This is a genomic window from Mesorhizobium sp. P2_F5 (assembly GCF_056403715.1).
Window position 1 is genome coordinate 55455 of record NZ_JBFUEY010000018.1, and the last position, 54983, is coordinate 110437.

Annotated in this window: 62 protein-coding genes and 1 tRNA gene (2 of these 63 cut by a window edge); 47 read left to right on the forward strand and 16 right to left on the reverse strand. The window is 62.4% G+C overall.

Going from position 1 to position 54983, the window contains the following annotated elements; translation table 11 throughout:
* The 12 genes from AC1DYO_RS22380 to AC1DYO_RS22435 all read left to right on the forward strand — a co-directional run.
* Positions 1-13: the 3' portion of a pyridoxal phosphate-dependent decarboxylase family protein gene (locus AC1DYO_RS22380; RefSeq protein WP_477266666.1), read on the forward strand. The gene continues 1397 nt to the left of window position 1, outside the view; the window shows 13 of its 1410 coding nt (coding positions 1398-1410); its start codon lies beyond the left edge, outside the window; the stop codon is at positions 11-13.
* 60 nt (positions 14-73) lie between these two features.
* Positions 74-478: a hypothetical protein gene (locus AC1DYO_RS22385; protein ID WP_477266667.1), complete on the forward strand. Its 405-nt coding sequence runs from the start codon at positions 74-76 to the stop codon at positions 476-478.
* Positions 479-593: 115 nt separating this feature from the next.
* Positions 594-1361, forward strand: a complete 768-nt coding sequence (locus tag AC1DYO_RS22390; RefSeq protein ID WP_477266668.1) for a DeoR/GlpR family DNA-binding transcription regulator — start codon at positions 594-596, stop codon at positions 1359-1361.
* Between the two features lie 117 nt (positions 1362-1478).
* Positions 1479-2999: a glycerol-3-phosphate dehydrogenase gene (glpD, locus tag AC1DYO_RS22395; protein ID WP_477266669.1), complete on the forward strand. Its 1521-nt coding sequence runs from the start codon at positions 1479-1481 to the stop codon at positions 2997-2999.
* Between the two features lie 38 nt (positions 3000-3037).
* Entirely contained in the window at positions 3038-4117 is a 1080-nt protein-coding gene (locus AC1DYO_RS22400) for an ABC transporter ATP-binding protein (RefSeq protein ID WP_477266670.1), read from the forward strand.
* Between the two features lie 10 nt (positions 4118-4127).
* Positions 4128-5207 (forward strand): ABC transporter ATP-binding protein, encoded by a 1080-nt coding sequence (locus AC1DYO_RS22405; RefSeq protein WP_477266671.1) that lies wholly within the window; start codon positions 4128-4130, stop codon positions 5205-5207.
* Complete coding sequence (locus AC1DYO_RS22410; protein WP_477266672.1) at positions 5208-6074, forward strand: carbohydrate ABC transporter permease; 867 nt, start codon at positions 5208-5210, stop codon at positions 6072-6074.
* Position 6075: 1 nt separating this feature from the next.
* Positions 6076-6990: a carbohydrate ABC transporter permease gene (locus AC1DYO_RS22415; RefSeq protein ID WP_477266673.1), complete on the forward strand. Its 915-nt coding sequence runs from the start codon at positions 6076-6078 to the stop codon at positions 6988-6990.
* Positions 6991-6992: 2 nt separating this feature from the next.
* The gene (locus AC1DYO_RS22420; RefSeq protein WP_477266674.1) at positions 6993-7280 is read left to right on the forward strand and encodes a DUF2160 domain-containing protein; all 288 of its coding nucleotides are present in this window, start codon (positions 6993-6995) and stop codon (positions 7278-7280) included.
* Positions 7281-7360: 80 nt separating this feature from the next.
* Entirely contained in the window at positions 7361-9088 is a 1728-nt protein-coding gene (locus AC1DYO_RS22425; protein WP_477266675.1) for an ABC transporter substrate-binding protein, read from the forward strand.
* Positions 9089-9189: 101 nt separating this feature from the next.
* Complete coding sequence (gene glpK, locus AC1DYO_RS22430; protein WP_477266676.1) at positions 9190-10683, forward strand: glycerol kinase GlpK; 1494 nt, start codon at positions 9190-9192, stop codon at positions 10681-10683.
* 37 nt (positions 10684-10720) lie between these two features.
* Positions 10721-11197 carry a DUF6882 domain-containing protein gene (locus tag AC1DYO_RS22435; RefSeq protein ID WP_477266677.1) on the forward strand — a complete coding sequence of 159 codons (477 nt, stop codon included), beginning with the start codon at positions 10721-10723 and terminating at the stop codon, positions 11195-11197.
* 91 nt (positions 11198-11288) lie between these two features.
* On the opposite strand, the gene AC1DYO_RS22440 is transcribed toward AC1DYO_RS22435, so the two are convergent.
* On the reverse strand, positions 11289-11765 hold the full coding sequence (locus tag AC1DYO_RS22440) for a BA14K family protein (RefSeq protein WP_477266678.1): 477 nt from the start codon (positions 11763-11765) through the stop codon (positions 11289-11291).
* Positions 11766-12090: 325 nt separating this feature from the next.
* Here AC1DYO_RS22440 and AC1DYO_RS22445 point away from each other — a divergent pair.
* Positions 12091-12166: transfer RNA gene (locus AC1DYO_RS22445), tRNA-Lys, on the forward strand.
* Between the two features lie 731 nt (positions 12167-12897).
* On the opposite strand, the gene AC1DYO_RS22450 is transcribed toward AC1DYO_RS22445, so the two are convergent.
* Complete coding sequence (locus AC1DYO_RS22450; protein ID WP_477266679.1) at positions 12898-13116, reverse strand: hypothetical protein; 219 nt, start codon at positions 13114-13116, stop codon at positions 12898-12900.
* 524 nt (positions 13117-13640) lie between these two features.
* Here AC1DYO_RS22450 and AC1DYO_RS22455 point away from each other — a divergent pair.
* Entirely contained in the window at positions 13641-14783 is a 1143-nt protein-coding gene (locus tag AC1DYO_RS22455) for a hypothetical protein (RefSeq protein ID WP_477266680.1), read from the forward strand.
* A gap of 20 nt (positions 14784-14803) precedes the next feature.
* On the opposite strand, the gene dprA is transcribed toward AC1DYO_RS22455, so the two are convergent.
* Genes dprA through AC1DYO_RS22475 form a run of 4 tightly spaced genes read right to left on the reverse strand, consistent with a single transcriptional unit; the run spans position 14804 to position 18841 of the window.
* Entirely contained in the window at positions 14804-15937 is a 1134-nt protein-coding gene (dprA, locus tag AC1DYO_RS22460) for a DNA-processing protein DprA (protein ID WP_477266681.1), read from the reverse strand.
* The gene (plsY, locus tag AC1DYO_RS22465) at positions 15934-16539 is read right to left on the reverse strand and encodes a glycerol-3-phosphate 1-O-acyltransferase PlsY (RefSeq protein ID WP_477266682.1); all 606 of its coding nucleotides are present in this window, start codon (positions 16537-16539) and stop codon (positions 15934-15936) included. Before plsY ends, dprA begins: the two co-directional genes overlap by 4 nt.
* Before the next feature lie 56 nt (positions 16540-16595).
* Positions 16596-17882: a dihydroorotase gene (locus AC1DYO_RS22470; protein ID WP_477266683.1), complete on the reverse strand. Its 1287-nt coding sequence runs from the start codon at positions 17880-17882 to the stop codon at positions 16596-16598.
* Positions 17879-18841, reverse strand: coding sequence for an aspartate carbamoyltransferase catalytic subunit (locus AC1DYO_RS22475; RefSeq protein WP_477266684.1), 963 nt, complete (start codon positions 18839-18841; stop codon positions 17879-17881). The genes AC1DYO_RS22470 and AC1DYO_RS22475 overlap by 4 nt, the downstream gene beginning before the upstream one ends.
* Positions 18842-19020: 179 nt before the next feature.
* Here AC1DYO_RS22475 and AC1DYO_RS22480 point away from each other — a divergent pair, with 179 nt between their 5' ends.
* The 3 genes from AC1DYO_RS22480 (at position 19021) to AC1DYO_RS22490 (ending at position 21742) form a co-directional block, all read left to right on the forward strand.
* The gene (locus tag AC1DYO_RS22480) at positions 19021-20649 is read left to right on the forward strand and encodes a DNA alkylation response protein (protein WP_181057087.1); all 1629 of its coding nucleotides are present in this window, start codon (positions 19021-19023) and stop codon (positions 20647-20649) included.
* A 128-nt stretch (positions 20650-20777) separates the two neighbouring features.
* Positions 20778-21401 carry a hypothetical protein gene (locus AC1DYO_RS22485; protein WP_477266736.1) on the forward strand — a complete coding sequence of 208 codons (624 nt, stop codon included), beginning with the start codon at positions 20778-20780 and terminating at the stop codon, positions 21399-21401.
* A complete protein-coding gene (locus AC1DYO_RS22490; protein WP_477266685.1) occupies positions 21401-21742 on the forward strand; it encodes a DUF6105 family protein in 342 nt (113 codons plus the stop codon). Before AC1DYO_RS22485 ends, AC1DYO_RS22490 begins: the two co-directional genes overlap by 1 nt.
* Here the strand turns inward: AC1DYO_RS22490 and ruvX are convergent.
* Positions 21660-22166, reverse strand: coding sequence for a Holliday junction resolvase RuvX (ruvX, locus tag AC1DYO_RS22495; RefSeq protein ID WP_477266686.1), 507 nt, complete (start codon positions 22164-22166; stop codon positions 21660-21662). The genes AC1DYO_RS22490 and ruvX overlap by 83 nt on opposite strands.
* A gap of 150 nt (positions 22167-22316) precedes the next feature.
* Here ruvX and AC1DYO_RS22500 point away from each other — a divergent pair, with 150 nt between their 5' ends.
* The 8 genes from AC1DYO_RS22500 to AC1DYO_RS22535 all read left to right on the forward strand — a co-directional run bounded on the left by AC1DYO_RS22500 (position 22317) and on the right by AC1DYO_RS22535 (position 28145).
* Entirely contained in the window at positions 22317-23024 is a 708-nt protein-coding gene (locus AC1DYO_RS22500; RefSeq protein ID WP_477266687.1) for a metal-dependent hydrolase, read from the forward strand.
* Between the two features lie 75 nt (positions 23025-23099).
* The gene (locus AC1DYO_RS22505; protein WP_477266737.1) at positions 23100-23486 is read left to right on the forward strand and encodes a hypothetical protein; all 387 of its coding nucleotides are present in this window, start codon (positions 23100-23102) and stop codon (positions 23484-23486) included.
* Between the two features lie 120 nt (positions 23487-23606).
* Complete coding sequence (locus AC1DYO_RS22510) at positions 23607-24422, forward strand: radical SAM protein (protein ID WP_477266688.1); 816 nt, start codon at positions 23607-23609, stop codon at positions 24420-24422.
* A 70-nt stretch (positions 24423-24492) separates the two neighbouring features.
* The gene (gene gatC, locus AC1DYO_RS22515; RefSeq protein WP_112561613.1) at positions 24493-24780 is read left to right on the forward strand and encodes an Asp-tRNA(Asn)/Glu-tRNA(Gln) amidotransferase subunit GatC; all 288 of its coding nucleotides are present in this window, start codon (positions 24493-24495) and stop codon (positions 24778-24780) included.
* A gap of 7 nt (positions 24781-24787) precedes the next feature.
* Positions 24788-25243, forward strand: a complete 456-nt coding sequence (locus AC1DYO_RS22520; protein ID WP_477266689.1) for a GNAT family N-acetyltransferase — start codon at positions 24788-24790, stop codon at positions 25241-25243.
* Entirely contained in the window at positions 25243-26808 is a 1566-nt protein-coding gene (locus AC1DYO_RS22525; RefSeq protein ID WP_477266690.1) for an amidase, read from the forward strand. Before AC1DYO_RS22520 ends, AC1DYO_RS22525 begins: the two co-directional genes overlap by 1 nt.
* Before the next feature lies 1 nt (position 26809).
* Entirely contained in the window at positions 26810-27340 is a 531-nt protein-coding gene (locus AC1DYO_RS22530; RefSeq protein ID WP_477266691.1) for a hypothetical protein, read from the forward strand.
* A gap of 7 nt (positions 27341-27347) precedes the next feature.
* Positions 27348-28145: a YdcF family protein gene (locus AC1DYO_RS22535; protein ID WP_477266692.1), complete on the forward strand. Its 798-nt coding sequence runs from the start codon at positions 27348-27350 to the stop codon at positions 28143-28145.
* On the opposite strand, the gene AC1DYO_RS22540 is transcribed toward AC1DYO_RS22535, so the two are convergent.
* Positions 28094-28837: a DUF599 domain-containing protein gene (locus AC1DYO_RS22540; protein WP_477266693.1), complete on the reverse strand. Its 744-nt coding sequence runs from the start codon at positions 28835-28837 to the stop codon at positions 28094-28096. The two genes, AC1DYO_RS22535 and AC1DYO_RS22540, sit on opposite strands and share 52 nt — an antisense overlap.
* Before the next feature lie 43 nt (positions 28838-28880).
* Complete coding sequence (locus AC1DYO_RS22545) at positions 28881-29576, reverse strand: cysteine hydrolase family protein (RefSeq protein WP_477266694.1); 696 nt, start codon at positions 29574-29576, stop codon at positions 28881-28883.
* A gap of 206 nt (positions 29577-29782) precedes the next feature.
* On the opposite strand from AC1DYO_RS22545, the gene AC1DYO_RS22550 reads away from it, so the two are divergent.
* The 4 genes from AC1DYO_RS22550 to AC1DYO_RS22565 all read left to right on the forward strand — a co-directional run bounded on the left by AC1DYO_RS22550 (position 29783) and on the right by AC1DYO_RS22565 (position 33237).
* Entirely contained in the window at positions 29783-31186 is a 1404-nt protein-coding gene (locus AC1DYO_RS22550) for an L-serine ammonia-lyase (RefSeq protein ID WP_477266695.1), read from the forward strand.
* Positions 31187-31264: 78 nt separating this feature from the next.
* The gene (locus tag AC1DYO_RS22555) at positions 31265-31702 is read left to right on the forward strand and encodes a DUF1489 family protein (protein WP_477266696.1); all 438 of its coding nucleotides are present in this window, start codon (positions 31265-31267) and stop codon (positions 31700-31702) included.
* A gap of 105 nt (positions 31703-31807) precedes the next feature.
* Entirely contained in the window at positions 31808-32539 is a 732-nt protein-coding gene (locus AC1DYO_RS22560) for a VWA domain-containing protein (RefSeq protein WP_477266697.1), read from the forward strand.
* Positions 32539-33237 (forward strand): DnaJ domain-containing protein, encoded by a 699-nt coding sequence (locus AC1DYO_RS22565; protein ID WP_477266698.1) that lies wholly within the window; start codon positions 32539-32541, stop codon positions 33235-33237. The genes AC1DYO_RS22560 and AC1DYO_RS22565 overlap by 1 nt, the downstream gene beginning before the upstream one ends.
* A 45-nt stretch (positions 33238-33282) precedes the next feature.
* Here AC1DYO_RS22565 and AC1DYO_RS22570 read toward each other — a convergent pair whose 3' ends face one another.
* Positions 33283-34644, reverse strand: a complete 1362-nt coding sequence (locus AC1DYO_RS22570) for an SPOR domain-containing protein (protein ID WP_477266738.1) — start codon at positions 34642-34644, stop codon at positions 33283-33285.
* On the opposite strand from AC1DYO_RS22570, the gene AC1DYO_RS22575 reads away from it, so the two are divergent.
* The 5 genes from AC1DYO_RS22575 to clpA all read left to right on the forward strand — a co-directional run bounded on the left by AC1DYO_RS22575 (position 34589) and on the right by clpA (position 38407).
* Positions 34589-34714, forward strand: a complete 126-nt coding sequence (locus tag AC1DYO_RS22575) for a hypothetical protein (protein ID WP_477266740.1) — start codon at positions 34589-34591, stop codon at positions 34712-34714. The genes AC1DYO_RS22570 and AC1DYO_RS22575 overlap by 56 nt on opposite strands.
* 16 nt (positions 34715-34730) lie before the next feature.
* Positions 34731-34982, forward strand: a complete 252-nt coding sequence (locus AC1DYO_RS22580) for a hypothetical protein (protein ID WP_477266699.1) — start codon at positions 34731-34733, stop codon at positions 34980-34982.
* Between the two features lie 21 nt (positions 34983-35003).
* Positions 35004-35333 carry a phasin family protein gene (locus AC1DYO_RS22585; RefSeq protein WP_112561625.1) on the forward strand — a complete coding sequence of 110 codons (330 nt, stop codon included), beginning with the start codon at positions 35004-35006 and terminating at the stop codon, positions 35331-35333.
* Positions 35334-35608: 275 nt separating this feature from the next.
* A complete protein-coding gene (gene clpS, locus AC1DYO_RS22590; protein ID WP_023671012.1) occupies positions 35609-35935 on the forward strand; it encodes an ATP-dependent Clp protease adapter ClpS in 327 nt (108 codons plus the stop codon).
* 6 nt (positions 35936-35941) lie between these two features.
* Positions 35942-38407, forward strand: coding sequence for an ATP-dependent Clp protease ATP-binding subunit ClpA (gene clpA / locus AC1DYO_RS22595; RefSeq protein ID WP_181057067.1), 2466 nt, complete (start codon positions 35942-35944; stop codon positions 38405-38407).
* A gap of 101 nt (positions 38408-38508) precedes the next feature.
* Here the strand turns inward: clpA and AC1DYO_RS22600 are convergent, their stop codons facing one another.
* The 5 genes from AC1DYO_RS22600 to AC1DYO_RS22620 all read right to left on the reverse strand — a co-directional run bounded on the left by AC1DYO_RS22600 (position 38509) and on the right by AC1DYO_RS22620 (position 42751).
* A complete protein-coding gene (locus tag AC1DYO_RS22600) occupies positions 38509-39576 on the reverse strand; it encodes a phosphatase PAP2 family protein (protein ID WP_477266700.1) in 1068 nt (355 codons plus the stop codon).
* Between the two features lie 146 nt (positions 39577-39722).
* Positions 39723-40151 carry an HIT family protein gene (locus tag AC1DYO_RS22605; protein WP_477266701.1) on the reverse strand — a complete coding sequence of 143 codons (429 nt, stop codon included), beginning with the start codon at positions 40149-40151 and terminating at the stop codon, positions 39723-39725.
* 122 nt (positions 40152-40273) lie between these two features.
* A complete protein-coding gene (locus tag AC1DYO_RS22610; RefSeq protein ID WP_477266702.1) occupies positions 40274-41488 on the reverse strand; it encodes a GNAT family N-acetyltransferase in 1215 nt (404 codons plus the stop codon).
* A gap of 55 nt (positions 41489-41543) precedes the next feature.
* Positions 41544-42272, reverse strand: coding sequence for a glycerophosphodiester phosphodiesterase (locus AC1DYO_RS22615; RefSeq protein WP_477266703.1), 729 nt, complete (start codon positions 42270-42272; stop codon positions 41544-41546).
* Between the two features lie 14 nt (positions 42273-42286).
* Positions 42287-42751 (reverse strand): RidA family protein, encoded by a 465-nt coding sequence (locus AC1DYO_RS22620; RefSeq protein ID WP_477266704.1) that lies wholly within the window; start codon positions 42749-42751, stop codon positions 42287-42289.
* Between the two features lie 139 nt (positions 42752-42890).
* On the opposite strand from AC1DYO_RS22620, the gene AC1DYO_RS22625 reads away from it, so the two are divergent.
* The 5 genes from AC1DYO_RS22625 (at position 42891) to tsf (ending at position 46628) form a co-directional block, all read left to right on the forward strand.
* Positions 42891-43721: a cell envelope integrity EipB family protein gene (locus tag AC1DYO_RS22625; RefSeq protein ID WP_477266705.1), complete on the forward strand. Its 831-nt coding sequence runs from the start codon at positions 42891-42893 to the stop codon at positions 43719-43721.
* A gap of 31 nt (positions 43722-43752) precedes the next feature.
* Positions 43753-44031: a DUF4031 domain-containing protein gene (locus tag AC1DYO_RS22630; protein ID WP_454575006.1), complete on the forward strand. Its 279-nt coding sequence runs from the start codon at positions 43753-43755 to the stop codon at positions 44029-44031.
* On the forward strand, positions 44028-44639 hold the full coding sequence (locus AC1DYO_RS22635; RefSeq protein WP_477266706.1) for a LysE family translocator: 612 nt from the start codon (positions 44028-44030) through the stop codon (positions 44637-44639). Before AC1DYO_RS22630 ends, AC1DYO_RS22635 begins: the two co-directional genes overlap by 4 nt.
* Positions 44640-44815: 176 nt before the next feature.
* On the forward strand, positions 44816-45598 hold the full coding sequence (gene rpsB, locus AC1DYO_RS22640) for a 30S ribosomal protein S2 (protein ID WP_142865747.1): 783 nt from the start codon (positions 44816-44818) through the stop codon (positions 45596-45598).
* Positions 45599-45707: 109 nt separating this feature from the next.
* Positions 45708-46628 carry a translation elongation factor Ts gene (gene tsf, locus AC1DYO_RS22645; RefSeq protein ID WP_181057059.1) on the forward strand — a complete coding sequence of 307 codons (921 nt, stop codon included), beginning with the start codon at positions 45708-45710 and terminating at the stop codon, positions 46626-46628.
* A 34-nt stretch (positions 46629-46662) separates the two neighbouring features.
* Here the strand turns inward: tsf and AC1DYO_RS22650 are convergent, their stop codons facing one another.
* Entirely contained in the window at positions 46663-47589 is a 927-nt protein-coding gene (locus AC1DYO_RS22650) for a LysR family transcriptional regulator (RefSeq protein ID WP_477266707.1), read from the reverse strand.
* Positions 47590-47703: 114 nt separating this feature from the next.
* On the opposite strand from AC1DYO_RS22650, the gene AC1DYO_RS22655 reads away from it, so the two are divergent.
* The 8 genes from AC1DYO_RS22655 to bamA all read left to right on the forward strand — a co-directional run.
* Positions 47704-48231 carry a nuclear transport factor 2 family protein gene (locus AC1DYO_RS22655; RefSeq protein WP_477266708.1) on the forward strand — a complete coding sequence of 176 codons (528 nt, stop codon included), beginning with the start codon at positions 47704-47706 and terminating at the stop codon, positions 48229-48231.
* Between the two features lie 37 nt (positions 48232-48268).
* Complete coding sequence (locus AC1DYO_RS22660; protein ID WP_477266709.1) at positions 48269-49378, forward strand: aldo/keto reductase; 1110 nt, start codon at positions 48269-48271, stop codon at positions 49376-49378.
* Between the two features lie 126 nt (positions 49379-49504).
* Complete coding sequence (gene pyrH, locus AC1DYO_RS22665) at positions 49505-50227, forward strand: UMP kinase (protein ID WP_023671026.1); 723 nt, start codon at positions 49505-49507, stop codon at positions 50225-50227.
* A gap of 98 nt (positions 50228-50325) precedes the next feature.
* Complete coding sequence (frr, locus tag AC1DYO_RS22670) at positions 50326-50880, forward strand: ribosome recycling factor (RefSeq protein ID WP_477266710.1); 555 nt, start codon at positions 50326-50328, stop codon at positions 50878-50880.
* A gap of 31 nt (positions 50881-50911) precedes the next feature.
* Positions 50912-51634 (forward strand): isoprenyl transferase, encoded by a 723-nt coding sequence (locus AC1DYO_RS22675; protein ID WP_477266711.1) that lies wholly within the window; start codon positions 50912-50914, stop codon positions 51632-51634.
* 11 nt (positions 51635-51645) lie between these two features.
* Positions 51646-52461: a phosphatidate cytidylyltransferase gene (locus AC1DYO_RS22680; RefSeq protein ID WP_477266712.1), complete on the forward strand. Its 816-nt coding sequence runs from the start codon at positions 51646-51648 to the stop codon at positions 52459-52461.
* A 104-nt stretch (positions 52462-52565) separates the two neighbouring features.
* On the forward strand, positions 52566-53708 hold the full coding sequence (gene rseP / locus AC1DYO_RS22685; RefSeq protein WP_477266713.1) for an RIP metalloprotease RseP: 1143 nt from the start codon (positions 52566-52568) through the stop codon (positions 53706-53708).
* A 217-nt stretch (positions 53709-53925) separates the two neighbouring features.
* On the forward strand, positions 53926-54983 hold the 5' end (the start) of the coding sequence (gene bamA / locus AC1DYO_RS22690) for an outer membrane protein assembly factor BamA (RefSeq protein WP_477266714.1). The gene runs 1321 nt beyond the window's last position; only the first 1058 of its 2379 coding nucleotides appear in the window; it begins with the start codon at positions 53926-53928; its stop codon lies off the right edge, out of view.

The window sequence follows — 54983 nt, forward strand, 5'->3', positions numbered from 1 at the left end:
CCTGGGAGATTGATAGAGATCGTCCGGCGGTTCCACCGCAGAGGATAGCCAGCAAGGAATTGCGAGCAAGGACATGGCCGGGCAGGGCGAAGCAGCGAGCCGGAATCTGACGGGCGTCTGGAGCGGGCGTTATTTCTACCCGCGCGAGCTGGCGCCGGTCTCCTTCGTCGCGACGCTGATCGAGACGGCAACCAGCTTGACGGGGGCGACCCACGAACCGGCCGGGCCGGCGACCGCCGCTGTGAGATACGCAACCTTGCAAGGGCAGCGCGACGGCAACTCCGTCTCCTTCATCAAGACATACGACAATGCAAGATCGAACGTGGACCTGATCCACTACAGCGGCATTCTGAACGGTGATGCCACCGAGATCGAAGGGACCTGGCGAATCCCTGGAAACTGGTCGGGAAAATTCCTGATGATCCGCTCGCCGGGCAAAGTCGCTGCCGTCGCCCTAGAGGTGGCGGAGCGGGTCTGAGCTGTATTTGCCTGGTTCGCCTTTGCAATCATCGGTATTTCATTAGCCGGCTTCTCCCTTTTCATTGCTTTCGTTTTCAGTTACAAACAAGAAAAACGAAAACGGGAGGTTCTCAGTGTATCTGTCGCCGCGCCATGCCGAAATCATCCAGATGGCGAAAGACCATGGCCGCGTGCTGGTCGACGATCTGGCCACGCAATTCAACGTGACGCCGCAGACCATCCGCAAGGATCTCAACGATCTCTGCGACCAGCGGCTGCTGACGCGCATCCATGGCGGCGCCTTGTTCCCGTCCGGCATCGAGAACATGGAGTACGAAGCGCGCCGCAAGATCGCCGCCGACGAGAAGGAGGCGATCGGCCGCGCGGCGGCCAGGCTGATTCCCGACAACGCCTCGCTGTTCATCAATATCGGCACCACGACCGAGTCGGTCAGCAAGGCGCTGCTCGATCACACCGGGCTCATGGTCATCACCAATAACATCAATGTTGCCAATAGGATGCGCATTTATCCTTCGATCGAGGTGGTGATCGCCGGCGGCGTTGTGCGCGGCTCCGACGGTGGCGTGGTCGGCGAGGCGGCGGTCGATTTCATCAGGCAGTTCAAGGTCGACTATGCCGTGATCGGCGCCTCTGCCATCGACCATGACGGCGCGCTGCTCGATTTCGACTTTCGTGAAGTGAAAGTGGCGCAAGCCATCATTGCCAATGCCAGGCATGTCATCCTGGTTTCCGACCAGACGAAGTTCGAACGCACAGCACCGGTTCGCATCGGCCATCTGTCGCAGGTCAACACCTTCATCACCGACCGTTGCGACATCCCCTCGGTGCGAAGGATCTGCGAGGAGGCCGAGGTTCAACTGATCGAGACCTCGCTGGCCTAGAGGCTGCATCACAGCCCCGTGATATTTCGTTTGACATTCGTTCTTATTTCGAAATAATCCCGGTACGGTTTCGTAAAAACCTAAAAATGCTGCAATGCGAAATCGCGGGAGGGCTTTGTGGACGCAATCCATGACATCTTCGTCATCGGTGGCGGCATCAATGGCTGCGGCATCGCCCGCGACGCCGTTGGGCGAGGCTTTTCCGTGTTTCTGGCCGAGATGAACGATCTCGCCAGCGGAACCTCCTCCGGTTCGACCAAACTGATCCATGGCGGCCTGCGCTATCTCGAATTCTACGAGTTCCGGCTGGTGCGCGAGGCGCTGATGGAGCGCGAGGTTCTGTGGAAGAACGCGCCGCACATTATCTGGCCGATGCGCTTCGTGCTGCCCTATGCCAAGGGCCTGCGCCCGGCCTGGCTGATCCGGCTTGGCCTTTTCCTCTACGATCATATTGGCGGCCGCAAATTGCTGCCGGCGACGCGCACGCTCGATATGTCGAAGGACCCTGCCGGCAAACCGTTGAAGCCGCTGTTCCACAAGGCGTTCGAATATTCGGACGGCTGGGTCAACGATGCCCGCCTGGTGGCGTTGAACGCACGTGACGCCGCCGACCGCGGCGCCACCATCCGCACCCGCACGAAAGTCGTTGCGGCGCGGCGCGAAGGCGATATCTGGGCGATCCGGCTGGAAGATCTGGCGACCGGAAAGGCCGAGGAGGTCAAGGCCCGGCTGCTGGTCAACGCGGCCGGTCCGTGGGTTGACCATGTCCTGTCGGCCACTGTGGGTCAGAACGACGTGCACAATGTCCGCCTGGTGCAGGGCAGCCATATCGTCATCAAGAAGAAGTTCGACGATCCGCGCGCCTACTTCTTCCAGAACAAGGATGGCCGCATCATCTTCGCCATTCCCTATGAGGAAGAGTTCACGCTGATCGGCACCACCGATCGCGACTATCCCGGCGATCCGCATGACGTGAAGATCAGCGACACCGAGATCGATTATCTCTGCGCCGCGGCGAGCGAATATTTTGCCCAACCCGTGACGCGCCCCGACATCGTCTGGACCTATTCGGCCGTGCGCCCGCTCTACGACGATGGCGCTTCGAAGGCGCAGGAAGCGACCCGCGACTATGTGCTGAAAGCCGATGGCGGCGAGGGCAAGGCGCCGATCGTCAACGCTTTCGGCGGCAAGATCACCACCTATCGGCGGCTGTCGGAATCGATGCTGGAAAAGATCGAAGGCTTTCTCGGCAAGCGCGGCAAGCCATGGACGGCGAACGCGCCCTTGCCGGGCGGCGATTTCCCGGCCACCGGTTTCGACGCCCAGGTGGCGAAGCTGAAGAGCGCCTATCCCTTTCTCGACCAGCGCCTGGCGCGCCGGCTGACCAGGCTTTACGGCACGCGCGCGCAAGTGCTGCTCGGCCTCGCCAAGTCGAATGCCGACCTCGGCCGCAATTTCGGCGCCGATCTTTATGAGGCCGAGGTGCGCTACCTCGCGGAAAACGAATGGGCGCTGACCGCCGAAGATGTATTGTGGCGTCGCACCAAGCGCGGCCTGCATTTCAACCGCGAGCAGACGGCGACCCTCGATGAATTCATGCGCGGCATCCGCCGGCGCCATGTCGCGGCAGCGGAATAGGGAAGGCGATTGATGCACAAGGCCTGGGAGGAGGCATCATGCTGGAACTGAGAAACGTGACGAAGACGGTCGGTGCGGCGGAGCATATCCGCGACGTGTCGCTGACGCTTCAACACGGCTCGCTCAACGTCCTGCTCGGGCCAACGCTGTCGGGCAAGACCAGCCTGATGCGGCTGATGGCCGGGCTCGACGTGCCGACCTCCGGTTCGGTCTGGTTCGACGGCCAGAATGTCACCGGCATGCCGGTACAGCAGCGCAAGATCGCCATGGTCTACCAGCAGTTCATCAATTACCCCGCGATGACCGTCTACGAGAACATCGCCTCGCCGCTGCGGGTGGCCGGCACTGACCAGGCCAAGATCGACAAGGAAGTGCGTAATGCGGCAGCGCTGCTGAAGCTGACGCCCTATCTTGACCGCACGCCGCTCAGCCTGTCCGGCGGCCAGCAGCAGCGCACGGCGCTCGCGCGCGCCATCGTCAAGAACGCCAGCCTGGTGTTGCTCGACGAGCCGCTCGCCAATCTCGACTACAAATTGCGCGAGGAGCTGCGCGCCGAGCTGCCGAAGATCTTTGCCGCCGCCGGCACCATCTTCGTCTACGCCACGACCGAGCCGCACGAAGCGCTGCTGCTCGGCGGCAACACGGCGACGCTTTCGGAAGGGCGCATAACCCAGTTCGGGCCGACCATCGACGTCTTCCGCAAGCCGATCGACCTGGTGACGGCAAGGACCTTTGCCGATCCGCCGCTCAACACCATCGTGCTGGCCAAGAAGGGCCCGGATTTCCTGCTCGAAGGCGGGGTCAAACTGCCGGTGCCGGCCGAACTCGCCGGCATTGCCGATGCGAACTACACGATCGGCTTCCAGCCGCATCATCTGTCGCTGGAGCGACCCGACGCCGCCGCCGTGCCGGTGCGCGCCAAGGTGACGATCACCGAGATCACCGGTTCGGAAAGCTTCATCCATCTCGACTTCGCCGATGCGCGCTGGGTCATGCTGACCCATGGCATCCGCGATTTCGAGCCCGACGCCGAGATCGAGGTGTTCATCGATCCGCGCCACATCATGGTCTTCGACGGCAACGGCAGCGCCGTCGTCGCGTCGAAGCTTGCGGCTTGAGGGGGAAGAGATGGCGCGCATCGACGTCAACCATGTCAGGCACTCCTACTTGCCCAACCCGCAGAAGGATGCCGATTTCGCGCTCAGGGAAGTGCACCACACTTTCGAGGATGGCGGCGCCTATGCGCTACTAGGCCCCTCGGGTTGCGGCAAGACCACGCTGCTCAACATCATTTCGGGCCTGCTGCATCCCTCGCACGGAGAGCTGCTGTTCAACGGCAAGGACGTCACCAACCTGTCGACGCAGGAGCGCAACATCGCGCAGGTGTTCCAGTTCCCGGTCATCTACGACACCATGACTGTCTACGACAATCTGGCCTTCCCGCTGCGCAACCGCGGCGTGCCGGAAGCCGATGTCGACCGCAAGGTGCGCGAGACGCTGGAGATGATCGACCTGGCGTCCTGGGCGAAGAAGAAGGCGAGGGGCCTGACGGCCGACCAGAAGCAGAAGATTTCGCTTGGCCGCGGCCTGGTGCGCTCCGACGTCAACGCCATCCTGTTCGACGAGCCGCTGACCGTCATCGATCCGCATATGAAGTGGGTGCTGCGCTCGCAATTGAAGCAACTCCACCGCCGCTTCGGCTACACCATGGTCTATGTCACCCACGACCAGACCGAGGCGTTGACCTTCGCCGACCAGGTGGTGGTGATGTATGATGGCGGCATCGTCCAGATCGGCACGCCGGCTGAATTGTTCGAGCGTCCGCGTCACACCTTTGTCGGCTATTTCATCGGCTCACCCGGCATGAACGTCATGCCGGTGGCGATCGACGGCAAGACCGCGACCATCGGCAGCCAGCGCATCGAACTGCCCGGCGCACCAAAGACTTCTGGGAACACCGGCACCGGCGCCCTCGAACTCGGCATCCGCCCCGAATATGTCAGGCTCGGCCGCGACGGCATGGCGGTGAAAATCAGCAAGGTCGAGGATCTCGGTCGCCACAAGGTGGTGCGCGCCAGTCTCGAAGGCCGCGAGATCGCTGCCGTCATCGGCGAGGACGAGAGCGTGCCGGCCGATCCGAAAGTGCGCTTCGACCCGGCCGGCATCAACATCTATGCCGATTCCTGGCGTGTCGAGATGGGGGCATAGATGGAAAAGACCTGGAACAACAAGGCCTGGTTCCTGGTGCTGCCGGTGCTGGTGCTGGTGGCATTCTCGGCCGTCATCCCGCTGATGACCGTCGTCAATTATTCGGTGCAGGACACGTTCGGCAACAACGTCTTCTTCTGGGCCGGCACCGAATGGTTCGAAGAATTGCTGTCGTCCAGCCGGTTCTGGGAAGCGATGGTCCGCAACCTGATCTTCTCCTTCATCATCCTCGCCATCGAAGTGCCGCTCGGCATCTTCATCGCCCTCAACATGCCGAAGAAGGGCTGGGGCGTGCCGGTCTGCCTGGTGCTGATGGCGCTGCCGCTGCTGATCCCGTGGAACGTCGTCGGAACCATCTGGCAGGTGTTCGGCCGCAACGACATCGGCCTGCTCGGCTACTACGTCAACGCGCTCGGCATCGACTACAATTATGTACAGGATCCGTTCGACGCCTGGGTCACCATCATCATCATGGATGTCTGGCACTGGACCAGCCTTGTCGTACTGCTCTGCTATGCCGGCCTGGTCTCGATCCCCGACGCCTTCTACCAGGCGGCCAAGATCGACGGCGCCTCGCGCTGGGCGGTGTTCCGCTACATCCAGCTGCCGAAGATGCAGCGCGTGCTTCTGATCGCCGTGCTGTTGCGCTTCATGGACTCATTCATGATCTACACCGAGCCCTTCGTCGTCACCGGCGGCGGCCCCGGCAATTCGACGACCTTCCTGTCGATCGACCTCGTCAAGACGGCGCTCGGCCAGTTCGACCTCGGTCCGGCTGCCGCCATGTCGCTGGTCTATTTCCTGATCATCCTGTTGTTGTCGTGGGTGTTCTACACCGTGATGACCAACTACGACGCGGAGCGCTGAGATGAGCGGCGCCAACGAGAGAGCTGACCGAGTGAGCGAGACGACAGCCGCAGGCAAACTGGCGAGCACGCTCTCGCAGGACCAGGTCGCCCGGCTGATGCGCAAGCGCGGCGAGGAATCGCGCTGGTGGTGGATCGTGCCGACGGTCTACATCATCGTGCTTTTGCTGCCGATCTACTGGCTCATCAATATGAGCTTCAAGACCAACGCCGAGATCGTGTCGTCGCTGACGCTCTATCCGCATCAGCCGACGATCGCCAACTACGTCACCATCTTCACCGACGCCTCCTGGTATTCGGGCTACATCAACTCGATCACCTATGTGGTGATGAACATGGTGATCTCGGTGGCGGCAGCACTACCGGCGGCCTACGCTTTCTCGCGCTACCGCTTCCTCGGCGACAAGCACCTGTTCTTCTGGCTGTTGACCAACCGCATGGCGCCGCCGGCGGTGTTCGCGTTGCCGTTCTTCCAGCTCTACTCGGCCTTCGGCCTGATCGATACCCATATAGCGGTGGCGCTGGCGCACTGCCTGTTCAACGTGCCGCTGGCGGTGTGGATCCTCGAAGGCTTCATGTCGGGCGTGCCGAAGGAGATCGACGAGACCGCCTACATCGACGGCTACTCGTTCCCGCGCTTCTTCGTTAGGATCTTCATGCCGCTGATCGCCAGCGGCATCGGTGTCGCCTGCTTCTTCTGCTTCATGTTCTCATGGGTGGAACTGCTGATCGCGCGCACGCTGACCACTACCGACGCCAAGCCGATCGCCGCCACCATGACCCGCACGGTCTCGGCCGCCGGCATGGACTGGGGCCTGCTGGCAGCCGCCGGCGTGCTGACGCTGATCCCCGGCGCGCTGGTCATCTGGTTTGTCCGCAACTACATCGCCAAGGGCTTCGCCCTGGGGAGGGTGTGACCATGAACCTCGACCTCACCTGGATGGCGTGGACGTGGCCGACGGCCGCCTTCTTCGGCACCATTCTTTTGCTGCTGTGCGGCATGGCATTTTGGGAATTCGCCTCGCCGGGCGGCAATCCGCGCATCGGCATCCTGCGTTTCGAAACGACGCGCGGCGATCGTCTTTTCCTGTCGCTGCTCGGCAGCGCCTTTATCCATCTCGCTTGGCTGGGTCTTGTCGGATCCAACCTGTGGTGGGCTCTCGCTCTCTCCGTGGTCTACGCCGTCGGCGTGTTCCGCTACGTATAGAGGGGGAAACTGTTGGAGCGACCGCGTGCCGGCGGCCGCTCCAGATCGCACTTGAAACCTTAAAACAGTGGAGGAAACTAATGCGACGGCAATTTTTAACATCAACAACCGCCCTTGTCCTGTTGCTCGGGGCAGGCAACGCCTATGCCGGAATGGACGAGGCCAAGGCGTTCCTGGACAAGGAAATCGGCCCGCTGTCGACACTCGACCGCGCCGGCCAGGAAGCCGAAATGCAATGGTTCATCGATGCCGCGAAGCCTTTCGCCGGCATGGACATCAAGGTCGTGTCGGAAACCATCGCCACCCACCAGTATGAATCGCAGGTGCTGGCGCCGGCCTTTACCGCCATCACCGGCATCAAGGTCACGCATGACGTCATCCAGGAAGGCGACGTCGTCGAGAAGATCCAGACCCAGATGCAGACGGGGCAGAACCTCTATGACGGCTGGGTCAACGATTCCGATCTGATCGGCACCCACTGGCGCTACCAGCAGGTCCGCAACCTGACCGACTGGATGGCGGGCGAGGGCAAGGACGTCACCAATCCGAACCTCGACCTGAAGGACTTTATCGGCACCTCCTTCACCACGGCGCCGGACAAGAAGCTCTACCAGCTKCCCGACCAGCAGTTCGCCAACCTCTACTGGTTCCGTTACGACTGGTTCAACGACGAGAAGAACAAGGCCGACTTCAAGGCCAAATACGGCTACGACCTCGGCGTTCCCGTCAACTGGTCCGCCTATGAGGACATCGCCGAGTTCTTCACCGGCCGCGAGATCGACGGCAAGAAGGTCTATGGCCACATGGACTACGGCAAGAAGGATCCGTCGCTCGGCTGGCGGTTCACCGACGCCTGGCTGTCGATGGCCGGCAATGGCGACAAGGGCCTGCCGAACGGCCTGCCGGTCGACGAATGGGGCATCAAGGTCGACGAGAATTCGCGTCCCGTCGGCTCCTGCACGGCGCGCGGTGGCGACACCAACGGCCCGGCCGCCGTCTACTCTATCCAGAAGTACCTCGACTGGCTGAAGGCCTACGCTCCGGCCGAAGCCCAGGGCATGACCTTCTCCGAATCCGGCCCGGTGCCGGCGCAGGGCGCGGTCGCGCAGCAGATCTTCTGGTACACCGCCTTCACCGCTTCGATGGTCGACGCCGGCGCCAAGGCGGTGCTGAACGACGACGGCACGCCGAAGTGGCGCATGGCGCCGTCGCCGCATGGCGTCTACTGGAAGGACGGCATGAAGCTCGGCTATCAGGACGTGGGTTCCTGGACGCTGATGAAGTCGACGCCGACCGACCGCGCCAAGGCCGCCTGGCTCTACGCGCAGTTCGTGACCTCGAAGACGGTCGACGTGAAGAAGAGCCACGTTGGTCTCACGTTCATCCGTGAGAGCACGATCCACGACAAGAGCTTCACCGAACGTGCGCCGAAGCTTGGCGGTCTGATCGAGTTCTATCGCTCGCCGGCCCGCGTCCAGTGGTCGCCGACCGGCACCAACGTGCCTGACTATCCGAAGCTGGCACAGCTTTGGTGGCAGGCGATCGGCGATGCGTCGTCGGGCGCCAAGACGGCGCAGGAGGCGATGGACTCGCTCTGCGGCGAACAGGAAAAGGTCATGAGCCGTATCGAGAAGTCGGGCGTCCAGGGCGATATCGGCCCGAAGATGGCCGAAGAGCATGATCTTGCTTTCTGGAACGCCGACGCGGTGGCCAAGGGCAATCTCGCGCCTCAGCTGAAGATCGAGAACGAGAAGGAAAAGCCGATCACCATCAACTACGACGAACTGGTGAAGAGCTGGCAGAAGTAAGACCATTTGATGCAGGCGTTCACGCCCGCATCGCAACGATCGGGGGAGGCGGCATCTTGCCGTCTCCCCTGTTTGTGTAAAAGACTAACCGGGGAGGCAGAATGACCGGATACATCCTAGCCATCGACCAGGGCACCACATCGAGCCGGGCGATCCTGTTCGACGACAAGATGAAGGTCGCCGGCAGCGGGCAGAAGGAATTCACCCAGCACTATCCGGCCTCGGGCTGGGTCGAGCATGACCCCGAAGAGATCTGGTCGAGCGTCGTGACGACGGTGAAGGCTGCGCTGAAGAACGCCGGCTGCGGCGCCTCGGATGTGGCGGCGATCGGGATTACCAACCAGCGCGAGACCGTCGTCATCTGGGACCGGGCGACCGGCAAGCCGATCCACAATGCCATCGTCTGGCAGGACCGCCGCACCGCGCCGCTCTGCCAGAAGCTGAAGAAGCAGGGGTTGGAGAAGAAATTCACCAAGAAGACCGGCCTGCTGCTCGATCCCTATTTCTCCGGCACCAAGATCGCGTGGATGCTGGACAAGGTGAAGGGCGCCGGAAAACGCGCCGAGAAAGGCGAATTGCTCGCCGGCACCATCGACAGTTTTTTGATCTGGCGGCTGACCGGCGGCAAGGTGCATGCGACAGATGCCACCAACGCCTCGCGCACGCTGGTCTACAACATCGAGAAGAATGTCTGGGACGGCGAGCTGTTGTCCATCCTGGGCATCCCGGCCGCAATGCTGCCCGAGGTCAAGGATTGCGCCGACGACTACGGCGTGACGGAGAAAAGCCTGTTCGGCGCTGAGATAAAGATCCTCGGCGTGGCGGGCGACCAGCATGCCGCGACCATCGGCCAGGCCTGTTTCGAGCCGGGCATGATGAAATCGACCTATGGCACCGGCTGCTTTGCGCTGCTCAACACCGGCGCCGATCTGGTGCGCTCGAAAAACCGGCTGTTGACCACCATCGCCTACCGGCTGAACGGCAGGACCACCTACGCGCTGGAAGGCTCGATCTTCATCGCCGGTGCGGCCGTGCAATGGCTGCGCGACGGCATCAAGGTAATCGGCAAGGCCGAGCACAGTGGCGTGCTGGCGGCAACCGCCGACCCGGCGCAGAACGTCTATCTGGTGCCGGCATTCGTTGGCCTCGGCGCGCCGCATTGGGACGCCGAAGCGCGCGGCGCGATCTTCGGGTTGACGCGCAATTCAGGCCCGGCGGAGTTTGCCCGCGCAGCGCTGGAATCCGTTGCCTACCAGACGCGCGACCTGCTCGACGCCATGCGCAAGGACTGGAAGGGCGCTTCGGCAAGAACCGTGCTTCGCGTCGATGGCGGCATGGTCGCCTCCGACTGGACGATGCAGCGGCTGGCCGACATCCTCGATGCGCCGGTCGATCGGCCGACCATCCTGGAGACGACTGCGCTGGGCGCCGCATGGCTCGCCGGCTCGAAGGCCGGCGTGTGGCCGAAGGCGAAGGACTTTGCCAGAAGCTGGGCGCTCGAGCGGCGCTTCAAGCCGGACATGGATGCTGCTGTCCGTTCGGCAAAACTGTCGGGATGGCGCGATGCGGTGCGCAGGACGCTGAGCGTGCAATAAGTGGGCGGTGGGAAGATCGTGCCAGGGCGAGGGGTGAATGAATCCAGATTGGTATGCTGCTTGGCGTGAAGAAGCTTTCGAGCAGCTGAACGCCAAGAACGACCACTTGAATAAGGAATTCCGCCTCGGCACTTGGTCCCGCTACGATTACGACCTGAAGGCTGGAAAGCTTCTGTTCTCTGAGGAAGGAGTCATCAAGGTCGTTTCCGAAATCCAGATTGCGGGCTCAACGAGCGCCAAGGCCGACAACTGGCTCTGGGCCTGGGCAAATTCAAACTTGCCTGGCGAACTTCTTGGGGACGCAAAGCTGGTCCGATCCTTCGGAGAGGAGAACGCCATTCAAGAACTGGCCCAGGCCTATGTGATCGATACAGAGAATGACCTGGAAGCGCTCGGCTGGGAACTGACCGGGGCGATGGTTCGAATTTGCAAGGCCCTTGGCGCCTACCGTTCTCCGCGTGGCGAAGGCGGAGGTCTGTATCTGGTCATCAAGACCATCGGCTGGGCCAGCTAGTCCGCAGTCGCTTCACAGGATGAAAGGAGAGGGCCCATGCCGTTACCAGCATGAGCCCTTTCAGCCTCCCGTATCCGATCAGGCTACGCGATCAATAGGGCGAATAACACTGCTGGCGCGGCCCGTTATAGGGCTGGAACGTATTGTCCGACGCGCGGTAGGACCGGTATCGGTCGTAGCACCACTGGACATGCGAATTGCCCCGGTAGACGCGGTTGTTCTCGCTGTTGACGATCGCGCCAGTGATCAGGGCGCCCGTAGCGAAAGCAGCCAGCGGGAACCAGTAGTCGCCATGACGGCGATAGCCCCTGCGGTATTCGCGATAGCCGCGGTGGCCGTTCCAGTACATGCCATCATTGCGCGCGAAATTGCGGCTGACGCGGAAGTCGCGATTGCCGTTAAAGTTGCGGTGCCTCATCCACGGCTGATAGTCGACCGCCTGCACATTGGACGGAGCCGACGGTGCTTGCGGCACGAACATCTGCGCGGCATCGGCCGGCACGATCGCCGCGGCCGCGAATGAAACTGACAGTGTGGTCGCCAGCAGGCCCGTTGCGATCTTGTTCATGATCTTCTCCTTGAAAGGGTGGTTGGCGTCCCTTGTGGGGAGAAAACGGATCGGCAGTCCTAAGGTTCCGCCAAAAAGGATAAGTTGCTGATTTGTAATGTTTCTTCAGTCGGCTCGAAAAGAGAAGTCCATCTCACGCGCCTGCGGATTAGAAGCGGCGACCTCATTGCGGGAGCGGCTTACCGGGCGTCCCGCCGAGGCAATTTGCGGGGCGTCATGCGATGCCATAAACCTCGGTGAAAGGGCCCTCTTTTTCCGGTTGACCGGTCGCGGTACTCTCCCTATGTTCCGCGCAATTTCGAGGGCGGCCTTTTCGAGCCCGCGGGAGCGCGTAGCTCAGCCGGTAGAGCAACTGACTTTTAATCAGTAGGTCATGGGTTCGAATCCCATCGCGCTCACCAACAAAACCAACATCTTTAGCTTGTGTGCGTCGAGGGCTGTTAGGCGTCTCGGCTAATTGACGGTGGTGCGATGGATGTGATCCAGGGAATCGAGTTCAAGCGGTGAGGATGGAGCGCCAGCGATCGCCTCAATGCGATACCTCCTCACCGGTAAGGGTAGCCAGAAATTAGAAATGGCCGGTGCGGGGGGTTGCTTGGGCAAGCGAGGCGCACCGGCCATTGCGGGTTTGGATTTCGGGGGTCCCCCGCGCTGCCTAAGCTATAGGCATATTAGGAATGACTCAATTACGACTGAAGTCCCTGGGACTTGGCCCGCTCTATAAGCGTTTGCGCAACGCGCTTTCCTCGAAAATGGCTGAGAGGTCTACCTCATCATGAAACTGGGCATGAGGGTCGAAAGCCAGCCAAGACGCCTGAGATCGAAGCTCTCTGAGGCGTGCGCTCTTTGCGAGTCGGGCTTGGTGCTGCTCTTCCTCAAACGGAGAAACAGCGTTGTCATGAGGGTTCATGCGCACTCCCGATTGGCGCCATACCCTAAGTTAACGATTGAGCTTTGAATTGGTTTCCTGTGGCCCGCCGGATCGCGCTGCCGCTGGCCATTGCCTGGCACCTGTACGACGCCCGTGCGCCAGCCAACCTTTTCGTATCGTGCTCACCCGGACCTTGCTGCTGGGGCCGTCCAACCATTGCCAAGGCGTTCTGCAAGTTCGTTGTCACGCATTGGGGCGCGGCTAATGCGGCAAGATGCTGATGACGATGGCCGCCAGCAGCACGGCGATCACTGCAATCACGATCGCCGCGATCCGAATACGCTTCGCCCACACTTTGCGGCGAGGGCTGGCCACTGTCCTGGCATCGTAGGCGCTGTAAATGCGCCGACCATCCTCCTCGAAGCGGTCGCTGTTGGGGTATGCCTTTTTGGGCTTTGGCCTAGGACGAAGAAAGCTCACCTGATTTCTCCCGAGAAACCGCTTCCGGTCCGTGTCTATTAGCACATGCTTGTATTTCTCTTGAAGCGGGAGCATCCTTACAGACGCGCGCGGGGGAGGCCACCAGGTTAACGGTGGAAAGGGGTAGTTCATGGAAACAGTTTGCTCCGTCCCCGGCGGGATTTGTCTCTTGTCGGTTTTCGTCAGTGTCACGATGGCGTTTATCGCCATGGCGCCGTTCGCAGCTACGCGCCTGCTCGTCTTGAGGATGCGCCAGCACTCGGTCGGACACCTTCAACCCGCCTGAATGTGTCGGCAGCGTCCTTCTCGTCTGCTGCGAGCCGCTTGAGCCTTGCCTTCAGGCCCAGGGCTGGCGAGTGATCGCCTTGCCGCTCGCGGTGTTGAAGTCGTAGTGCTTGCAATCAGTAGGTCATGGGTCGGAACCCCATCGCGCTGTGCCTGCGTCGGCCCAGAGCGCAGCTTCCAACCTTGTCGCCAAACCCGTCGCTGGCTAAACTCGAACCTTCCCAGGGGAGGGTTCAACCATGACACTTCAGCTTTCGGCGGATGCCGTAGTCCCTAAGGCGGCAACACCTCAAAAATACCTGTACGGCCCGGTCGCCGATTTCCTGATGCTGGGCGGCAGCGCGTTTCTCATTCTGCCGGTGCTGTTTCTGGTCCCGCTTGAATATGAGGGTCCGGTGGCCGCAACGATGGTTTTCGTGGCCTATCTCGTGAACTATCCCCACTTCGCCCACTCATACCAACTTTTCTATCGCAATTTCGGGCGCAAGGTGTCCGGCGACGGCTACGACCGGAGCCTGCAGCTCCGCTACATCTTCGCGGGCATTGTCGTGCCCCTGGTCATGGCCGGGTTCTTTGCCTATGGCGCGGCGGCGGCGAACACGCGCCTGCTCGGCTATGCAACCAACGCCATGTTCTTTTTCGTCGGCTGGCACTACGTCAAGCAGGGCTACGGCATGCTGATGGTGGATGCGGTGCTCAAGCGCAAATTCTTCGATGATCGCGACAAGAAGGTGCTGCTGGTCAACTCCTATGCCGTCTGGATCCTGGCATGGCTGCAGACGAATACGGCGGTCACCCAGGGCAAATATTACGGCCTCGATTATTACACATTTGCAGCCCCTTCCTGGATAACCGACATTGCCCTTTTTACAGCCATCGCGTCGACGGCTGCCACGCTTTTGATGCTGGTCAATCGCTGGCGAAAGAACGGCGGCGGTCTGCCCTACAACGGCCTGGTGGCCTATATCGCGTCGCTTTATCTCTGGATCCTGATTGCCAGAGTAAACCCGCTCTGGCTGCTGATCGTGCCCGCGCTTCACTCGCTGCAGTATCTCGCCGTGGTCTGGCGCTACCAGACCAATGTCGAGCGCGACAGCTCCGATGCCGAAGGCGATCCGCAGCCGAAGGTCCTGTCCTTTCTCGGCCCCCTCTACAGGTTTCGGCTCCTCGGCTTTATCGTCGGCGGCACCGCTCTTGGCTATCTCGGCTTCTGGCTGATCCCATCGGCGCTGACGGCCTTGATCCCGTACGACCGGCAAGTCCTCGGTTCATCGCTGTTCTTCTTCATCGTGCTGATCTTCATCAACGTGCATCACTACTTCCTAGACAATGTGATGTGGCGCCGCGGCAACCCCGAAGTGTCGAAGTATCTGTTCCGGTAGGCCACAGAATTCAGGGGCTTTCACGAAACCAGCGAAACATTGCCGCCGGCATGGCGCTCGATGCGGCCGGCGAGGTCGAGTTCCAAAAGCACCATGAACACCTGCGCGGCATTGAGGCCGGTGTGGCGGATGATCTCGTCCACCGCCACGGGCGTTGGTCCGAGCGCTTCGAGCACGCCGGCACGCTCGTCCTCGCCGGGCGGCGGCGTTGCCGATAGATCGGGCAGCTTTTCCGGTGGCGAGGGCGCAGCCCTTGGCGTCCGCTTGCCGGCCAGAGGTGCGATCGCTCCGGAAACATCAGCCGCTTCGGTGACAAGCATGGCACCGTCCTTGAGCAGGCCGTTTGAGCCGGCGCAACGCGGATCGAGCGGCGACCCCGGCACGGCAAAGACCAGCCGGCCCATTTCGCCGGCCAGGCGCGCGCTGATCAGCGAGCCGGAGCGTTGCGCCGCCTCGATCACCACCAGTCCGAGGGCCGCACCGGCGACAAGCCGGTTGCGGCGCGGAAAATCCTGCGCCCGCGGCTGCCAGCCGAACGGCATTTCCGAAATGACGGCGCCGCCGCGTTCGGCGATGTCATTGGTGAGACCGGCATTTTCAGGCGGGTAGGGGACATCGAGCCCGCCGGCCAGCACCCCAATCGTGCCGGTCGCAAGGCTGCCCTGATGTGCGGCCGTATCGATGCCGCGCGCCAGGCCGGAGATGATGGCGTAGCCGTCGCGACCGAGGTCAGTCGCCAGCATGCGCGCCATCTTGATCCCGGCGAGCGACGCGTTGCGGGCGCCGACAATGGCGACCGCTGGCAGACGAAAGACGGCGGCCTCGCCCTTCATCGCGATCAGCGGCGGCGGGTTGTCCATGTTTTTCAGCATCGGCGGATAGTCGGCCTCGCCGATGCCGACGAAGCGGGCGCCGTTCGCCCCGGCCGCTTCCAGTTCCGCTTCCGCCTCCTCGACTGAAGGAATGCGCACGATCCTTTTGGCGCCACCCGAAATCATCAACTCGGGCAGCATCTCAAGCGCCGCCTCGGCCGAGCCGAAGCGGTTGATCAGTTCGCGAAACGAGGCTGGGCCGACATTTTGCGTGCGGATCAGGCGCAGCCAGCTCAGCCGCTGCCGGTCGCTAAGGCGCGGCCCGGCGGCAGGCTTGCTCAACCCTTGGCTCCGATCTTGCCCTCGCTGCCGGCGAGAAGTCTTGAGATATTTTCCCGGTGCTTGAAGATGACGATCAGGCTCATCACCACAAACAGGCCTGCGGTCTCAGGCGTGCTCCAGAAATAAAGCGCAATCGGCACGATGACCGCCGCCGTAAGCGCAGCCAGCGAGGAGTAGCGAAACAGGAAGGCCATCGCCAGCCAGACGACGATGAAGATCAGCGCCACATGCCAACCGAGTGCAATCAGCACGCCGAGATAGGTCGCCACGCCCTTGCCGCCCTTGAAACCAAGCCAGACCGGAAACAGATGACCAAGGAAGGCGCCAAGGCCTGCCCAGAGTCCAAGGCCGGCCCACAATCCGAAGTCGTGTCCAAAATGGCGCGCGATCATCACCGCCGCCGTACCCTTCAGCGCGTCGAGCACCAGCGTCGCGGCAGCCAGGCCCTTATTGCCGGTGCGCAGCACATTGGTGGCGCCGATATTGCCGGAGCCGATCTTGCGCACATCGCCGAGACCGGCGGCGCGGGTGATCAGCAGACCGAAGGGAATCGAACCGAGGAGATAGCCGAACAGCAATGCCAGGATGACGTTGTAACTCATTGTTTCCCCCCGCATTTCCCTGGCAGCAGATCGACGCGCGACGTGCCGCGATCGATCTAGGCTGAAAACACTGTGCGGCCCGCCACCAGCGTTTGCAAGACCATGCCTTGCAGCCGCGCGCCTTCGAAACAGGTGTTTTTCGACCGCGATCGGATGCCGCTTTCACTGACGATCCAGGGTTCTTCGAGGTCGATGACCGCGAGATCGGCCGGCGCGCCGGGCTTCAGACTGCCGCCCGGCAGGCCGAACAATTTCGCTGGCGCGGTCGACAGCGTCTCGACCAGTTTGAGCAGTGGCACATCGCCATTGTGGTAGAGCCGCAGTGCGGCGCCCAGCAGAGTCTCCAGGCCGATCGCGCCGGCAGCGGCATCGGCGAAGGGCAGGCGCTTGGTGTCGACATCCTGCGGGTCGTGCGAGGAGACGATGATGTCGATCGTGCCGTCCTTGACTGCCGCGATCATGGCCAGCCGGTCCTCTTCGGCGCGCAAGGGCGGCGTCAGCCGGAAGAAGGTGCGGTATTCCCCGACATCGTTCTCGTTGAGCGACAGATTGTGGATCGCAACGCCTGCGGTGACATTGGCCTGGTCGGCTTTCGCCCGCGTCACCGCTTGCGCGGCCATTTCTGTCGAGATCTTGGCCGCATGGTAGGCGCCGTGCGTCAGCCGCGCCAGCGCCAGGTCGCGCTCCAGTGGGATGGACTCGGCCTCGCGCGGAATGCCGGCAAGGCCGAGCCAGCTGGCATAGAGGCCCTCATTCATCACGCCTGCAGAGGCCAGATCGCCATCCTGCGTCTCATGCGCGATGACGCCGCCGAAATCGCGGGCATAGGTCAGGGCGCGGCGCATCACCAGCGCGCTGGATATTGTGTGGCGGCCGTCGGTGAAGGCGACCGCGCCGGCTTCGCGCAGCAGGCCGAACTCGGTCATCTCGCGGCCGGCCAGGCCTTTGGTGATTGCTGCGGCCGGAAAGATATTGACGATTGCCGTGTCCCGCGCGGTGCGCAGCACGAATTCGACCAGCGCGACATTGTCGATCACCGGATCGGTGTCGGGCATCATGACAACGGAGGTGACACCGCCGGCCGCCGCCGCCACGCTTGCCGATGCGATCGTCTCGCGATGTTCGCCCCCGGGCTCGCCGATGAAGACGCGCGCGTCGATCAGGCCGGGGATGATCGCCTTGCCGGCGCAGTCGACGACTGTGGCTCCGGCCGGCGCCCCTTGGTTCAGGGCAGCCTTGCCAGCCGCAACGATCTTCTTGCCCTCGACGATGACGGTGCCGACTTCGTCGATGCCGCGTGACGGGTCGACGATGCGGGCGCGCTCAAAGACCGTCGTGCTCATGCGCCACGGCCCTCGTTGCGGCGCGGATCGAGCAGCGCTTCCATCACCGCCATGCGCACGGCCACACCCATCTCGACCTGTTCCTGGATGACGCTTTGCGGGCCATCGGCGATTTCGGAGGCGATTTCGACGCCGCGGTTCATCGGCCCGGGATGCATGACCAGCGCGCCTTCCTTGGCCGCCTTCAGCTTTTCCGCGTCGAGGCCGAAATAGCGGAAATATTCGCGCACCGAAGGCACGAAGGCGCCTTCCATGCGCTCGCGCTGCAGGCGCAGCATCATCACCACGTCGGCCCCCTTTAGCCCTTCGGCCATCGAGCGCGAGACAATGACACCCATTTTCTCGATGCCGGACGGCAACAGCGTCGACGGCGCCACGACGCGCACCTGCGCGCCAAGCGCGTTCAGAAGCATGATGTTCGAGCGGGCGACGCGCGAATGCAGGATGTCGCCGCAGATCGCCACGATCAGCTTCGACAGCGGTCCCTTGGCACGGCGGATGGTCAGCGCGTCAAGCAGCGCCTGCGTCGGGTGCTCATGCGCGCCGTCGCCGGCGTTCACCACCGAGCAGCCGACCTTCTGCGCCAGAAGGGCAGCAGCGCCCGCCGACTGGTGGCGGATGATCAATATGTCGGGACGCATGGCGTTCAGCGTCATCGCCGTATCGATCAGCGTTTCGCCCTTCTTCACCGAAGAGCTCGCCACCGACATGTTCATGACGTCGGCGCCAAGCCGTTTACCGGCGAGTTCGAATGATGATTGCGTACGGGTCGAGGCTTCGTAAAAGAGGTTGATCTGGGTGCGGCCACGCAGCGTCGAGGTCTTTTTCTCGGACTGCCGCGAAATGGCGACGGCGCGATCGGCCCGGTCGAGCAAAAGCTCGATATCCCCGGGGGAAAGATCGCGGATGCCCAGAAGATGGCGATGAGGATAAAGCGGCAGGGACGAAGCGTCGGTCATCTCAAGGCGCTGCTATAGGGGGGAGAATTCCTTGCCGCAAGCGCCAGCTTGGGATTGCGGCCTTTCTCCCCGGTATTTTCGTCGCGCGCGCCGCCGACCTTGGGCTATATCTAGCTGGTGGCTTCGGATTCGAGGCCTTGTGTGATGACAAGGCCATTCTACCTTCAGAAGGATTGGGCGTGACCGACGACGTGACCAACCAGCCGCCGCCGCTGACGGGCGGCAACGCCTGGCGGGGCGATCCGTTGCTGATCCAGCTCGCCGAGCGCTTTTCCGATCCGGTGCGCAAGGATCTCGACGGGCTTGGCCGGTTCGTCCTGACGCAGGAGGCGCAGGAGCTGGCGCGCCTCGCCAATGTCGAGACGCCGAAGCTCAGGACACATGACCGCCAGGGCCGGCGCATCGACCAGGTCGAATTCCACCCGGCCTATCACGCGCTGATGCGCCGCTCGATCGCCGGCGGGCTGCATTCCTCGATCTGGGAAAATGGCGACAACGAGATCGGCCGCCGCCATCAGGTGCGCGCTGCGCGTTTCTATCTGACTGCCGAACTCGAGACGGGGCATCTGTGCCCTATCACCATGACCAGCGCTTCGCTGGCCGCCCTGATGGCCAGTCCAAAACTGTTTCGCGAATGGGCGCCGCGCGTGACGACGCGCAAATACGACCAGAGCCAGAAGCCGCCGGTCGAAAAGACCGGGCTGACGCTCGGCATGGGAATGACCGAAAAGCAGGGCGGCACCGACGTGCGCGCCAACACCACGCGGGCCGAGCGTGCCGGCAGCGGCTTTTATCGCCTGACCGGCCACAAATGGTTCATGTCGGCGCCGATGTCGGACGCTTTTCTCGTGCTCGGACAGGCGCCGGAAGGACTTTCCTGCTTTCTTGTGCCGCGCATTCTCGGCGACGGCTCCGGCAACGGTTTCCGCTTCCAGCGGCTGAAGGACAAGCTCGGCAATCGCTCCAACGCCTCCTCGGAGGTCGAGTTCGTCAATGCCATCGGCGAGATGGTCGGCGAGCCCGGCGCCGGGGTGAAGACGATCATGGACATGGTCACATTGACCCGGCTCGACTGTGCCGTCGCCTCGTCGGCGATCATGCGCGCCGGCCTTGCCGAGGCCGTCCATCATACCCGCCACCGCCAGGTGTTCGGCTCGACGCTGATCGAACAGCCATTGATGCAGCGCGTGCTGGCCGACATGGCGCTCGATGTCGCCGCCGCCACGGCACTCTCGTTCCGGCTTGCACGCTCCTTCGACGAGGCGGCCAGCGACCGCGGTGAGGCGGCCTTTGCCCGTGCCATGACCCCGGTGGTCAAGTACTGGGTCTGCAAGATTGCGCCGCCGCTGCTCTATGAGGCGATGGAGTGCCTTGGCGGCAATGGCTATGTCGAGGAAGCGCCGCTCGCCCGCTACTACCGCGAAGCCCCGGTCAACGCGATCTGGGAAGGATCGGGCAATGTCATGGCGCTCGATGTGCTGCGCGTGCTTGGCCGCGCGCCCGGCCTGTTCGAGGAGGTGCTGGCCGGCATCGACCGCGATCTCGGCGCCGGCGGACGCGGCACTATCGGCGTGCTCAAGGCAGCTATGCAGGTTGCCGGCACCGATGAGGGGTCAGCCCGTCTGCTCACCGAACAGCTGGCGCTGTCGGCGGCGGCGGCGGAATTGCGCCGGCTGGGGGCAGGGCGGATCGCCGATGCCTTCGTCGAGACGCGGCTCGCCGGCCAGTGGCGCAACACCTACGGCATGCTCGATTCGCGCCACGATGCGCGCATGATCATCGACACCCTCTATCCGCCGGTCAACTGAAGCCGGCTGCACAGCTTTTCGCCACGAATTTACTGCCGCCTGTGGATGGACGTTAACCTTAACAAATGGTTTCCGTTGCAGCGGCGGGCCGCAAAGCCCACTGTCTTTGTCACCAAAGCAGGAATGCCATGCGTGCTATTTTGACCTCTTTTCTGGCCTTGCACTGGGCGGTGGTTTTCGCCCTGCTGGCGTTCATCTGTATGGATGGAAACCGCGGTGTTGCAGGCGCTCTGGGGGTACTTGGCGTCGTCGTGGAAAACGCCCTTCCGGTCGATCTCGACAACGCTGCCGTCGTGGCGCCGCTGGCCATTGCGTTGCTGGTCGTCGCGGTGCTGTTTTGCTGGGTCTTCGTCGAGAGTTTGGTTAACGCCGCAGCGAGCCCGGACGGAGCCGACAGTGTGGCGCGGACCGCCTTTATTTCCGCGTCCGCCGTCCTGTCGCTCATCCTGATCGGCGGCGCCGCGCAAGGCATCAACGGCCTGTTCATGGTTGTGGCCGTGCAACTGGCGGCACTTCTGGCCTCCTACGTCGCCATGCTTGCCGAGCGGAGATCGGTTTTCGCCGGCGCGGTTTCGCGGGAGGCCGAGAGCCGCGCCACGGCGCATGCGATGGCACAAGGCGCCGCGCACGGATCCTTGCTGTCGCGTATTTCCGGCCGGCCCGACATTGGTCCCAGAGATGGCGGTCCCAGAGATGGTGGCCACAGAGATGGTGGCAACAGAGGCGGCTCCAGCCGCAGGGACGGTCACTGATGCGTACGCTGTTCGCATTGTGGGCCGCGCCTCTCACGTTGTTCTGGGGCTGGTTCTTCCTGTCGCTCAACGACATCAATTTCGGCTACGTCATGCTCAGCCGGCAACTGCACGATGTCGTGTTCCAGCTCTACGGCCAGATGCTGGGCATCGATCCGGCGATCATTCCGGGTATGGTGGCAAGGGCCTGCGTCTTTGACGGCTTCCTGCTGATGGCGTTGTGGGCGTTCCGCCGCCGGCGCAACATCATGGCCTGGATCAGGCGAAAGGTGGGAAATCCGGTTCCGTCCGATCGGATGAGCCAAGCGACTGGAGCCGGTCCAGAACTCCCTGCAGAATAAAGGCCGCCGCCGCCGAATCGATCTTGCCGGCGCGCTTTCGGCGCGAGAAATCCATCTCGATCAGCGTCCGCTCGGCCGCGACTGTCGACAGCCGTTCGTCCCATAGCACGAAGGGCAGGTCGGTCATCCCAGCCATGTTGCGCACGAAGGCGCGGGATTTCTGGGCGCGGGGACCTTCGGACCCGTCCATATTGATGGGCAGGCCGAGCACAAACGCGCCGATATTGTCCTTCTGCAATTGGGCAAGCAGCGCTGCCGCATCCAGCGAAAACTTCTTACGCAGGATCACCGGGCGCGGATGGGCGAAGGACAGGCCGCGGTCGGAAACAGCGACGCCGATCGTCTTGTCGCCGAGGTCGAGCCCGGCCAGCGTCCTGCCGCCTTCCAGGCGTGCCGGCAGATCCTCGATTGCTATGATGCCCAAGGGCTTTCCCCAAACCGGTTTTATCGTGACCCAGTCTTACCATTGCGGTGAGCGTGACACGTTCTTTTGAACCGCGACCATACTATGTCACTTTAATTTTGCAGCCGGCGTTCTATGTTCCGGCGCAACCAAAATCGAGGAACACGATTGATGAAATTGACCTGGTACGGACATTCGGCCTTTCGCATCGAGACATCAGGCGCGACCATCCTGATCGACCCCTATCTCATCGGCAATCCGTCATGGACGGGCGGTTGGGAAGGGCCGGCCGAAGGCGTCACCCATGTGCTTTTGACCCACGGCCACAATGACCATGTCAGCGGCGCGGTCGAAGTGCTGAAGAAGAGCGGCGCCCAGCTGGTCGCCAATTTCGAGATATGCATGTACCTGGTCGGCAAGGGTGTCGACGGCAACAAGATCAATCCCGGCAATCTCGGCGGCACCGTCGATTGCGGCGCCTTCACCACCACTTTCGTCCAGGCGCTGCATTCCTCGTCGTTCGGCCTCGATGGCGGTCAGAACGTCTATCTCGGCAATCCCGGCGGGCTGGTCCTGCATTTCCCGGAGGACAAGACGCTCTACCATATGGGCGACACCGACATCTTTTCCGACATGGCGCTGATCAATGAATTGCATGAGCCGAAGATCGGCATCGTGCCGGTCGGCGACCGCTTCACCATGGGCGGGGCGGTGGCGGCCCTTGCCTGCCGGCGCTTCTTCCACTTCGACACTGTCGTTCCCTGTCACTTCGGCACTTTCCCGATCATCGACCCGACGGCGGAAAAGTTCGTCGCCGGCCTCGAAGGATCTGACGTCGACGTGGCCTTGCCAGCAATCGGTCAAACGATCACACTATAGAGCGATCGTTTTGGACGATCCCTTGTCGCAAAAGGGAATGAAACCATGGGCTTGAGAAGGACTCTTTGCGTGTCGATGCTGGTTGCGGCGTCACCCGCATCGGCCGCCGAGGACTTCATCAAGGGCGTCTATCTCCAAACCCAGGAGCTCTGCGTGCAAGCCAAAAAGGACACGTTGCAGACCCTGATCGACGCCGGCAACGTCATCTTGTCGGCGGACGGCCTGCAAAGCGTCGAGTACAATTGCGAGTTCGTCCAGGTCACCAAGGCGACGCGCTCGCCGAGTTGGGCGGTCACCGCCATCTGCCAGGAGCCGGGCTTTCTCTTTCCCGACGTGCTGTCGATCACGCAGATGAACGCGACGCAAATCGACATCGTCTCGGTGCGCCCGACCGCCGATGAAGGCGAGCAGGCCGGCAATGGCGGCAGCTATTACCTCTGCGACGGCGTGTCCCTGCCTTAGAGCAATATAAGAGGCTGAAATTGTCGCCGGCGGCATGATGCACCGCACACATCCGCATGCTAGCGTGAAGCCATGGGGATGCTGAAACGGATGGGATCGCTTTTGCGGGCAGAGCAGCCGGTGTTCCGGAAGCTTGAACTGCATGTCGCGCATGGCTGCAACCTGGCCTGCGAAAGCTGTTCGCACTATTCCAACCATGCCCATTCCGGCACGGTGTCGCTTGAGGATGCCGACCGCTGGATGGGATTGTGGAGCCGGCGCGTCTCGGTCACCCGGTTTTCCCTGCTTGGCGGCGAACCCACCATCCATCCGCAATTGCCGCAATTCGTCGGTCTGGTGCGGCGGCATTGGCCGCATACCCAGATCGAGATCGTCTCGAACGGCTTCTTCCTGCATCGCCACCCGACGCTGCCAACCGTCCTTGCGGCGGACCCGGACGCCCGCCTCGTCATCTCGGTTCATCACGATTCCGAAGAGTATCGCGACCGGCTGAAACCTGTCTTCGCCTTGCTGGAACAATGGCGGCAGGAGCACGGCTTCGTCGCCAGGGTGCGTCCGGCGCACAAGAACTGGACCCGGCGTTACGAAGGTTTTGGCGACACCATGCTGCCATTCGAGGACGGCGACCCGCGTGCCAGCTGGGAGGCCTGTCCGGCCCGCCACTGCAAGCAACTCCTCGATGGGCGCGTCTGGAAATGCGCTCCACTCGCCTATCTGCCGATGCAGAAGGCAAAATACCGCCTTGCCGACAAATGGGATCGCTATCTCGCCTATCAGCCGCTCGACCCGGATTGCTCGCGCGCCGAACTCGACGCTTTCGCCGCCCTCGAGGACGAAGCCGCGTGCGGCATGTGTCCGGCCAAGGAACGCCTGTTCGAATTGCCGCTCCCGTTGCGTCGGCCGAAGGTACGGGGCGGCACCGCCGTGCAGTCCTGAGAACGATCGATGTTGCGCGGCACGCGCCGCGCCGCTATAGCGCCATCTGGTTTTCCCAAAGGCTAAAGACATGTCCGTTGATCTGCAGACAGTGAAGCGCGTCGCGCGTCTCGCCCGCATTGCGGTGAGCGAGGAAGACGCCGAACGCATGACCGGCGAGCTGAACGCCATTCTGGGCTTTGTCGAGCAACTGAACGAGGTCGATGTCTCCGGCGTCGAGCCGATGACCTCGGTGACGCCGATGGAGATGAAGAAGCGAGAAGATATCGTCACAGACGGCAACAAGGCCGCCGATATCGTCGCCAACGCGCCGGCCACTGAAGAGAATTTCTTCCTCGTGCCGAAGGTCGTGGAGTAGGCGGCCGATGGCAATCGAGATCGCCATCGAAACGCCGCTGCAGGACGACGTGCGCACCCTGGTCGAGGAGCTCAACGCCACGCTGCTCGAACTAACGCCGTCGGAACATTGCTATCATCTGACGGTCGAGCAGATGGCCGGTGAGGATACCACCGTCTTCATCGCCCGCGACGAAGGCCTTGCCATCGGCTGCGGCGCGCTGAAGCGCCATGATGCCACCGTCGGCGAGGTCAAGCGCATGTACACACGGCCCTCGCATCGCGGAAAAAAGATCGGCGCCAAGATCGTCGAGCAGGTCGAGACGCTGGCGCGTCAAGAAGGATTGAAGCGGCTGGTGCTGGAAACCGGCGATCGCCATCCCGCCGCCTGGACCGTCTATGAACGCGCCGGCTTCTCGCGTTGCGGCCCGGTGCTGGATTATCCCGATTCCGAGTGGTCGGTGTTTTACGAAAAGAGCCTTTGATGAGCGAACTGACCCATCTGACGATTTCGCGGGCCCGCGCCAAGCTGCGCGGCAAGGAGATCTCCGCCGCCGAGATCACCGAGGCCTATCTCTCGGCAATCGAGCGCGCCAATCCGTCGCTGAACGCCTATATCGTCGTCACCGGCGACAAAGCGCGCGATATGGCCAAGGCCTCGGATGCCAAGCTGGCGAAAGGCGAGGGCGGTGCGCTGGAAGGCATTCCGCTCGGCATCAAGGACCTGTTCGGCACCGAAGGTGTCCACACGCAGGCCTGCAGCCATGTGCTGGACGGCTTCAAGCCGCGCTACGAATCGACCGTCACCGCCAATCTGTGGGCCGACGGTGCCGTCATGCTGGGCAAGCTCAACATGGACGAGTTCGCCATGGGCTCGTCCAACGAAACCTCCTACTACGGCCCGGTCGTCAATCCGTGGCGGCGCTCGCGCCTCGACACGGTAGTGATGCCGACCACGCATCAGGGCGATGGCGGCTTTGTTTCGGCTGGCGGCACCAAGACCGCACGGACTCTTGACAACGCACAGCTGGTTCCCGGCGGCTCGTCGGGTGGCTCGGCGTCCGCTGTCTCGGCCTTCCTGTGCGCCGGTGCCACCGCCACCGACACCGGCGGCTCGATCCGCCAGCCCGCTGCCTTCACCGGCACGGTCGGCATCAAGCCGACCTATGGCCGCTGCTCGCGCTGGGGCATCGTCGCCTTCGCCTCGTCGCTTGATCAGGCCGGTCCGATCGCCCGCGACGTGCGCGACGCTGCGATCATGCTGAAATCGATGGCCTCGGTCGATGCCAAGGACACCACCTCGGTTGACCGGCCGGTGCCGGACTATGAGGCGGCGATCGGCAAGCCGATCAAGGGCATGAAGGTCGGCATTCCCAGGGAATACCGCGTCGACGGCATGCCGGAGGAGATCGAGGCGCTGTGGCAGAAGGGCATTGCCTGGCTGAAGGATGCCGGCGCCGAGATCGTCGACATTTCCCTGCCGCACACCAAATATGCTTTGCCGGCTTATTACATCGTCGCGCCTGCCGAGGCGTCGTCCAATCTCGCGCGCTATGACGGCGTCCGCTACGGCCTGCGCGTGCCGGGCAAGGACATTGTCGACATGTATGAAAAGACCCGCGCCGCCGGTTTCGGCCGCGAGGTCAAGCGCCGCATCATGATCGGCACCTATGTGCTGTCTGCCGGCTACTATGACGCCTACTATCTGCAGGCACAGAAGGTGCGCAATCTGATCAAGCGCGACTTCGAGACCGTCTTTGCAGCCGGCGTCGACGTCATCCTGACGCCGGCGACGCCGTCCGCCGCCTTCGGCATCGCCGACGAGGACATGGCAGCCGACCCGGTGAAGATGTATCTCAATGATATCTTCACGGTGACCGTGAACATGGCCGGCCTGCCGGGCATTGCCGTGCCCGCCGGCCTCGACGCCAAGGGCCTGCCGCTCGGCCTGCAGCTGATCGGCCGTCCGTTCGACGAGGAAACCCTGTTCCAGACCGCCGACGTCATCGAGCAGGCGGCAGGAACCTTCCAGCCGGAGAAATGGTGGTAGCATGCCGCCTCCGTCTCGCATTTCCATCGTCGAGACGGAAGACCAACTGCTGATCACGAACCCACCACGCACCTCGGATTTCAGGACAGTCTTTGTGCTGATCGGGGCAGCGATCGTTGCCTACACCGGCTACATGGGATTGACCGATACGTCGTCCGCAACGCTCACCAGCGGCACTCTCGGCCTGCTGTCGTTCTTGGTGGTCATTGCCCTCTTCACCTATTTCCTCGGCAAGGATTTCATCTGGCTGGTGTTCGGCCAGGAAACCCTGCGGCTGACCAACGTCGCAGCCGTGCGCTCGGTGAGGGGTTCTTTGCGAAATCGTTCGTCACTGCCTTTGAAAGGGCACCTTTGGGTCGAAATCCTCGACCATACCTATCCGACGGACGAAGTGGGACTGTCGGAAGTCATGAGCTTGACCAACGCGAATGGCGTCCTTGTTTTCGGCCGGGAGTTGAGCCGTTCCGAAGCGGAGGCTGTGGCAGGGGCGGTCGAACACTTCATCGGCCGTCACAATTCGAGCTGGCGATAGGAAGCCAATGTTCTTCTATCTCTCCAAGATATTCTGGTTCTTCGTCCAGCCGCTCAATTTGGCGATCTTCCTGCTGCTGGCCGGCTTGCTCGCGGCGCTGATCGGCCGCAGGCGATTGGCGGCGACAGGCAGCGTGTTCGCCTTCCTGATTCTCGCACTTTCGGCCTGGACGTCGCTTGGCGCCATGATGCTCAATCCGCTGGAAGAGCGCTTCCCACGCCCACCGTTGCCGCAAAAGGTCGATGGCATCGTCGTGCTCGGTGGCGGGTTCGAAGGCGCCATCAATCTGGTGCGCGGCGGCTACGAGTTGAATTCCGGCGGCGACCGCATGGTCGAGACCGCGATCCTAGCCCGGCGCTTTCCCGAAGCAAAGGTGGTTATCTCGGGCGGCACCGGCGAACTGTTCATCGAGGGTGAGGGCGATGCGGCCACCGCGCCACGCCTGCTCGACGCGCTCGGCGTGAGCGCCGGTCGTCTGATGCTGGAGAACAAATCCCGCAACACCTATGAGAATGCCGTCTTCACTAGGGAATTGGTGACGCCGAAGCCGGGTGAGACCTGGCTGCTGGTGACCTCCGCCTTCCACATGCCGCGGGCCAAGGCGCTGTTCGACAAGGCCGGTTTTGCGACGGTTGCGTGGCCTGTCGACTACCGCACCTCGGGTAAGGAAGGCTTTGGCCTGTTCCGCGACAACGCACCCGATTCGCTGCAGACAACGACCATGGCGATCCGCGAATGGATCGGGCTTGCCGCCTATTGGCTGTCGGGCCGGATCGACCAGCTTTTCCCCGGACCAGGCGGCTGACCGATCACCGCTTGCCGCGCCGCCGAGAAGAACTGGCGCCGCACCAGCACCGCCAGCAGCAGCAGCGTCGACAGTACGAACACGATCGGGTCGACGAACCAGCCGAGATAGCCGATGGAAAAGAACACGGCGCGCAGGCCTGAGTTGAAATGCTTGCCGGCCAGCATGTTCATGCGCGCCGCGCGCCACACTGCCGTTTCGCTGACCGGATTGCGCGAGGCCTCGCCATGCGGGATTGGCACCGCGCCGATCAGGATCGTGCAATAGTTGAAGAGCCGGTAGGCCCAGCCGAACTTGAAGAAGGCGAAGGCCAGGATCAGCACTAGGCCGAAGACCTTGATCTGAAAGGCCGAGCGCGTCGAAGTCGCATTCAACGGCAGGTCATTCAGCACGGCAAGCACCTGGTCGGAAGCGCCGAGCAGCGCAAAGCAGCCGCCGAGCGCAATCAGCGAACTCGAGGCGAAGAAAGCGGTGCCTTGCTGCAGGCCGCTCATGATGGCGGTGTCGACGATGCGGATCTCGCGCTCGGCCATGGTGCGCATCCAGGCCTCGCGCTGCACATTCATGGCCATCGTCAGCGACACACGGCTGACCAGTCGGCCGTCGGACGCCAGCGTATGCAGCACCCATGCGAGGAGGAAGAAGGCCAGCGCCCCGAGATCGGCCGTCGATAGATGGAAGGAATCGCCCATGCCCCCTTTTATCACAGGCTAAGCGCCCCTTTCGACGGTTGGCTCAGGCCGGCATAGGCGCGGCGGCTTCCATGTGCAACGCTTCGATGACTCTATCAGTCCTGGTGATCCATCCGAAGGCGTGTTCGAAATTCCACAGCGTCGACTGGCGGTTGAAATCGGGGCCAGAATGGTTCATCGCGTCCTCGATCAGGATCGGCCAGAATTCCAGCATGTAGGCGTCGCGCGCGGTGGCATCGATGCAGACGTTGGTGGCGACCCCGGTGAACAGCAGATTTCGGATCTTGCGGGCGCGCAGATGCGCTTCCAGGTTGGTGTTGCTAAAGCCGCTATAGCGCGATTTGCGGATGATTTGGTCGCCCGGCTCGGGCTTCAGCGCGTCGACGATCTGCCAGTCCCAGCTGTTGTCGATCAACAGTCTGCCGGCAAGTTCTGGACGCTCGCGCATCATGACCATCCCCAGTTCCTTGTGATGGTTCGGGGAAGAGGCGTCTCCCGCATCGCTGAGATCGGCCTTGTACGACATCTGCAGGTAAATGACCCCGACGCCGGCCTCGCGTGCCGCCTTGAGTAGACGCCTGTTGGCGTCGATGGCGAACGCGGCGCCGGATATGTCGAAGCCAGCGAGGTCGAACATGCCGCCCTTTGAGGCAAAGGCGTTCTGCATGTCCACCACAACGACGGCTGTCTGGGCACGCTCTATGCGCACCGACTGCGGCCTGGCATTCAAGGTAAGCACGGCTTCCTCCCTTGCAGATGAGAAGCGAGGCCAAACGCGGCGGGCCAACGATAGGCAGGATAGCCGCGCCTCCATAGTCTAGCAATCAATGTCGCTGCCGGAGCAAACAAGGTCGGCGGGTGCAGCGCCGCATTTGTCAAAACAGCACAAACATCATGGAAAGTCCTATATGTAGGTCTTGACCTCATTCCCGGAGACGGCGCAGCGTGTTCCTTTCGGTTTTCGACCTGTTCAAGATCGGCATCGGACCGTCGAGTTCGCACACGATGGGACCGATGACGGCGGCGCGGCGGTTTCTCGACGAGATCGCCGGAGATGACTGGCCACGCCCGACCGGCGTCAAGGTCGATCGGATTGGCGCCAGCCTGCACGGCTCGCTCGCCTATACCGGCATCGGCCATGGCTCGGACCGCGCCGTTGTCCTCGGCCTTGCCGGCCTGACGCCGCAAACGGTCGATCCCGATCAGGCCGACGTCATCGCCACGCGCATCACCGCCGAGAAGCGGATTTCGCCGCCCGGCCATCCCGACTATCGCTTCGATCCAGCGACGGATCTTGTGCTGGACAGAAAAACGCCGCTCACCGGCCACGCCAACGGCATGGCGTTCTACGCCTACGATGCCGGCGACCGGCTGCTGCTCAAGCGCATCTATTATTCGATCGGCGGCGGCTTCGTTGTCTCCGAGGAAGAGCTGCAGCGGATGAAGGTGAAGGGTTCGGTGACCACCGAAGGCAAGAAAGTGCCTTATCCCTTCAAGAACGCTGTCGAGATGCTGAAGATGGCCGGCAAAAGCGGTCTGTCGATTGCCGACATGAAGCGCGTCAATGAGGAGTCGCATATGTCGCGCGAGGAGCTCGACAGCGGCCTCGATGCCATCTGGGGCGCCATGAAGGGCTGCATCGACCGCGGTCTGTCGCAGGACGGCATTATGCCTGGCGGGCTGAAAGTACGACGCCGTGCCCGCATGCTGCACGACAAGCTGCAGGAACAGTGGCAGCAGAACAAGCCAAACCCCTTGCTCGCCAATGACTGGCTGTCGATCTATGCCATGGCGGTGAACGAAGAAAATGCCGCCGGCGGCCGCGTCGTGACCGCGCCGACCAACGGCGCGGCGGGCACGTTGCCGGCGGTGCTGCGCTACTGGCTGCATTTCCACCCCGAGGCCGACCAGCCGAGCATCCGCGACTTCCTGCTGACTGCCGCAGCCGTCGGCGGCATCATCAAGACCAACGCTTCGATCTCCGGCGCTGAAGTCGGCTGTCAGGGCGAGGTCGGTTCTGCCTCGGCAATGGCCGCGGCAGGCCTCTGTGCCGTCATGGGCGGTACGCCCGAGCAGGTCGAAAACGCCGCCGAGATCGCGCTCGAACACCATCTCGGCATGACTTGCGATCCCGTCGGTGGCCTGGTTCAGGTGCCCTGCATCGAGCGCAATGCGCTCGGCGCCGTCAAGGCGGTGACCGCCGCGTCGCTGGCCATCAAGGGCGATGGTGTCCACTTCGTGCCACTCGACGCGGCCATCGAAACCATGCGCCAGACCGGCCTCGACATGAACGAGAAGTACAAGGAAACCAGCCTGGGCGGCCTCGCCGTCAATGTCGTGGAATGTTGAACGCTCAACCCCGCTGGCACTGTGGAGAAGTCGGGCAGGGCCGTTGACGCAACCGCGCGCCGGACTAAACCTTAAGCCATGGCACTCAATCTCCTAAAACTGTGCGTCGGTTGCGACAGCGTCGAGGATCTCGAAGAGTGGATCGCCTTTCGCCTCGACGAGCGACGCCGCGCCGGCGAACCGGCCGAACACTGTCACACCACCCGCATGGTGCCGACCCGCGGCGCCGAAGTCACCGATGGCGGCTCGCTCTATTGGGTGATCAAGGGCAGCGTCCAGTGCCGCCAGCTGATCACCGAGATCCGCCCCTTCACCGACGATGAAGGCATCGGCCGTTGCCGCCTGATGCTCGGCCTCGAAGTCGTGCGCACCGACTGGCAACCGCGCCGTGCGTTCCAGGGCTGGCGTTACCTGAAACCATCGGATGCGCCGGCCGATATCGGCAAGGGTAAAGCCGGAATGGTCGAGATGCCGCCGAAACTGAAGCGTGAGCTCGCCGATCTCGGTCTGCTCTAGCGCCAGCGCCGGCATCCGCCTCACACCGCTGTCCCGGTCTCTGGCCCTTCATCTTGTCCAAGGCTGGACTTGCAAGGGGGGCTACAACGCCACATCTTGCTTCTTATGAGCGACAAGAAGCAGCCAGTGCCCGCAAAGGCCAGTCCTGCGCCGGTCAAGCCTCAATCCAATGCCGGCGAGATCGACGCCTTTATCCGTCAGGCACGGACGCTTGCCGCGTCCGCGACCGGCTCCGGGCGGCTGATCCTTGCGCTCGACGCGACGATGAGCCGGCAGCCAACCTGGGATCTCGCCACCAAGCTGCAGGGCGAAATGTTCGACGCCGTCGGCAAGGCCGGCACCCTCAGTGTCCAACTGGCCTATTTTCGCGGATTGGGCGAGTGCCGGTCATCGGCCTTCGTTGCCGATACCAACACCCTGAAGCAATTGATGACGCGGATCGATTGCCGCGCCGGCCACACCCAGATCGGCAAGGTGCTGGCGCATGCGTTGAAGGAAACGGCGACAGCCAAGGTCAATGCCCTGGTCTATATCGGCGACGCCATGGAAGAGGACATCGACGAACTGGCTGAGAAGGCTGGCAGCCTCGGCCTGCACGGCGTTCCCGTCTTCGTCTTCCAGGAAGGTCATGATTCCGGCGCAGAAAAAGCGTTCAAGGAGATCGCGCGGCTGTCCAAAGGGGCTTGGTTCCGATTTGACCGGCGGGCTGCCGCGACCCTGGCCGGCCTGCTTTCAGCCGTCGCCGTCTATGCGACCGGCGGCTTGAAGGCGCTCGAGGCAAGGGACAGGCCGGGAGACCGGCTGTTGATCGAGCATCTCAGGGGCGGCGGGAATTGATGGGCGCAATCATTGCACTTGTTGCACTGCTTCTGGTGCTGCTTGGCGCGGCGACGATTTTCGTCCGCGCCGATCCGCAAAAACTGGCAAGCGGCATGCGCACGCTCGGGCCGGTGCTTCTGGCGTTGGTCGGTCTTGCCGTGCTGGTGGTCGGGCGCGAAGGCATTGCCGGCCTCATCCTGGCCGCGGCCCTTGCCTGGTATGGTTCGGTGCGGATGAAGCGACCAACGGTCGGGCTGGCGCCCGGCAAGCGCTCGACGGTGCGCACCGCCGCACTGGAGATGGAGCTTGATCACGATACGGGCGGGCTTGAAGGCCTGGTTCTGGCCGGCCGCCATGAAGGCAAGATGTTGGGCGCTATGGGCCTGGCCGAACTGCAGCAGCTTTACCGCGAGCTGCCCGGCGACCCGGAGAGCCGTCAGCTCCTAGAGACGTATCTTGACGGCCGTTTTCCCGTCTGGCGCAAAGACGCTGAGGCGAACGGTGGCGAAGGGCTGGGTGTTGCGCCAGGTGCGGGCGCCATGACTAAGGAGGAGGCCTACAAGGTCCTTGGTCTTGAAGCGGGGGCCGCCGCGGCGGATGTCCGCAAGGCGCACCGCCGCCTGATGCAGCGCTTGCACCCCGACATCGGCGGCACGTCTTTCCTGGCGGCGCGGATCAACGAAGCCAAGGACGTCTTGCTCTCCAATCACAACTAACTCCTTCGACGCAGTAAATTTCCGGGAGATGGTTTCGAAGCCGCACTATTGCTGGACGGCGTAGCAGGTAATTTTCTTCTTCTTCAAAGCGTTGCAGGCATTCCAGGCGGCATCCTTCGAACCGAAACCGCCGAACCGGGCGCGGTAGTAGGTCTCGCCATCCTTGTCGAAGGCGACGGTGAAGCCGGAGGCATCCGCAAGGACTTTGGGCGCCTGCTTGGCGGTCTTGTCGAGGAAAGCCTGGGCTTCGGATTGTTTGGGCGAAGACGCCACCTGCACCGCCCAGCCGGACGGAACCGACGCAGTGTTGACCGGGTCGACCGCCTGAGGGGATGCTGGCGTGGGTTCGGCGTAGGCGGCAACCATTTGCGCCGTTTCTACCTTGGGCGCCGTTACGATGACGGTCTTGACCTTCCTGGTCTTGACGACGGGCGCGGGTTCTTCGACCGCGGCCACCGTCTGTTTGTCGGCAGACTGCTCGTCGGCAGATGTCGGATCGTCGTTGGACGCAACCGCATCGTCTGCAACCACCGGCTTGTCGTCGGGCGTCGGCGCGTCGTGCTTGGGCAGGAAGACCTTGGCCAGCGCTTTGATCGGATTGTCGCCGCCGGCCTTGGCGATCAGGTCGCCGCCGCCGCGGGTCGATGCGCGCGGCATGTAGGCGTTGATCAGCCCAGCCATCTGGTTGTCGCGGCTGCGCCCCGAAGTGCCGCCCATGACGACCGCGACAAGGCGGCGGTTGCCGTCGGAAACCGACGAGACCAGGTTGAAGCCGGAGGCGCGGGTGTAGCCGGTCTTGATGCCGTCGACGCCCTTGATGCGGCCGAGCAGGCGGTTGTGGCCGTTGATGCGCTGGCGCCCGTAGAGAAAGGAGCGCTGCGAGAAATAGCCGTAATATTGCGGATAATGTTCCCTGAGCGCGATGCCGAGCATCGCCATGTCGTGGGCGGTGGTGAACTGGCCGGGATCGGGCAGGCCGTTGGCATTGCGAAACACCGTGCCGTCCATGCCGAGCTGCCGCGCCTTGGCCGTCATCATGCGGGCGAAATTGCTTTCGTTGCCGCCGAGCAGTTCGCCGAGCGCGGTCGCCGAATCATTGGCCGACTTGGTCACCATCGACAGGATGGCGGTCTCGACCGAAACCGCTCCGCCGGCCTTGACGCCGAGCTTGGTCGGCGGCTCGGCCGCCGCCTTGGCCGAAAACGGCACCGGCGTGTTCTTGCTGATCCTGCCCTTCGCCATGGCCTCGAAGGTCAGATAGAGCGTCATCATCTTGGTCAGTGACGCCGGGTAGCGCCGACCGTTGGCATCGGACGAATAAAGCACCTTGCCGGTCTTGGCATCGACGACGATGGCCGACGACCTGGCAGCCATCGACGATGCCGCATCCGCAACGACGAATGACATCGCCAAAGCGAGGATCATGATCGTTTTGAAGGGAGATACGGATTTTGAACCGAAGACCGACAACGCCTGACGCACTGATAGTTCCTTTGAAACTCATTGCCCTGGAGGCGGCAAAGGGATCCGTCCTCACTTGTCGTCAAACTATCGCGGCCTGCGTTACCAATCCGTTTATGGTAACCGGCGCGTTCACCATTTTCCTCGGGCTTGAGCCTTTCTTTATTCGAATTTTAGCTGTTGCCGGCGCAGCGCGGCCCGATGCCGCGGAAATCTTGACTTTTGTGCAGCGCACAATATATTCTCCTGCATTGCACAACCGCGCTCAGGCAAGGGCGCTTTAGAACCGTCAAGGGAAACGTGAAATGACCCAGACCTATGAGGACTTCTCGAAATACGGCAAAGAGTTTGCCGACACCGGATTGAAGAGCTTCGCTTCGCTCTCCAAGGGCGCGCAGGCGATCGCCACCGAAGCTGGCGAATACACCAAGAAGAGCTTCGAAGCCGGCAGCGCCGCGGTCGAAAAGCTGATCTCCGCCAAGTCGCTGGAGAAGGCGATCGAGATCCAGTCCGATTTCGCCAAGCAGAGCTATGAGAGCTTCGTTGCCGAGGCGACCAAGTTCGGCGATCTCTATGCCGAGCTCGCCAAGGAGGCCTACAAGCCCTTCGAATCGATTGTCGCCAAGGCGAAGTAATTTCGCTCGAAAATACCAGGCACGGCCTTTCGGGCTTGCAAAACAGACCCGGTCGCGGATGCGCGGCCGGGTTTTTTCATGCCGGTTTCAATTCCGGGGCTTTGGCGGTTCACGATTTTGAAAATCGCCTGGGTTTGCCCACCTAGCCATATTGTCAGCTAACAAGAAGGGCTTAAAATCGTCCATCGAACACCTACATGTCGAACTCGCATGGGGATTCGAAAGAGGCAGGATACGTGACGATCGGTTTGACTGCCACGACAAGCGTGGTGCGGATGCAAAGTGACGGCGACGGCAATGAGGCCGGTCGCGGCACGGCTGTCATTACGCGCACGAAAACCAAGACCAAGAAGCCCAGCCTTTATCGGGTCCTTATCCTCAACGACGACTACACGCCCATGGAGTTCGTGGTTCACGTCCTGGAGCGTTTTTTTCAAAAGGACCGCGAAGCCGCCACACGCATCATGCTCCATGTTCACAATCATGGAGTGGGCGAGTGCGGGGTCTATACATTCGAGGTGGCCGAGACCAAAGTGTCCCAGGTCATGGATTTCGCCCGACAGAATCAGCATCCGCTGCAATGCGTGATGGAGAAGAAGTGAGGTAACATGCCGGCTTTCTCCCAAGGCCTGGAAAAGGCGCTTCACCAGGCGCTGACGCTCGCCAATGAGCGGCACCATGAATATGCAACCCTTGAACATCTGCTGCTCGCGCTCATCGACGACACCGAGGCGGCCGCTGTCATGCGCGCCTGCAACGTCGATCTCGACGAGTTGAAGCACACCGTTCTCACCTATATCGACACCGAGCTCGACAACCTCGTCACCGGTTACGATGAGGATTCCAAGCCGACTGCCGGCTTCCAGCGCGTCATCCAGCGCGCCGTCATCCATGTGCAGTCATCCGGCCGCGAGGAAGTGTCCGGCGCCAACGTGCTCGTCGCCATCTTTGCCGAGCGCGAGAGCCACGCCGCCTATTTCCTGCAGGAACAGCAGATGACCCGCTACGACGCGGTCAACTACATCTCGCACGGCATCGCCAAGCGCCCGGGCGCATCGGAAACGCGCTCGCCGCGCGGCGCCGATGACGAGCAGGGCGGCCAGAACGGCGCCGAGCCGCAGGAGGAAGGCGGCAAGAAGAAGCAGCAGCAGGACGCGCTGACCGCTTACTGCGTCAACCTCAACAACAAGGCAAAGGCCGGCAAGATCGATCCGCTGATCGGCCGCGAGAGCGAGATCAACCGCACCATCCAGGTGCTGTGCCGCCGCTCCAAGAACAACCCGCTCTATGTCGGCGATCCCGGCGTCGGCAAGACGGCGATTGCCGAAGGTCTGGCCAAGCGCATCGTCGAAGGCGACGTGCCCGAAGTGCTGCAGGACGCCACCATCTTCGCGCTCGACATGGGCACGCTTTTGGCCGGCACCCGCTATCGCGGCGATTTCGAAGAGCGCTTGAAGCAGGTCGTCAAGGAGCTCGAGGATTATCCGGGCGCCGTGCTGTTCATCGACGAGATCCACACCGTGATCGGTGCCGGCGCCACCTCGGGCGGCGCCATGGACGCGTCGAACCTGTTGAAGCCGGCGCTGTCTTCGGGCGCCATCCGCTGCATCGGCTCGACCACCTACAAGGAGTTCCGCCAGTTCTTCGAGAAGGACCGCGCTCTGGTGCGGCGCTTCCAGAAGATCGACGTCAACGAGCCGACCATCGAGGACGCCATCGAGATCATGAAGGGCCTGAAGCCCTATTATGAGGAATTCCACAAGGTGAAGTTCACCAACGAGGCGATCAAGGCCTCGGTGGAACTGTCGGCGCGCTACATCAACGACCGCAAGCTGCCGGACAAGGCGATCGACGTGATCGACGAGACCGGCGCCTCGCAGATGCTGGTGCCGGAGGCCAAGCGCAAGAAGACGATCGGCATCAAGGAGATCGAAGCCACGATCGCCACCATGGCCCGCATCCCGCCGAAGACGGTTTCGGCCGACGACGAGAAGGTGCTGCAGGGTCTCGACATCGAGCTGAAGCGCGTCGTCTACGGCCAGGACACCGCGATCAGCGCGCTGACCTCGGCGATCAAGCTGGCGCGTGCCGGCTTGCGCGAACCGGAAAAGCCGATCGGCTCGTACCTGTTCTCGGGTCCGACCGGCGTCGGCAAGACCGAAGTTGCCAAGCAATTGGCTGCCTCGCTCGGCGTCGAGCTGATCCGCTTCGACATGTCGGAATATATGGAACGCCACACCGTTTCGCGGCTGATCGGCGCGCCTCCCGGCTATGTCGGCTTCGACCAGGGCGGCCTGTTGACCGATGGCGTCGACCAGCATCCGCATTGCGTACTGCTGCTAGACGAGGTCGAGAAGGCGCATCCGGACCTGTTCAACATCCTGTTGCAGGTCATGGACCACGGCAAGCTGACCGACCACAACGGCAAGCAGATCGACTTCCGCAATGTCATCCTGATCATGACCACCAATGCGGGCGCTTCCGATGCGCAGCGCGCGGCGATCGGTTTCGGGTCGACCAAACGCGAAGGCGACGATGTCGAGGCGATCAACCGGCTGTTCACGCCGGAATTCCGTAACCGTCTCGATGCGATCATCCCGTTCGGCTCGCTGCCGATCCCGGTCATCCATCAGGTGGTGCAGAAGTTCGTCATGCAGCTCGAGGCCCAGCTCTCCGAACGTGGCGTCACCTTCGACCTGTCGCCGGATGCGATCGCCTGGCTCGCCGACAAGGGCTATGATGAGCGCATGGGTGCGCGGCCGCTCGGCCGGGTGATTCAGGAGCACATCAAGAAGCCGTTGGCCGACGAGGTACTGTTCGGCAAGCTCAAGAAGGGCGGCACGGTGCGCGTCACCGTCGAGAAGAAGGAAACCGGCGAAACCGGCCTGAAGCTCGAATCGCTGGCCGACGAAGCGCCGGTGCAGCCGAAGCAGGAGCCGGAAGAGGCGCCGAAAGCCCGCAAGGCAGTGGCCAAGAAGCCTGTCGCCAAGAAGGCGGTGGCGCAAAAGCCTGAGCCCAAAGGCAAGGATGGTGGCAAGCGCAGCCTGGTGCCGCAACTGCCACGCAAGGGCTAAAAAGTTCGCCAATGAAAAAGGCCCCGGTGACGGGGCCTTTTTTCATGGCTGGCCGATTTGCCGAAACAGCGCCCCTGCTTTTCAGGTCAGATGCTTTCAGGTCAGGCGGCGACGCCGTCGGGTGCAAAGCGTGCCAGGAAGTATCCGCACGCCTTCCAGATGGCGATCGAGATCAGCACACTCGCATAGCCATCCACGGCATAGTGCCAGCCAAGGACGACCGAGCCGACCATGATGATTGCAGCGAATGTCCACATCAACAGACCAGCCAGCCGAGAGCGGCGTGTTGCATAAAGCGCGAAAAGCACCGCCATAGCCACATGCATGGACGGGAAGGCGGATATACCGAGACTGCCGGGGGTCGCCCCGATATAACCGCTCCACAAAATGTCCTGCGTGCTGAGCGCCCAGATAGGATAGGATCGATTGGCAGCAGTGAGTGCTTGCATCAGGGAATGATAGTCGCTGCCGAGCCCCAGCCGCTCGTAAAAGCACGGCCCTGCCGAAGACAGGCCCATCGCCAGGAAGAACCCCGCCAGTATCCACACAAGCATGAAGCTTATCAGGAACTGGTGGCGCAGCTTCGTGTCGTTGCGCGTGATGCAAGCGATGAAGACCGAGGCGATGAGGACGACGAACCAGGAATTGTAGGCCAGGTTGAATAGTCTGACCGCAAGCGGCGACTGGACGATAAACCATAGCCATTCATGGGGAGCTCGACCGAAATGCAGCGCCCGGTCGGCCTGAGCCAATGCGTGGTCCCATGCGAATGGCGAAAGGATCGCGACCGCCCCTTTCAACACACCGAAAGCGGATATGAGCGCGATGCTCGCAGCCAGACCATTGAGGCTGTTGGCGTTGCGCTCGGCGTTGCCGAAGAAGCTCCCCATCGATCTTAGAAAAGTGCCGAGCGGTTCAGGGTCCCGCTTGACGAGCGCAAGGTGAAAAAAGCTGCCGAGTGCGAAGGCACAGCCGCCTATCCAGAAAGCGAAGAGAAGGTATTGGGCGTAGTCAACCAGAACGCTGAAATCCGGCATGTTTCCGGTACGCAGGCCGACCGCGGCTGCCAAAAGCAAGGCAGCGATGGCCATCACGTGCAGCAGCCGGTGTCGCCGGTATGCGTCCGCCAGGATGCTCAGAAAGACTCGCCCGGCAATTGCCTTTGCCAACGGTTCTGATGTCGCAACCGAATTTCCCACGATTTTTGAAAACCCAAACGCACCACGGTACGGCAAGTTACCATGGCGTGGTTTGATACTTTCCTAACCGACGCGGTGGAATGTGCCTAAGCGCATCGCCTTGAGGCACACCAGCTTCAACCGTTCAGCACTGCCCGGATCTTGCCCGCGTTCTCAGCCAGCACTTCGGGCTTCTCCATCTGTCCCGTATGCGGCTTCAGCACGATGCCTTCGAACCGCGGGATGACATGGACATGCAGGTGATAGACGGTCTGGCCGGAGGCCGGTTCGTTGAACTGCAGGATGGTGACGCCGTCGGCGCCGAAAGCCTTCTTGACCGCCAGCGCAACCTTCTGGACGACCGTGAACAGCGGGCCGAGCGTCGCCGGATCGGCATCGAGCAGGTTGCGCGACGGTGCCTTCGGCACCACCAGCGTGTGCCCGGGCCCTTGCGGCATCACATCCATGAAGACGACCACAGCGTCATCCTCGTAGACACGGTGCGAGGGGATTTCGCCACGCAGGATCTTTGCGAAGATATTGCTGGGGTCGTAAGTCTCGGTCATGGCGGCGCTCCGGGAGTATGCTCCCGGTGTAGCGAAGCCGCCCCGGACCGACAAGCCAGGTCAGGCGAGATCGAYGATCCCCCCGTCAATCGGAGCAAACTGGGGCGAGGGGGCGGTGGCGGCTATTCCTCAAGATCCTTGCGGAACGGCGTGTGCTCTTCCAGAATTTCACCCATCCGCTCGACCTCGCGCCGCTCGCGCCGGAGATAGTCGGCCACAGCATTGCGCAGGCCGGGATGTGCGATGTAGTGCGCCGAATGCATGGTCACCGGACGGTAGCCGCGCGCCAGCTTGTGCTCGCCTTGTGCGCCCGCCTCGACCACCTTCAGCTTGCGCTCGATGGCGAAGTCGATGGCCTGGTGGTAGCAGACTTCGAAATGCAGGAACGGGTGGTCCTCGATGCAGCCCCAGTTGCGCCCGTAGAGTGCATCGGAGCCGATGAAATTGATGGCGCCGGCGATATAACGGCCATTGCGCTTGGCCATCACCAGCAGGATGTCGTCGGCCATGCGCTCGCCGATCAGCGAGAAGAACTTGCGGTTGAGATAGGGCCGGCCCCATTTGCGGCTGCCGGTGTCCATGTAAAAGGCGAAGAAATCGTCCCAGGCCTTTTCGGTCAGGTCCTTGCCGGTCAGCCGGTCGATCGAGATATCGTTGGCGAGCGCCTCGCGGCGCTCCTTCTTCATCGCCTTGCGCTTGCGCGACGCCAGCGTGGCGAGGAAATCGTCATAGGTCGAAAAGCCTTCGTTGAAGAAATGGAACTGCTGGTCGGTGCGGTGCAGGAAGCCGGCCGCCTCCAGCGTCTCGACGTCGCTTTCCTGCGCGAAGGTCACATGCGCGGACGAGACACCGAGCTTTTCCGTTACCGCCTTCAGGCCCGCCGCGAGACCGGCCTTTACAGTTGCGCTGTCCTCGCCCTTGCTGACCAGCAGGCGAGGGCCGGTGACCGGGGAGAATGGCACGGCGCATTGCAGTTTTGGATAGTAGTTGCCGCCGGCGCGTTCGAACGCATCCGACCAGCCATGGTCGAAGACATATTCGCCCTGGCTGTGCGATTTGAGATAGCAGGGCACCGCGCCCAGCAGTCGGCCGTCTGCGTTCTCCAGCCGGAGGTGATGGCCCTGCCAGCCGGTGCGCCGCACGGCGCAGCCGGAATCCTCAAGCGCGCTCAGAAAAGCGTATGAAACGAGAGGGTTATAGCCGTTTTCTGTGCCGCCGCGCGTGGTGCCGGCAAAGCCGTTCCACTCATCGCAGGTGAAGGCATTGATGCCAGCGGCGATGCGGATGGAAAACTCCGCATTCGCCGTTTGTCCATCGCCTTCGTCACCCTGATCCATGGGACTTATTTAAGCTCTGTCGGGGCCGCTACAAGTCACGTTTCAGACACTCCCGTCAGGCGACTTTGACCAGATCGGGTTCAAACCCTTCGAACGTCATCTGGTCAGCATATTTGAAGGTGAGATCGACTGCTGGCTGGTCGTGCACCGTCCAGGTGATGACGGGCATTTTCAGCTTTTCACGCACGAAGCTGACGAAGGGGTTCGGCAGGTCGCCCGCGGCATAAGAGGTGAAGGCGAGGTCGTGCGCCAGCATGGCGAAATGCGCCTCGATCAGCCTGATATCCTTGCCATAGGCCGTCAGCCCGCCCGGAATGCCCGGCGCGTCCTTGGGGAAATCACGGACCAGCCAATGGTCGAACGACATGATCGCCGCCTTGCCCTTGTAGCGCTTCAGCATCTTGCCGACGCTGGCCACCAGCCCTTCGTCATAGCCGGGAATACCCTTCAGTTCGACAACCATCGGCACGCGGCCGTCGACCAGGTCGAGCACTTCCTGCAGCGTCGGCACGTGGTCCTTGGTGCCGCCGATCCTGAGTGCAGCCAGTTCCGCCGCCGTACGCTGCCAGACGAAGCCGTCCTGGCCGGTGAGCCGCTTGAGGTCGCTGTCATGCATGATGACGGGGACGCGATCGGACGATAAATGCACATCGCATTCGATCGCATAGCCGCGCTCGGCGGCAGCAGTGAAGGCCGATAGCGTGTTCTCCCAGCGCGTCTTGTTCATGTCGTGAAAGCCGCGATGCGCCACGGGGCGGGCGGTCAGCCAGGAAAGGTCGGTCATAGCTCAGTCCCTGCTCATGCGACTTCGAAGATAGCTTCGATTTCCACTGCGGCATTGAGCGGCAGCGAGGCGGTGCCGACGGCTGAGCGGGCATGCTTGCCGCGTTCGCCAAGGACGGCGACCAGGAAATCGGAGGCGCCGTTGGCAACCAGATGCTGCTCGACGAAATCCGGCACCGAAGCAACGAAGACGGTGATCTTGACCAGGCGCTGGATCTTCTCGAGATCGCCAAGCGCTGCCTTGGCCTGAGCCAAAATGTTGATTGCGCAGTATTTTGCACCTTCCTTGCCGGCTGCCGTGTCGACGTCACGGCCGAGCAGGCCGCTTGCCTGCAGTTTGCCCTCCTTGAGCGGCAATTGGCCGGCGGTGAACAAAAGATTGCCGGACCTGCAATAGGGCACATAGTTCGCGGCCGGCGCTGCGGCGGCCGGTAACGTCACGCCGAGATCGCTTAGCCGCTTTTCGATTGTTTCACTCATGGTATTTCCCTATTGCTTGGAGACGCCGCGCTGGCCGGGGCCGAAATTGCTATTTTTGCCTCGCTTCCGCCACGACTTTTTTTAAGCTGGACCATCTTTCCCTGCGGCCTGCCATCAGCCGCGACGATCGGAGCCCCCTATGCGCGCAACGCGCCTTGCTTTCCACGCCGTTCTTGTCCCAGCGCTGTTCTCGATGGCTCCCGCCTTTGCCGTGCCGGCGCTGCAGGCGCATCGCGCCGTCTACGATCTTACCCTCAGCAAGGCGTCGGACCGTTCGGGGATCACCGGCATTTCCGGCCGCATGGTCTATGAGTTCAATGGCTCACCCTGCGAGGGCTATACGGTAAAATTCCGTTTCGTCACCCAGATCGTCACCGGTGACAACACCAGGCTGACCGACCAGCAGACGACCACTTTCGAGGACGCCGAAGGCAAGACCTTCTCATTCGTGACCAAATCCTTCGTCGACCAGAATCTCGACAAGGAGGTCAAGGGCACCGCCACGAAGGAGACCAAGGGCCTCAAGGTCGTAATCGACAAACCTGAGAAGAACAGCCTCGAACTCGCCGCCACCCAGTTCCCGACACAACACCTGGTCGAACTCATCGGCAAGGCCGAAAAAGGCGAGAACTTCTACGAAACCAGCCTGTTCGACGGTTCGGAAGATGCCAACAAGGTGATGACCACCACCGTTATCGTCGGCAAGAAGGCCGAGGGCGACAAGGCCGACCCCGAAGCGCCGGCGCTGGCCAAGCTCGCCGGCGACAAATACTGGCCGGTCGACATCGCCTATTTCGACGCGACTGACAAATCGGGCGAAGAGGTGCCGGAATACCGCATCAGCTTCAAGCTGCATGAGAACGGCATCACCCGTGACCTCACCATGGACTATGGCGAGTTCTCGATGACCGGCAAGCTGGTCAACCTGTCGCTGTTCGACCAGACCAAGCCTTGCCCGATCTCGAAGTAACAACAGGGCGGAGCTGGCCACGGCAGGCTTGATGGCGGTCTATGTCGATGCGGCGATCTGGAAGTGGGCCGGCCATCGCTGGTGCCACCTGATGGCCGACGATACGGACGAACTGCATCGTTTCGCCGCCGAGCTTGGCGTCAAGCGTTCGTCCTACCAGGGGCCGCCCAAGACATCGGCGCCTCACTATGACATAACCGGCTTCGAGCGCGACCGCGCGGTGCGGCTCGGCGCCATCGAATGCAGCCGCGAGGAGATCGTCGCGATCTTCCGGCGCGTGCGGGTACCCAACGGAAAGGGCCGATCGTGACAATAACGGCATTCCTGGCTTATTGCCTTGCCATCACCCTTGCCGCCGCGACGCCGGGACCGGCGATGTTCACGGTGATTACCAACGGCGTGTCGCGCGGCTTCCTGCGTGCGTTCGTCGCCGGAATTGGCATTGCCGCCGGCGATGCCGTGCTGGTCACCCTGGCCCTGCTCGGACTGGTAGCGCTGGCCCAGACTTTCGAATGGGTGTTTCTCCTATTGAAATACGCCGGTGCCGCCTACCTGATCTTTCTCGGCGTCAAGATGTGGCGGGCCGCCGCCGCGCAGTCTACCGCGCAGGGTATGCCTCAAACCAGATTGTCGCGGTCGTTCCTGCTTGGCGCATCCGTTGCGCTCGGCAATCCGAAAGCGATTCTGTTCCATGCCTCGATCATGCCGCTTATCCTCAACCTTGACACCATGACGTTTGCCGATGGCCTGCTGGTGGTCGCTGTGGTCGTTAGCGTCAACATTGTCACCATGGGCGTCTATGCGGCGCTGGCGGGCCGGGCGTCCGGCTGGTTCAGGACGCCCAAACGCATGCGGCTGATGAACAGGTTTGCCGGCAGCGCCATGATCGGCACCGGAGCACTGATTGCCGCACGCTGAGCGGTACAGCGCCTCACCGCTTGCGTTTGCAGCACTTCCCCTCTATATGCGCGCTCATTCCACACACGGACTTTGGTGTCTGCCCGGGAGAAATCCGGCTGAAACCTCCGGTGGCGTTCGAGGACAAAGTCCAAAAATGCCTGTGTCCGTGGAGGCTAACCGGAAAGGAACTTTGAATGGCACTGCCTGATTTCAGCATGCGCCAGCTTTTGGAAGCTGGCATTCACTTCGGCCACCAGACCCACCGCTGGAACCCGAAAATGGCGCCCTACATCTACGGCGCTCGCAACAACATCCACATCATCGACCTCTCGCAGACGGTGCCTTTGCTGCACCAGGCGTTGAAGCAGGTTTCCGACACTGTCGCCAAGGGCGGCCGCGTGCTGTTCGTCGGCACCAAGCGCCAGGCGTCGGACATCGTCGCCGACGCGGCGCAGCGTTCGGCCCAGTACTACGTCAACTCGCGTTGGCTCGGCGGCATGCTGACCAACTGGAAGACGATCTCGAACTCGATCCAGCGCCTGCGCAAGCTCGACGAGATGCTGGCCGGCGAAGCCCAGGGCCTGACCAAGAAGGAACGCCTGAACCTCGACCGCGAGCGCGAGAAGCTCGACAAGGCGCTGGGCGGCATCAAGGACATGGGCTCGACGCCTGACCTGATGTTCGTCATCGACACCAACAAGGAAGCGATCGCCATCCTCGAGGCCAAGCGCCTCGGCATCCCGGTCGTCGCCATCATCGATTCGAACTGCGATCCGGACAAGATCGACTTCCCGATCCCCGGCAATGACGACGCCGCGCGCGCCATCCAGCTCTATTGCGATCTGATCGCCAAGGCTGCCATCGACGGCATCGCTCGTCAGCAGGGCGCGCTCGGTGTCGACATCGGCGCCTCGGTTGAGGCTCCGGTCGAACCGGCGCTCGATCCGACCCCGGCGGCCGAGACCCCGGAAGCCTGACAGTCGAAGGCCGGTCCCGGCCTTCATCTTTCTAATATTTTGGCACGCTAAACGGACGCATCACCGAGTACCGGTGGTGCGTCGGTGCATTTAAAACAAAGAGGCGACAATGAGCATTTCGGCTGCACAGGTCAAAGAACTCCGCGACTTGACGGGCGCGGGCATGATGGACTGCAAGGCGGCGTTGACCGAGACCAACGGCAACATGGAAGAGGCCGTCGACTGGCTGCGCAAGAAGGGCATCTCCAAGGCCGACAAGAAGGCCGGCCGCACTGCTGCCGAAGGCCTGATCGGTGTCGACAATGGCGTGCGCGAGGCTGCTGTCGTCGAAGTCAATTCCGAGACCGACTTCGTCGCCCGCAACGCGGCTTTCCAGGAAATCGTCGCCAACGTCGCCAAGGTGGCGCTCGCCTATGGCACGACAGAGGCTGTGGCTGCCGCAAAGTATCCGGGTTCGGACAAGTCGGTTGCTGACACCATCAAGGATGCTGTCGGCACAATCGGTGAGAACATGGGCTTCCGCCGCTCGGCCAAGCTGACCGTTCCGCACGGCGCAGTCGCGACCTATGTCCACAACGCGGTTGCCGATGGCCTTGGCAAGCTTGGCGTGCTGGTCGCGATCGAGACCACGGGCAATGAGCATGCCGCCAACGCTTTTGGCCGCCAGGTCGCCATGCATGTCGCCGCCACCAACCCGATGGCGCTGACGGCCGAGCAGATCGATCCGGCTGCGGTCGAGCGCGAGAAGGCGATCTTCTCCGATCAGGCACGCCAGTCCGGCAAGCCGGAAGCGATCATCGAAAAGATGGTCGAGGGCCGCCTGCGCAAGTTCTACGAGGAAGTTGTGCTCCTGAAGCAAGCCTTCGTGCTCAATCCCGACATCACCGTCGAGAAGGCGCTGAAGGATGCCGAGAAGGAAATCGGCGCTCCGGCCAAGATCTCCGCCTATCTGCGCTTTGCGCTCGGCGAAGGCATCGAAAAGGAAGAGACCGATTTCGCGGCGGAAGTCGCGGCCGCGGTCAAGAAGTAACCTTTAGAAATAGCCCTGAAAGGGGCTTCCCAGCTCAGGCAACTCGGCCGGGTGTCCGCAAGGATGCTCGGCCGATTTCTTGTGCGGTGTCGATGAAGGCCCTGAGCTTCGGCGCCATTGACGCCCGGCGCGGGAAGTAAAGGAAGAGGCCGGGCTCTTCGATCGCCGTTTGCGGCAGGATCTGAACGAGACGGCCAGCGGCCAAGTCCGCGCGCACCAGCGGTTCGAACACATAGGTCAGCCCGACGCCGGCAAGCGCAAGGTCGATCGCGGCGAGCGAATCCGTTACGATGACAGTGCCCTTCGTCTCGACCACGACATCCTTGCCATCCTCGGTCAGGTCCCAGCGGTAGAGTGCACCGGAGCGGACGAGCCGGTAGCCGATGCAATTGTGGTTGGCGAGATCGGCCACGCTGCGCGCGCGGCCATGCCGGCCGACATAGGCGGGAGAGGCAACGATGACGGCCTTGAACGGTGGCGTCAGCCGAACCGTGACCATGTCCTGCGCGATCATTTCGCCCAGCCGGATGCCGGCGTCGAAACCTTCGCCGACAATGTCGATCAGCCCCTGGTCGGTGAGCAATTCGACCGTCACATCCGGATAGCGCTCCGCCATCGCCGCGACCACAGGCGTGACGGCAAGTGGAACCGCGATGTTGGGAACGTTGAGCCTGAGCAGGCCTGAAGGCCGGCCCTTGATGGCGCGGATGCGATCCATCCGCTCGGCAATGTCCTGAAGGGCAGGGGCCGCCGTCTCCACCAGCGCCTTGCCGGCTTCCGTCAATGAGACGCTGCGCGTCGTGCGCGCAAACAACGGCTGGCCGATGCGCTCCTCCACGAGGCGCACGGCGTGGCTGACCGCGGACGGGCTCATGCCGAGTTCGGCTGCGGCAAGCGCGAAGCCGCCGCGCCGGGCAACGGCGACGACAACAGGCAGATGGCTGAGCAGGTCCCGGTCCATTCATGCATGATATCGCATAGTCCATGCAAACAATGCAATCTTACCGATGCCAGCGTGGCGGGCCATATTGTGGTCAACACATCGGCGGCGGGCAGATGCACAAGGAGAAAAAACATGAACCCTTTGAAAAACGTAGCCTTCGCCGCAGGCCTTGCCCTGGCGCCGGCAGATGCCGGCGGCGCCGAGCCGTCCGGCTGGCGCGCGCTGGCCGACGAACGCGCCGTCATCCGTATCGCCGACGCCATTGACCGTGCCGTTGATGCGCAGGACTGGAAGCTTGCGCGTTCCTATTTCGCCGACCGTGTCACCGTCGACTTCAACAGCCTGTCGGGACAGCCAGCGGCCACCATCGCCTCCGACGATCTGATCGGCACCTGGGCCGGCAACCTCAGGGGCAGCAAGACGAGCCTGCATCTGCGCACCAACCACCAGGTGGTTCTTGAGGCGGATGCGGCCAGCGTCTCCTCCAACGGCTATGCCTGGAACCGGATGGAAGGCAATGGCGATCCGCTCTGGGAAGTCTGGGGCAATTACGAGCATCATCTGGTCTGCTCCGGCGCCGGCTGGAAAGTCGACGGCTTCATTTTCCGCGCCACGCATGAGCGCGGCAACCTCTGGGTCAAGACCACGCCCGGCCAATGAGCCGGCATCAAAAAAATCAGGATCGGAAAAAAACACCATGACCATGAACTACTACACGCTCGGCAACAGCGGTCTTAGAGTGAGCCGGCTGGCTCTGGGCACCATGACCTTCGGCACCGAATGGGGCTGGGGTGCGGACAGGGAGACGGCGCGCGCCATGGTCGACGCCTATGTCGACGCCGGCGGCAATTTCTTCGACACCGCCGATCTCTATACCGGCGGCACCGCCGAAACCTGGCTTGGTGAATTCATCGCCGAGCGCGGCTTGCGTGACAGAGCGGTGATCGCCACCAAATTCACCTTTAACGCGGAGCCTGGCAATCCGAATGGCGGCGGCAACGGCCGCAAGAACCTGATGCGCGCCGTCGACGCCTCGCTGAAGCGGTTGAGCACCGACTATATCGACCTCTATCTCCTGCATGTCTGGGACAGTCTGACACCGGCCGAGGAGGTGATGCGCACGATGGACGATCTCGTGCGCGCAGGCAAAATTCGCCATGTCGGCCTGTCCGATGTGCCGGCCTGGTATGCTGCCCGCGCGCAAACGATCGCCGAATTGCGCGGTTATGAGCCGGTGTCGGCCCTGCAGCTCGAATACTCGCTGGCCGAGCGTTCGATTGAACATGAATTCGTGCCGTTCGGCACCCGCCATGGCGCCGGTATCATGGTGTGGAGCCCGCTGGCCAGCGGGCTGCTCAGCGGCAAGTACCGGCCGATACAGGACGGCAATGCCGGTCGGCTCGACGGCTTCCGCAACACCACCCATCCGGGGTTCCGGAAATTTTCTGAGCGCAACTGGGCGATCGTGGCGGAACTCGAAAAGGTCGCCGCCGAGCTCGGGCGCAGCATGCCCCAAGTCGCCGTCAACTGGGTGGCAACGCAACCGGGCATCGCCACCGTGATCCTTGGCGCCACCAAACTGGCGCAGATGCAGGACAATCTGGCGGCGCTGGATTTCACGATTCCCCCCGAGCTTCGCGAGCGGTTGGATCACATCAGCAAGACACCGCCGCCATTCCCCTATTCCTTTTTCGGTTCCGAGATCCAGGCTCGGGTTACCGGCGGCGCCGTGACCGGCAACAAGCCAGCCGGCTATGCGCCGCCGCTGCTGGTCGAAGGCGACGCCGTCAGCATCACCAGCAACTGACAGACCGCGATAAGACAGGCGGAATTGGCGAGGGGCGGCCCGCGGGCATCGCGCCAGCGGCCGCGCCCGCGCCCGCGCGAGGGTGGCCTGCCCAGGCGCGCCACACGCAATAATGACGAGGTCCAGATGACGGCAAAGCCCCTCTATCGACGTGTCTTGCTGAAAGCGTCGGGCGAAGCATTGATGGGCGAGCAGCATTTCGGCATCGACGTCTCGGTCGTCGACCGCATCGCCGCCGATATCGCCGAAGCCCGCGCGCTCGGCATCGAGGTCGGCGTCGTCATCGGCGGCGGTAACATTTTTCGCGGCGTGGCGGTGGCGTCCAAGGGTGGCGACCGCGTCACCGGCGACCATATGGGCATGCTTGCCACCGTCATCAACTCGCTGGCGCTGCGCACCTCGCTGAACAAGATCGGCGTCGACGCCGTCGTGCTGTCGGCGATCGCCATGCCCGAACTGTGCGAGAGTTTTTCCCAGCGCCAGGCCACCGCCTATATGAACCAGGGCAAGGTCGTCATTTTCGCCGGCGGTACCGGCAATCCGTTCTTCACCACCGATTCGGCCGCGGCCCTGCGCGCCGCCGAGATCGGCGCCGACGCCCTGTTCAAGGGCACCCAGGTTGACGGCGTCTATTCGGCCGATCCCAAGAAGGATCCGAATGCGACCCGCTTCGAGCGCATCAGCCATGCCGAAGTCATCAACAAGGGGCTTTCGATCATGGATACCGCCGCAATTGCACTTGCGCGCGAAAACAACATCCCGATAATCGTCTATTCGATCCACGAAAAAGGTGGTTTCGGCGATATTCTGAGGGGCGGCGGCCGTTGCACGATCGTCGCCGACGAGTGATCCGGAGTATACTCTCCGGAACGGGGATCAGTTTTTCGAAAGCGGGCTATTCGGGCCCTAAGCAGTGAACCCGGGTCAAACGGGTCGAGGAGACTAAGATGAGTGGTGAGTTCGACGACCTCAAGCGGCGCATGGATGGCGCGATCGCGGCCTTCAAGCACGATCTGGCTTCGCTGCGCACCGGCCGCGCCTCCAGCAATCTGCTCGACGCCATCCAGGTCCAGGCCTATGGCACCACCATGCCGATCAACCAGGTGGCGAATGTGTCGGTGCCGGAGCCGCGCATGATTTCGGTTTCGGTCTGGGACAAGTCGATGGTCGGCGCTGTCGACCGCGCCATCAGAGAATCCAATCTCGGCTTCAATCCGATCGTCGATGGCACCAATCTCAGGATTCCGCTGCCCGAGCTCAACGAGCAGCGCCGCAAGGAACTGGTCAAGATTTCGCACGGCTACGCCGAGAACGCCCGCGTTGCGGTGCGTCATGTCCGCCGCGACGGCATGGACTTCTTGAAGAAAGCGGAAAAGGACGGCGATATCAGCGAGGACGATCAGCGCACGCGCTCCGATCAGGTCCAGAAGCTGACCGACGAGACGATCAGCACCATCGATCACCTGCTTTCCGATAAGGAAGCTGAAATTATGCAGGTTTAGGGTCGGCCCACACCGGCCCGAAAGCGAGACCATGGCAACGCCCGCGCATGTCGCGATCATCATGGATGGAAACGGACGCTGGGCCAAGGCGCGCGGCATGCCGCGGCTTGCCGGCCATCGCGCCGGCGTCGAGGCGCTGCGCAAGACGGTGCGCGCCGCGCCCGGTCTCGGCATTTCCTTCCTGACCGTCTACGCCTTTTCGTCGGAGAACTGGTCGCGGCCCAAATCCGAAGTCAGCGACCTTATGGGGCTTTTGAAGCTGTTCATTCGCCGCGATCTGGCCGAACTGCATCAGAGCGGCGTGCGCGTCAGGATTATCGGCGACAGGGCAGGGCTGCAGCCCGACATCAGGGGCCTGCTCGAAGAGGCCGAATCGCTGACCGCCCGCAATGAAGCGCTGACGCTTGTCATCGCCTTCAACTATGGCGGGCGCGACGAGATCGTGCGCACGGCGCGCAAGCTCGCAGCCGCTGTGGCGCGCGGCGAGATCGACAGCGAGGCGATCACGGCGGACACTTTTGCCGCCTCGCTCGACACCGCGGGCATTCCCGATCCGGAGCTGGTCATCCGCACCAGCGGCGAGCTTCGGCTGTCGAATTTCCTTTTGTGGCAGGCAGCCTATAGCGAGCTGGTCTTCCTGCCTTGCTACTGGCCAGATTTCAGCCGCGAACACCTGGCTGACGCCCTGCGCGATTTCGCTGGCCGGGAGCGCCGCTTCGGCGGGCTCGCCGCTCAAGATGTCGCCGCCTCGTGATCGGCGGCGGGATGAACAATCTTCAGCTTCGCATCGTCTCGGCGCTGGTGCTGGCCGCAGTAGCGCTTGGCCTGACCTGGTTGGGCGGGCTGTGGTTCCGCCTGCTTTGCGCCGGCATGGCGGCGGTCATCTTCTATGAATGGGCGCGCATGTCGCGCCCTGCGGCCGGTGCGGCCCTCGGATTCGTTCCAGAGGCGTTGCTTCTGGTTTTCGTCGGCGCCCTGATCGCCGGCGTGCCGGCGTTGTGGCTTCTGTCTCTTGTCCTGGCGATGGTCGTCGTTGCGGCCGTCGGCGCACGCGTGCGCGGAGCCGCGCAATGGGATGCCGCCGGCCTTGCCTACGCAGCGCTGTCCGGTCTGTCGCTGGCGCTGCTGCGCGACGGCGACCGTTCCGGCCTGGTCGCGATCCTGTTTTTGTTCGCCGTGGTCTGGGCGACCGACATCTTCGCCTATTTCGTCGGCCGCGCCGTCGGCGGTCCCAAGCTCGCGCCATCGATATCACCCGGCAAGACGCAGAGCGGTGCGCTTGGCGGTGCTGTCGGCGGCGTGGTCGCCGGCGTGCTTCTGGCTGCCGCCGCCGGGGCTGGCAACCTTGGCGTGCTTGCTTTGGTCGCATTGGTGCTGTCGATCGTCTCCCAGGCTGGCGACCTCTTCGAGTCCTGGGTCAAGCGCCGCCACGGCCGCAAGGATTCCAGCGCGTTGATACCAGGGCACGGCGGCGTCATGGACAGGGTGGATGGGCTTGTCGCGGCGGCTTTTGCCCTATACGTCATCGGTTGGATTTCGGCGGGCGCCGATCATCCGGCGCAGGGGCTTTTTCCGGCTTGAGCGGCATTTGACGGCGAAGAAATGGCGCACGCCACGGATTCGCCTGGATTGATGTCACAGTCGCGGCGTCACCTTTTCGCCGTGGGTGAATTTGAGGGCACGACTTGAACGAGATTCTTCACGCGTTTTTCAGCACGGAAGGCTTTGTCCTCGGCACACTGGTGCCGTTTCTGTTCGTGCTGACTGTCGTCGTCTTCGTGCACGAGATGGGCCACTACCTCGTCGGCCGCTGGTGCGGCATCGGCGTAAAAGCCTTCGCGATCGGCTTCGGCCCCGAGCTTTTCGGCTTCAACGACAGCCACGGCACGCGCTGGAAGCTCTGTGCCATACCGCTCGGCGGTTATGTCAAATTCGTCGGCGACATGAGCGTCACGTCGAGCCAGCCCGGCACGGAAGATCTGGACAAGCTGACCGATGCCGAACGCGAAGTTGCCTTCCACACCCAGCCGATCTGGAAACGCGCGGCCACGGTGTTTGCCGGGCCGCTATTCAACTTCTTGCTGACCATCGCCGTCTTCACCGTGATGTTTTCCCTCTATGGCCGCCCGGTGCTGGAGCCGATGGTGGCTCAGGTCACCGCCGGCAGTCCGGCTGAAAAGGCCGGCATTTTGCCCGGCGACCGATTCGTCGCCGTCAACGGCAGCAAGGTTGAGACCTTCGCCGACGTCCAGCGCCTTGTGCAGGGTCGCGCCGGCGATTCGCTCACCTTTACAATGCTGCGCGATGGCAAGGAGATTACCGTCACCGCGACGCCGGAGTTGATGGAACAGCAGGACGCGCTGGGCAACAAAACCAAGGTGGCCGTCATCGGCGTCGTCAACAACAAGGAGCTCGGTCAGCCAAGGGTGATCACCTACAGCCCGATTGGCGCGCTGGGAGCGGCGGTCGAGCAGACGGGGCAGGCCATTCAGGGCACGGGTCACTTCCTGCAACGTTTTGTTGTCGGCCGCGAGGACAAATGCCAGCTGGGTGGCCCGATCAAGATCGCCAAGATGTCGGGGCAGGCGGCCAAACTCGGCTTCGAATGGCTCGTGCAACTTGTTGCATTGCTGTCAGTCGGGATCGGAATTCTGAACCTTTTGCCGATTCCCCCCCTCGACGGCGGCCATCTCCTGTTCTACGCCATCGAAGCCGTTTTCCGACGTCCGGTATCGGAGCGGATGATGGAAATGGGGTACCGGGCCGGCCTCTTTCTGGTGCTGGGATTTATGGGCTTCGTTTTCTGGAACGATCTGTTTGGGTGCTGAAATCATGAAGAAATTCGGCTTCGGCACCGGCAATGTTGAGACGCCGTTTACCATGCACGGGGGTATGCGTGACGCGAAAGCCACGCATCAGGGTTAAGTAATTACAAATTAACCAGAAGCCTTGCGTGTAGGGAAAATCCGGTTAATACGGTAGGGGAAATTACCGCACGTCCGGTTTTCTCGCCGTGGGGACTTCGAGAAAAGGTACAAAAGCCCGATGAAGGCAGCATCCAAGTTTTTGAGCGCCGCGTCCGCGGTGGCTATGTCCGCCGCTCTGGTTGTGCCAGGCGCGCTCGCAGTGCAGTTCGTTGCCACATCTGCGGCGCAGGCAGCCGTTGTCTCGAGAGTCGAGGTCAGCGGTAACCAGCGTGTCGACGCCGACACCATTCGCAACTACATCACGATCAAGCCGGGCAAGGCGTTTTCAAGCGCCGACATCGACGATGCCGTCAAGGCGCTGTTCGGCACCGGCCTGTTCTCGGACGTTCAGATCAATCAGGTCGGCTCGACGCTGGTGGTCAAGGTTGCCGAATATCAGGTGGTGAACCAGGTTCTGTTCCAGGGCAACAAGAAGCTCAAGGACAATGCCTTGGCAGTTGCGGTGCAGTTGAAGCCGCGCGGCACGTTCTCGCAGGCAACGCTGGATTCCGATGTCGAGGCGGTCAAGGCCGCCTACAGGCGAATCGGCCGCGATGATGCTGCAGTCACCACGCAGATCATGGATCTCGGCGACAACCGCGTGAACGTGGTCTTCAACATCAACGAAGGCGGTCGCACCAAGATCGCCGCAGTGAATTTTGTCGGCAACAGCGCCTATTCAAGCCGCCGCCTGTCCGATGTCATCGCCACCAAGCGCTCGGGCATCCTGTCCTTTGTGCTGCGCGACGACGTCTATGACGAGGACAAGCTGCGCGCCGACCAGGAGACGCTGCGTCGCTTCTATTACAATCACGGCTATGCCGACTTCCAGGTGGTCTCCGCCGTCGGCGAGCTCGACGACACGACCAACCAGTACACGGTCACCATCACCGTGCAGGAAGGCGACCGCTACACATTCGGCGACGTCAGCGTCGAGAGCACCATTCCCGAAGTCGACTCGAAGTCGCTGGAATCGGTGGTCCAGACCCACAAGGGCGACGTCTACAACGCCAAGGATGTCGAAGACACGATCATCGCGCTGACCGAGAGGGTCGCGGGTTCGGGCTATGCCTTCGCCCAGGTGACGCCGCGCGGCGACCGCAACTTCGAGAATCACACCATTTCGGTCGTCTATAC

Excerpts from the sequence above, each read along its gene's own strand:
- AC1DYO_RS22680 (WP_477266712.1), top strand. The coding sequence starts at position 51,646 with ATGAACAATCTTCAGCTTCGCATCGTCTCGGCGCTGGTGCTGGCCGCA.
- AC1DYO_RS22490 (WP_477266685.1), top strand. The coding sequence starts at position 21,401 with ATGCGTACGCTGTTCGCATTGTGGGCCGCGCCTCTCACGTTGTTCTGG.
- AC1DYO_RS22415 (WP_477266673.1), top strand. The coding sequence starts at position 6,076 with ATGAGCGGCGCCAACGAGAGAGCTGACCGAGTGAGCGAGACGACAGCC.
- AC1DYO_RS22520 (WP_477266689.1), top strand. The coding sequence starts at position 24,788 with ATGGCAATCGAGATCGCCATCGAAACGCCGCTGCAGGACGACGTGCGC.
- frr (WP_477266710.1), top strand. The coding sequence starts at position 50,326 with ATGAGTGGTGAGTTCGACGACCTCAAGCGGCGCATGGATGGCGCGATC.
- AC1DYO_RS22630 (WP_454575006.1), top strand. The coding sequence starts at position 43,753 with ATGGCGGTCTATGTCGATGCGGCGATCTGGAAGTGGGCCGGCCATCGC.
- AC1DYO_RS22470 (WP_477266683.1), bottom strand. The coding sequence starts at position 17,882 with ATGAGCACGACGGTCTTTGAGCGCGCCCGCATCGTCGACCCGTCACGC.
- AC1DYO_RS22405 (WP_477266671.1), top strand. The coding sequence starts at position 4,128 with ATGGCGCGCATCGACGTCAACCATGTCAGGCACTCCTACTTGCCCAAC.
- AC1DYO_RS22420 (WP_477266674.1), top strand. The coding sequence starts at position 6,993 with ATGAACCTCGACCTCACCTGGATGGCGTGGACGTGGCCGACGGCCGCC.
- AC1DYO_RS22400 (WP_477266670.1), top strand. The coding sequence starts at position 3,038 with ATGCTGGAACTGAGAAACGTGACGAAGACGGTCGGTGCGGCGGAGCAT.
- AC1DYO_RS22525 (WP_477266690.1), top strand. The coding sequence starts at position 25,243 with ATGAGCGAACTGACCCATCTGACGATTTCGCGGGCCCGCGCCAAGCTG.
- AC1DYO_RS22620 (WP_477266704.1), bottom strand. The coding sequence starts at position 42,751 with ATGAGTGAAACAATCGAAAAGCGGCTAAGCGATCTCGGCGTGACGTTA.
- plsY (WP_477266682.1), bottom strand. The coding sequence starts at position 16,539 with ATGAGTTACAACGTCATCCTGGCATTGCTGTTCGGCTATCTCCTCGGT.
- AC1DYO_RS22570 (WP_477266738.1), bottom strand. The coding sequence starts at position 34,644 with ATGTCATTCGTCGTTGCGGATGCGGCATCGTCGATGGCTGCCAGGTCG.
- AC1DYO_RS22385 (WP_477266667.1), top strand. The coding sequence starts at position 74 with ATGGCCGGGCAGGGCGAAGCAGCGAGCCGGAATCTGACGGGCGTCTGG.
- AC1DYO_RS22475 (WP_477266684.1), bottom strand. The coding sequence starts at position 18,841 with ATGACCGACGCTTCGTCCCTGCCGCTTTATCCTCATCGCCATCTTCTG.
- clpA (WP_181057067.1), top strand. The coding sequence starts at position 35,942 with ATGCCGGCTTTCTCCCAAGGCCTGGAAAAGGCGCTTCACCAGGCGCTG.
- AC1DYO_RS22560 (WP_477266697.1), top strand. The coding sequence starts at position 31,808 with ATGAGCGACAAGAAGCAGCCAGTGCCCGCAAAGGCCAGTCCTGCGCCG.
- AC1DYO_RS22440 (WP_477266678.1), bottom strand. The coding sequence starts at position 11,765 with ATGAACAAGATCGCAACGGGCCTGCTGGCGACCACACTGTCAGTTTCA.
- AC1DYO_RS22610 (WP_477266702.1), bottom strand. The coding sequence starts at position 41,488 with ATGGATCAGGGTGACGAAGGCGATGGACAAACGGCGAATGCGGAGTTT.
- AC1DYO_RS22660 (WP_477266709.1), top strand. The coding sequence starts at position 48,269 with ATGACCATGAACTACTACACGCTCGGCAACAGCGGTCTTAGAGTGAGC.
- AC1DYO_RS22485 (WP_477266736.1), top strand. The coding sequence starts at position 20,778 with ATGCGTGCTATTTTGACCTCTTTTCTGGCCTTGCACTGGGCGGTGGTT.
- rpsB (WP_142865747.1), top strand. The coding sequence starts at position 44,816 with ATGGCACTGCCTGATTTCAGCATGCGCCAGCTTTTGGAAGCTGGCATT.
- AC1DYO_RS22435 (WP_477266677.1), top strand. The coding sequence starts at position 10,721 with ATGAATCCAGATTGGTATGCTGCTTGGCGTGAAGAAGCTTTCGAGCAG.
- AC1DYO_RS22675 (WP_477266711.1), top strand. The coding sequence starts at position 50,912 with ATGGCAACGCCCGCGCATGTCGCGATCATCATGGATGGAAACGGACGC.
- AC1DYO_RS22655 (WP_477266708.1), top strand. The coding sequence starts at position 47,704 with ATGAACCCTTTGAAAAACGTAGCCTTCGCCGCAGGCCTTGCCCTGGCG.
- AC1DYO_RS22650 (WP_477266707.1), bottom strand. The coding sequence starts at position 47,589 with ATGGACCGGGACCTGCTCAGCCATCTGCCTGTTGTCGTCGCCGTTGCC.
- AC1DYO_RS22530 (WP_477266691.1), top strand. The coding sequence starts at position 26,810 with ATGCCGCCTCCGTCTCGCATTTCCATCGTCGAGACGGAAGACCAACTG.
- pyrH (WP_023671026.1), top strand. The coding sequence starts at position 49,505 with ATGACGGCAAAGCCCCTCTATCGACGTGTCTTGCTGAAAGCGTCGGGC.
- AC1DYO_RS22615 (WP_477266703.1), bottom strand. The coding sequence starts at position 42,272 with ATGACCGACCTTTCCTGGCTGACCGCCCGCCCCGTGGCGCATCGCGGC.
- AC1DYO_RS22625 (WP_477266705.1), top strand. The coding sequence starts at position 42,891 with ATGCGCGCAACGCGCCTTGCTTTCCACGCCGTTCTTGTCCCAGCGCTG.
- AC1DYO_RS22500 (WP_477266687.1), top strand. The coding sequence starts at position 22,317 with ATGAAATTGACCTGGTACGGACATTCGGCCTTTCGCATCGAGACATCA.
- glpK (WP_477266676.1), top strand. The coding sequence starts at position 9,190 with ATGACCGGATACATCCTAGCCATCGACCAGGGCACCACATCGAGCCGG.
- AC1DYO_RS22535 (WP_477266692.1), top strand. The coding sequence starts at position 27,348 with ATGTTCTTCTATCTCTCCAAGATATTCTGGTTCTTCGTCCAGCCGCTC.
- AC1DYO_RS22505 (WP_477266737.1), top strand. The coding sequence starts at position 23,100 with ATGCTGGTTGCGGCGTCACCCGCATCGGCCGCCGAGGACTTCATCAAG.
- clpS (WP_023671012.1), top strand. The coding sequence starts at position 35,609 with ATGCAAAGTGACGGCGACGGCAATGAGGCCGGTCGCGGCACGGCTGTC.
- AC1DYO_RS22565 (WP_477266698.1), top strand. The coding sequence starts at position 32,539 with ATGGGCGCAATCATTGCACTTGTTGCACTGCTTCTGGTGCTGCTTGGC.
- AC1DYO_RS22540 (WP_477266693.1), bottom strand. The coding sequence starts at position 28,837 with ATGGGCGATTCCTTCCATCTATCGACGGCCGATCTCGGGGCGCTGGCC.
- AC1DYO_RS22555 (WP_477266696.1), top strand. The coding sequence starts at position 31,265 with ATGGCACTCAATCTCCTAAAACTGTGCGTCGGTTGCGACAGCGTCGAG.
- tsf (WP_181057059.1), top strand. The coding sequence starts at position 45,708 with ATGAGCATTTCGGCTGCACAGGTCAAAGAACTCCGCGACTTGACGGGC.
- AC1DYO_RS22605 (WP_477266701.1), bottom strand. The coding sequence starts at position 40,151 with ATGACCGAGACTTACGACCCCAGCAATATCTTCGCAAAGATCCTGCGT.
- AC1DYO_RS22585 (WP_112561625.1), top strand. The coding sequence starts at position 35,004 with ATGACCCAGACCTATGAGGACTTCTCGAAATACGGCAAAGAGTTTGCC.
- gatC (WP_112561613.1), top strand. The coding sequence starts at position 24,493 with ATGTCCGTTGATCTGCAGACAGTGAAGCGCGTCGCGCGTCTCGCCCGC.
- AC1DYO_RS22575 (WP_477266740.1), top strand. The coding sequence starts at position 34,589 with ATGGCCGACGACCTGGCAGCCATCGACGATGCCGCATCCGCAACGACG.
- AC1DYO_RS22455 (WP_477266680.1), top strand. The coding sequence starts at position 13,641 with ATGACACTTCAGCTTTCGGCGGATGCCGTAGTCCCTAAGGCGGCAACA.
- AC1DYO_RS22410 (WP_477266672.1), top strand. The coding sequence starts at position 5,208 with ATGGAAAAGACCTGGAACAACAAGGCCTGGTTCCTGGTGCTGCCGGTG.